The sequence below is a fragment of the Psychrobacter sp. 1U1 genome, from assembly GCF_051847535.1.
Lineage (GTDB): Bacteria > Pseudomonadota > Gammaproteobacteria > Pseudomonadales > Moraxellaceae > Psychrobacter > Psychrobacter saeujeotis.
On sequence record NZ_JBPYDD010000001.1, the window covers coordinates 288,357 to 346,027 of the forward strand.

Sequence of the window (57,671 nt, forward strand, 5' to 3'; positions counted from 1 at the left end):
CTGGTACTGGCAATCCATTCTTTACGACAGACACGGCTGCTTGTTTGCGCGGTATTGAAATTGAAGCAGGCTTGATTCTAAAAGCCACCAAAGTTGATGGTGTTTACGATAAAGACCCAAGCTTGCACGCTGATGCGACCAAATACGACGGGTTAACCTTTGATGAGGTGTTGGAGCAAAAGCTTGGCGTGATGGATTTGACCGCTATTGCGCTGTGCCGTGAGCATAACGTACCGCTACAAGTATTTGATATGACCAAGCCCAACGCTTTATTAAATGTCGTTATGGGTGAAAACGAAGGCACACGCGTTTATCATTAATCAAAGTTAATCATTTATAGACAGTTGATAGACAGCTGCTATAGATGGCAATAGTACAATGGGTCATGTACCTACAATAATGTAATAAAATAGCATATTATCGATATCGATAAGTAAGGACATATAATGATTAAAGAGATTAAACAAGACGGCGAGTCACGCATGCAAAAGACATTAGAGGCGCTAGAAAGTACCTTTAGTAAAGTCCGTACTGGGCGTGCACACCCAGGTATGTTGTCAGGCGTTATGGTCAGCTACTATGGTGCTGATACACCGCTTAACCAAGTCGCCAGTGTCAACGTCGAAGACTCACGTACGCTACTAGTGCAGCCGTTTGATCGCACTATGGTACAAGCAGTAGATAAAGCGATTCGTGAAGCGGATTTGGGTCTAAACCCTATGAGCGCTGATGTGATTCGTGTACCGATGCCAGCTTTGACTGAAGAGACACGCCGCGATATGCAAAAGCTTGCACGTGGTGAAGCTGAAAACAGCCGTGTGTCTATTCGCAATATCCGTCGTGACATGATGAATGACATCAAAGACTTGGCAAAAGAAAAAGAGATCTCAGAAGATGATGAGCGCCGCGCGAACGATGATATTCAAAAAATCACCGATAAGTTCATTGAAACGATTGATAAAAAGCTCGATGCTAAAGAGACTGAATTGATGGTTGTATAAGCCGTACTGTTTTTAGTACAGTTTTATTAAATAGGTAGTCAATAGCCTGTTGCTACTGGCTGCCTATTTCTATATGTTTTATGTCCAATAGAGCAAGATGTTTGCAATGTTTCAATACCGTTTTTTCAAAACCGTGTCACAGATAAATTTACCTTCATAATAAGCAGTATAGTCCATGTCTACTTTATCCCCTCTAGGTTCTACTATTGTTCCCCGTCATATTGCTATCATTATGGATGGCAATAACCGTTATGGGAAAGCCAAGGCTTTAGGTCGCGGGGAAGGGCATATAGCTGGTAAAGATGCACTAGACCCTATCGTCGAGTATTGTCTAGACACTGGCATTGAGGTGCTGACAGTATTTGCATTTTCGAGTGAAAACTGGCAACGACCATCAAGTGAGGTGGCATTACTCATGCGCCTATTGACCTCGACCATTCATGAGCAAATGCCGCGCATGAATAAGTACCGTATTCGGTTGCGTTTTATAGGTGATCGTAGTCAGCTTGATGATGATTTACAAACCTTAATGCTCGACGCAGAAGCCAAGACGGCTTATTTTGAGGCGATGACACTGGTGATTGCTATTAGTTATGGTGGTCAATGGGATATTGCACATGCTGCAAAGCAGCTGGCTTTACAAGTTGAGGCGGGTGACTTACGTGCTGAAGACATCAACAATGATTTGCTTGGTCGATACGTTCAATTAGCGGATGCACCCGCAGTAGATATGTTAATCAGAACGGGCGGTGAATATAGAATTTCCAATTTCTTATTGTGGCAATCAGCCTATGCAGAGCTGTTCTTTACCCAAACATTATGGCCAGATTTTGCAGCAAATGAGCTTGCAGACATGATTGCAGATTTTGCCAAACGTCAACGTCGTTTTGGCAAAACCAGCGAACAAATTGACACACAGGCATCACACTAGGTCATGCATTTATATTAACTGTTATAATGCAATATTGAGCAAATGTCTCTTTTTACTATAAGGTCTGATTGGTATGTGGCAACGGATTAAAACAGCAATTATTTTAATTATTATTGTTGGAATTGCATTGTTTGCAAGCCAAACGCCCATCTTCTTTGCACCGTTATTAGCAATTGGGGTCACTATTGCTGCGCACGAATGGACGAAGCTGATGCCCAAATGGCGTCAGCCTGTTGTCTTTGTTGTGATGGTGCTGGCCATCACCTTAGTTTCATTGATGTTTGAAGTCACATGGGTGCTTTGGTGGGTAGCGTCTTTAGTCATCTGGCTGCTGGCGTTATCTTGGGTTCGTAGTTTTCCAACATACACAAATTGGTATGGTAAAAAGCTGAGCCTGATGGGGGTGGTGATATTGACGGCCTCTATCACTGCAATGTTTTATTTATGGCAGTTATCGGCTTGGTGGCTAATGTATGTATTCTTATTGGTATGGTGTGCAGACAGTGGTGCTTACTTTGTGGGACGCAAGCTTGGTCGACGTAAGATGGCACCCAACGTATCTCCTAATAAGAGTATGGAAGGGTTAGCTGGCGGCTTGGTAACTGGCTTAGTGGTGGTTATCGCTATTAGTGTCTTTAAGCTGCAATTGACAGGTATGGCATTGATCGCTTTTATCGCGCTCTCAGCTGTGACGATTCTTGCCTCAGTATTGGGTGATCTATTTGAGTCAATGCTCAAACGCCGTGCCAAGGTAAAAGACTCAGGAACTATTTTACCGGGTCATGGTGGTATTCTAGATCGTATTGATTCCCTATTATCTGCAACTCCGATATTTGCCCTCGGGTTTTGGAGTTTGCAACATTTGGGATTGCTCCTTGTCTAAATTTGCATCTACTTCACTCTATGTATATTTGTCTACGCTAAATTTTGTAAAGTCAGTAGCAATTCTTTACTGACTTGAAATTTTGGCTAAATGGTTCTTGTTCTTAACGATACTTTTTTATTAATATTATGGGCATTGGTAGTTATGACGCAACGCATCGCTGTACTTGGCGCAACGGGCTCTATTGGTGACAGCACATTAGCAATTTTGGCGGCACATACGCAAGACTATGATGTCTATGCTTTATCCGGGTATCAGCGTTTAGATAAGTTGTTTGCACTGTGTCAGCAGTTTGAGCCGAGGCGTGTTTGTGTGCCAACGGCTAATGTTGATAGTTTTTCTCAGCGTTTAAATGAGGCAGGTTTTACTATTGATGTGGTAAGTGGTGATAGCGGTTTGATAGACATTGCCACCGATACACAAGTCGATACTGTGGTGGCAGCCATTGTTGGTGCCGCAGGACTGCCATCGACGTTAGCTGCTGCACGTGCTGGTAAGCGTATCTTGCTTGCCAATAAAGAAGCGCTGGTCATGGCAGGGCAAGTGATGATTGCAGCGGTCAAAAGGCATAATGCTACTTTGTTACCCATCGACTCTGAACACAATGCAATTTTTCAATGTTTGCCAACCGCTATACAGCAAGACAACACGTGCATTCATGAATCAAATCATGGCGTACGTAAGCTTTGGTTAACAGCTTCAGGTGGACCATTTTTACAGCGGTCGTTTGAGCATATGCAGCAGGCAAGCATCGCCGAAGCGGTCAAACATCCAAATTGGTCGATGGGGCAAAAGATATCAGTTGATTCTGCGACGATGATGAATAAAGGGCTTGAGCTGATTGAAGCTTGTCATTTATTCGATTTGCCTGAAAGTAAGATAAATGTGGTCATTCATCCACAAAGTATCATTCACTCGATGGTAGAATATAGCGATGGTAGCTTTTTAGCGCAGCTTGGCAGCCCAGATATGAAAACGCCGATTGCCCATGCTTTGAGCTACCCTGAACGGATTAATAGTGGCTCTCAACCCTTGGATTTATATGCACTAAGCGGTTTGGAGTTTATTAAACCAGACTTGCAGAAATTCGCCTGTCTGCGTCTTGCTCGTCAAGCCATGCAAGCAGGTACTCAAGCGACGATAATTTTGAACGCTGCTAATGAAATTGCCGTGTCGGCATTCTTAGCAGGACAACTACGTTTAACTGACATTGCCAATATTAACGAGCAAGCATTAACCGAAATACAAGTACCACTATTAGACCTAAATGCGAATATTGATGATATTTTAGCAATTGATAAGATAGCACGGCATCACACCGAAGCGCTTGTGGCTGAGATGGCATAACCAGATTCAGAGTCACCTAAACGAGAAAAGATCATGACGTTTTTACTAACGCTACTTGCAGCGATTTTTGTCTTAGGACCTCTGATCGCATTGCATGAATGGGGTCACTATATAGTGGCAAGATTATGCGGTGTTAAGGTACTGACATATTCTATTGGTTTTGGCCCAAAGCTGACAGGCTGGACCAGTAAAAAAAGCGGCATCGACTATCGTATTTCTATGCTGCCGCTAGGTGGTTACGTCAAGATGCTTGATGAGCGTGAAGGTGACGTGGCAAAGGATGAGCTACATTTGGCGTTTAACCGTCAGCACCCGTTAAAAAAAATCGCTATTGTCGCAGCTGGTCCAATCATGAACTTTATCATTGCAATCGCGCTGTTTTGGGTATTGTTTATGACCCCATCTGAGCAATTAGCGACTAAGATCGGTCAAGTACTGCCCGATACTCCCGCAGCAATGGCGCAATTGCCAGTTGGGGATAAAATACTCGCGATAGATGGTCATGAAGTACAAACGTGGGAAGGTATTAACTATCGTTTAGCTGGACGAATGGGTGAGACGGGTAATGTCAGTATAACGCTACAAACAGACGAATCAGCTACAGATGTCGCAAAGACCTATCAAGCACCTGTCATGCAATTTATGCAGGGTGAGGATAAAGGTAAGGATGCGCTAACCAGTTTGGGGATGTTACCTTGGCAGCCACAGATTGCACCAATCGTTGGTGATTTATCAGTGGATGGAGCGGCCGTACGTCAAGGTCTAGAAGTAGGCGATCGCATTATAGCGATTAACAATAAAGAGATTAAAGACTGGATCAGTGCTACACGAATGATTCGTGACAATCCTGAGGTGCTACTAAACTTTACCGTCATTCGTGACGGCGAACCAGTACAGCTACAGATTATGCCGCAAGGTAAGAAAGACAATCTAGGCAATGCCTACGGTCAGATTGGTGCTATGGTTGAACAAACTGAGATTGTTATTCCTGATGCATATAAAACCACGGTAGCTTATGGTCCTGGTGAGGCTATGGTAAAGTCGTTTGAAAAGACTGAACAGCTAGCAGTAATGACGGTCAGCTCAATGGGTAAGATGATATCAGGTATGATTGGCCTTGATAACTTATCTGGCCCTATTACCATCGCTAAAGTTGCCAAGCAAAGCTTTGATATTAGTTGGGAGATGGTGCTGTCTACTGCCGCTTTGATTAGTTTGAGCTTGGCAGTTTTAAATCTATTACCGATACCTGTACTAGATGGTGGTCATATCGTGTACCATCTTATTGAACTGATTCGCGGTAAGCCTTTATCGGAGGGAGTTCAGATTGTAGGATTAAATATCGGTTTACTCTTACTGGCAGGTTTCATGGTGTTAGCGATTGGTAATGATATCAGTAGACTGTTTTGAATAAATACTTTTTTATTTGTCAATTAAAGCATGACATACTAACGTCTACACAGACATTATGTTCTAGTTGTTTGGCTGGTTTGCTATTGCTCTTGAATCGATGCAACTGTACTAATCGTAATTTTTAGTTTATTTTATGATGCATTTTATATAAAGTGTCCTCTGTCAGTTCATGTTTGAATCGCAAATTGCGTACCAATTGGACTAGACAAGATATGCTTTTTACCTTAACTTAAGCAAGTTTTTTATTGACGGATAGTGTTTATGCGTACGCCTTTATTTATGAGTGCGGCTGGGTTGCCGTTAGTTGTAGCAATGATGAGTATGCCTGTGCAGGCGGCAAACTTTGTAGTCACTGATATTGGCTTTACTGGTCTACAACGTTTAACCCCTGATAGCTTGTATCCGGTCTTACCTGTGACAGTAGGTGATACAGTCAACGACAGTAGCCTTGCAGCCAGCATTAAAGCACTATATGCCACTGACAATTTTGCAAATATCCAAAGCCGTGTCGAAGGTGGTCAGCTGAGTTTTGATGTTATCGAACGTCCTATTATCGCTGAAGTAAATTTTGAAGGTAATAAACTGATTCCTGAAGAAGGTCTAGAGCAAGGACTTGAAAACGCTGGACTGTCTGCAGGTGATGTGCTCAAACAATCGACCTTACAAGGCGTTGCTAATGAGTTACAACAACAATATATTAGCCAAGGTTATTACAACAGTAATATCGAAGTGGACCAGACCTTGCTTGATGGCAACCGTGTAAAGTTAGATGTGCGCTTTATCGAAGGTAAGCCTGCTAAAGTGGTCGACATCAACGTCATTGGCAATAAGCATTTTAGTGATGAAGATATCAAAGACGTCTTTGCGGTAAAAGAATCTTCATGGACACGTCTATTATCTAAATCTGATCGCTACGCGAAAGAAAAGCTGGCTGCCAGTCTAGAGAACTTAAAAGCCCTATACCAAAACGATGGTTATGTACGCTTTAATGTTGATAACGCTGTACTAAATATCAGTGAAGATAAGCGTAGTGTGTTCATTGAAATCAGTTTAAGCGAAGGTGAGCAGTATCAGTTCGGTGAAATAAACTTCTTGGGCGATCCAAAATTTGCTACTGATGAGCTGGACGAGCTGGTGACTTTTACGTCTAATGAGCAATACTCGCAAGCCAAGCTTGATGCATCTACCGCTGCTTTAAAAAGCCGTTATGGTAATGAGGGTTATTATCTGGCACAAGTACGTCCAGTACCACGCATTAATGATGAAACCAAAGTTGTCGATATTGATTATTACATTGACCCTGCGCGTCCTATTTATGTACGCCGTATCAATTTTAATGGCAATATTAAAACGCAAGATGAAGTATTACGTCGTGAAATGCGTCAGTTAGAAGGTGCTCTGGCATCTAACGACAAGATACAGCTATCACGTACACGTTTGATGCGTACAGGCTTCTTCAAAGCAGTCAATGTCGATGTAAAACCAGTCCCTAATCAACCAGATCAAGTGGATATCAATTATGTGGTTGAAGAGCAGCCTTCTGGTAGCTCAACCATTGCCGCAGGTTATTCACAAAGTGGCGGTGTGACGTTCCAGCTAGATCTTACCCAAAACAACTTTATGGGTACAGGTAACCGCGTTAAAGCGGCGCTATCACGTTCAGAGACACGTGATTCTTATAGTTTAGGTTATACGGATCCGTACTTTACAGAAAATGGCGTATCCCAAGGTGTCAGCGCTTATTATCGCGAGACTAAATATGATGATCGTAACGTTAGTAACTATGTCACTGACTCTTATGGCGCAACACTAAATTATAGCTACCCTGTAGATGAGACCAAGCGCGTCAGTGCTGGAGTCAATTTTGATAACACTGCCGTACGCGGTGGTCGCTGGCTTGGCGTATCAAACGTTCAGCAAATTATTGATGACGGTGGTACTACTGAAGAATTCAGTGGGGAGTTTGATGGTCGAACCAGTTTTAAAAATGACTATAACACCTACAACCTACTTTTAGGGTGGGATTATAGTACGTTAGATCGCCCCGTATTTCCGACTAAAGGCATGAGCCACAATGTTAATGCCACTTTTGGGTTTGGCGATACGAATTATCAAAAACTGCTCTACACTGGTAATGTGTATTATCCTGTGTACAAAGATGTGATCGCACGTGGCTATACTAAGCTTGGCTATGGTAATGATCTGCCATTCTATGAAAACTTCTACGCCGGTGGTTATGGTTCGGTACGTGGTTATGAAGCGTCGACGCTCGGTCCCCGTTCTGAGTCTTATTACAACGCAGTAAACAACCGTGAGAGTATTCAAAAAGAAGAGGTTGGCGGTAATGCGTTAGCAACCTTTGGTACTGAACTGATTTTGCCAATGCCATTTAAAGGTGACTGGGCGGATCAAGTGCGTCCAGTACTGTTCGCTGAAGGCGGTCAGGTCTTTGATACCACAGATAAAGAAGATCGCACCTTTATTAACCCAGCTAATGGTAATGATACTGATGTGCCATTGCTGACCCAAGACAACGACCTGCGCTTTAGTGCGGGTGCAGGGGTCACTTGGTATACACCTATCGGTCCTATCTCATTAAGTTACGCTGTACCTATTGGCGATAAAGAAAACGATGAGACTGAGAAGGTGCAGTTCCAGATTGGTAGCACATTCTAGTTAAGCGTATAGACGTAAAGTCATTTTATCATGCAGATGGTTTTAAACGCTTGGTATTATTTATAACTATTATTGAATTGGTTGCTAAACTGAAGTATCAGTCTGGCATCCATTTTATTCTTATTAATCATATTAACGCCAATTATGATAACGATTAAGCAAATTATTTCTCAAATCGAGCAGCGTCAGCCAGTATTGAATAAAGCTGAGCTTACTACTGATCAGTTAACCCTATCAGTAAACGGTGTCGGTAGTCTGACTGATGCAAATAGTACGCAGCTGAGTTTTTTGGCAGATCCAAATTACATTACCAGCTTAGCGCAAAGTCAGGCAGGTGTAGTGCTTGTCACTGAGCAGTATCGTGAGCAAGTACCATCGCCAACTGTAGTCTTGGTCGTTGCATCACCTTATCTGGCTTACGCTAGCAGCAGCCAGCTGTTTGTACGTCATACTATAGAAAGTAATAATATTCATCCGACAGCAATTATCGCTAAGAGTGCAGTAATTGGTGCTGATGTCCGCATTGGTCCTTATTGCGTAATCAATGAGCATGTCCATATCGGTGATCGTAGCTGTCTGGATGCTAATGTAATCGTTGAAGCATATAGTCATATTGGTACTGACTGTGTTTTAAAGTCGCAAGTTGTCATTGGCCATGATTGTATTATTGGCGATTATGTTAGATTACATGCTGGTGTCAGCATTGGTGCTGAAGGCTTTGGCTTTGCACCGTCTCAAGATCCAAGTATTGACGGGTGGGAGCGTATCGCACAGCTGGGTCGTGTGGTCATTGGTAGCCATGTCCGCATTGGTAGTAATACCTGTATTGACCGCGGGGCTATTGATGATACTGTCATCAGTGACCACGTCATTATTGATAACCTGGTTCAAATCGCTCATAACGTGCGTATCGGTGCTGGTACTGCTATCGCTGCCAATACAGGTATTGCTGGTAGTACTACTATTGGCAAACGTTGTGTCATTGGTGGCGCAGTAGGTATCAACGGTCATATTGATATCACAGATGATGTTACTTTATCAGGTATGACAATGGTGACAAAATCTATTAAGAGTGCTGGATCATACTCTTCGGGAACAGCTGCAATGCCAACCGCTAAGTGGCGGCGAGCAGCAGTACGCTTCCGTCAGCTAGGTGACAGCTAAATCTATTTATTTGAAGTTATCTATAAGTGTATTAACAACAGAATAATTTTCTTATCAACAATATGTAATATAAGCAAGGAAGCCCCCTTATGAGTGCTACAGACATAGATACTTTAAACGACGAAGACATCAAAACATTATCTGAACAAGGTCTGACACTGCCATTAACCTATCATACCCTCAAGCATTATTTGCCACATCGCTATCCTTTTATGTTGGTGGACAAAATCACAGCTTGTAAACCTGGTGAATGTATTACTGGCATCAAAAACGTGACCATCAATGAAGAGTTCTTCAATGGTCATTTTCCTGATGAGCCTATTATGCCAGGTGTACTAATGGTTGAGTCTATGGCTCAAGTTTCAGGTGTGCTAGGCTTTATTAGTGCAGGTTTAACTGCCGAAGATGGTTACTTATATTTGTTTGCAGGGGTCGACAAGGTTCGTTTTAAGCGCCGAGTGATTCCTGGTGATCAGCTAATCATCCGTGCTAAGACTGTGATGCAAAAGCAAGGCATCTATAAGTTTGACTGCACCGTACACGTCGAAAATGAGTTGGCTGCCAGTGCTCAAGTAATGATCGCTCGCCAAGAGCAATAAAAAGCTGATAATAGAAGCGTTTGAATCAGTAATTGACTGAATTTGCTGGAGAGTCATGTTAATATTCGCGATGAGAATAATCATCAACAACAATAATTTTGGTTATAATTGGTATTGGCCTTAAGGCCAAACTATTGGTATTCTGTTTTACCATTTCTCGTATTAAATGATACAAAGGCCCGCATTATGAGTCAGATTCATCCCACAGCGCTCATCTCACCATCTGCCAAGATTGATGAGACAGCTATTATAGGACCATATTGTATCATCGGTGATGAGGTGACGGTTGGTGCACACACGATTTTGCATCGGCATGTGGTAGTGACCAAACTCACTCGAATTGGCAAACATAACCAAATTTATCAGTTTGCAAGTATCGGCGAAAATCCACAAGATTTAAAGTATGCTGGTGAGCGTACATGGCTTGAAATAGGTGATCATAATACCATTCGTGAAGCTTGTAGCTTTCATCGTGGTACGGTACAAGATGACAAGTTAACCAAGATCGGTAATCATAATCTATTTATGGTCAATACTCATATTGCGCATGATTGCATGATAGGTGATCACAATGTAGTGGCAAATAATGTCGGTATTGCAGGACACGTGACTATCGGCAACCATACCATCATTGGTGGTAACTCAGGCATACATCAGTTTTGCCGAGTAGAAGATTACAGCTTGGTTGGCGGTGCTAGTCTGATTCTAAAAGATGTCGCTGCTTTTACTATGGTGTCAGGCAATCCAGCACATGCCCATGGACTCAATATTGAAGGCATGCGTCGTAAAGATTGGTCGCAGCACACTATAGATATGTTGCGACAAGCATACGTGACGATTTTTAGATCTGGATTAACCACCGTTCAGGCACTCAAAATTCTGCAAGAGGATTTATTGCCAAAAGAACCCAAAATCCAGTTGCTTATTGATTCTTTACAGTATAGTAAACGAGGTGTGGTGCGCTAAGACTCTTTTAATACAAACTCTCCATTCTCTGTATTCTTCTCTATTAATATCGATAGACAAAAAGCCATAACTAAATGTTATGGCTTTTTATGTCTATGAGTACTTGACTTTTTGTAATGTTTAGCAGACACTTTCTAAAGATGTTCAGTAAGATTATAGTAACCTATTTTAATTAAAAAATAATGTATAACATCTTTTTTGCTAATTTAGCTATCTCTTGGTTTATGAAGTTTGAGTAGCTTATCATTGTAGTGTTAGGAGGAATATATGGCAGAACCAAGAGAGAATTGGTCGAGTAGGACTGGTTTCATCATAGCAGCTGTCGGTTCGGCAGTAGGGCTAGGTAACATATGGCGTTTCCCTTATGTGGCTTATGATAACGGTGGTGGGGCATTTATGGTGCCTTACCTTATTGCTTTATTAACAGCAGGTATTCCGCTGTTGTTTTTAGATTATATTATAGGACATAAGTATCGCGCTGCCGCGCCACGTGCATACAAGAAAATGGTGAAATCTGCCCAGTTTGTGGGCTGGTGGCAGACGCTTGTCTCTTTTATCATTGCTATTTATTATGCCGCCGTTATTGTATGGGCGGGCAGTTATATGGTTTTCTCGTTTGGACAAAAATGGGGCGAAGATACCACAACCTTCTTTGTCAGCGACTTTGTACAGCATACAGGAGATCTGACTTCTGTATTCGTACCACAGATGTTTATAGGTTTGCTCATCGTTTGGGCATTAGCCATGTTAATTATGTTTGGCGGTATCCGTAAGGGAGTCGAGCTTGCCAACAAAATCTGTATTCCACTACTCATAGTATTGTTTGGCATTATGGTATTTAAAGCTGTTAATTTACCAGGCGCTGAAATTGGCTTGAATGCTTTTTTTGAACCAAATTGGGAGAGAATGAAAGATCCTAACGTTTGGCTTGCAGCTTATGGCCATGTGTTTTTCTCATTATCGGTCGGTTTCGGTATTATGGTGACTTATGCCTCTTATCTAAAAAGAAATACCAATTTAACTGGCGCAGGTTTAGTGGTAGGTTTCGCTAACTCATCTTTTGAATTGATTGCTGGTATCGGTATCTTTGCCGCTATTGGTTTTATGGCCATGTCAACAGGTCAAGAAGTCTCTGAAGTTGCTAGTGGCGGCGTGGGACTAGCGTTCTTTGTATTCCCCAAAATTATCTCAACGATGGGCAGTAGTGGTGACTTTATTGGTTTCTTATTCTTCGGCTCTTTGGTAGTAGCTGGTATCAGTTCTTTAGTGAGTATCCTTGAAGTACCTATCTCAGCCTTTCAAGACAAGTTTGATTGGTCACGTAAAAAAGCAGTTGCTGCAATAGGTGGGGTATGTGCTGTAATATCAATTGCTGCGTTCTCTACTGGTAGCTCACTGGTGTTAGTAGATGTTATCGATCACTTTGCAAACAATATCGGTATTGTCGCTGGTGGCTTGATGTCAATTGTTTGGGTAACATGGTTTAATCGCCATAAAATTCCAGGCTTATTAGAGCATATCAACCGCATCTCAAGTGTCAAACTAGGCGGTGCTTGGGTATTTATGTTGACGGTTATCACACCAACCGTATTGACCATCGCCCTAGGTTTGAAGCTTATTAATTTGGTTCAAGAGCCTTACGAGGGTTACTCTACTACCATACTATTATTATTTGGTTGGGGCGTTGTGGTATTCTTTGGATTAGGCGCGTTTATACTTTCTCGTATAAGAGGTCATCACGACGATGAAGATGATGAATCTCGTTTGATTGACGATGCACACTAATCAAATTGAAATCTTAATAGGAATTTATTATGACAACATCAGCAATTATTTTTATGATTATTTCAATGTTACTTATATGGGGTGGTTTGCTCACTGCAATCTTACATTTAAGAAAGCATCCTGACATTCCGATGAGTGAATTGCCAAAAGATCATATCTAAAGACAGTCACGTTTTTGCAATGATAAAAAAATATACTGTTGAAAAAATAATGATTATCTGAAAAATAAAATGCCAGTCAGTAAACACTGTCTGGCATCTTTCTGTTTAGTGACTGAGCTAAAAGTTCACCAAGTAAGACGTACTTAAATTAACGTAAATTTAGCTCAGGAACCGTCTGTCCACGCTGATGATAAAAATCGCTGACGAATGCATCAAACTTATCTTGCTCGATGGCATCTCTGATACCTTGCATCAAACGCTGGTAATAGCGCAAATTATGAATAGTGGCCAGCTGCGCGCCCAGCATCTCTTTGCATTTATTAAGATGATATAAATAAGCACGGCTGAAGTTCTGGCAAGTATAGCAATCGCATTCAGGATCTAATGGACCTTCATCGTTACGATACTGGCTATTACGAATACGTACCACGCCTGCATTGTCTGTGTCGCCTGTGACAAAGTAATGACCATTACGGGCGTTACGAGTGGGCATAACGCAGTCAAACATATCGACACCGCGACGGACTGCCTCAACGATGTCCTCAGGCTTACCAACGCCCATTAGATAGCGTGGTTTGTCTGCTGGCATCGCATCTGGGATATAGTCTAGTACATCCATCATATCATCTTTTGGCTCACCAACAGATAGACCGCCGATGGCATAACCATCAAAACCAATCTCAAGCAGCCCTTTGAGTGACTGCTGACGCAAATCTGCGTACATACTGCCTTGAATGATACCAAACAGCGCATTGGTACTGCCCAGTCTATTATGCTCGTCAACGCAGCGCTGTCCCCAACGCAATGATAGCTCTAAAGATTTTTTCGCCTCATCATGAGTCGCAGGATAGGGGGTACATTCATCGAATTGCATAACGATGTCTGAGTTTAAACTATACTGAATCTGCATCGACTTTTCTGGCGACAAAAACACCTTGGCACCATCGATGGGCGACTTAAAGTTGACGCCTTCTTCGGTAATTTTACGCATCGCACCAAGGCTAAACACTTGAAAACCACCTGAATCGGTTAAGATGGGTTTATCCCAATGCATAAACTTGTGCAAGCCGCCAAATTTATCAATTACTTCAGTACCAGGACGTAGCCATAGGTGAAAAGTATTGCCCAATATAATATCAGCGCCGATGGCTTCGATATCGCGTGGCAGCATACCTTTAACCGTGCCATAAGTACCGACAGGCATAAAGGCGGGTGTTTGTACATCACCATGATTGAGATGGACTGTACCACGGCGTGCACGCGTCTCGCCAGTGGCTGTTTTATGTAAAACAAATTGCATATGATAACCGCTATGTAAGCTATGAAAATGGTGCTAATTATAACATTGTTAGGTTTTTTTGGGGACCTAGAAGTTTAGCAGCAGTGGATAATGCTATGAAAGTATTCTTTACTATAACCAAAAAATACAGACAGGATCATCGTACACTTGCTAGAGTGAACAATGAGATGGTGAAAGTATTTAATCTTACTTTTGAATAGCGAGGGTATAGTATGACTGAAGCAACTGACTTTTTTACGAGTAAAAAACTATTCAATAGTTTACTAATAAGTGGCCTATTACTAATATCAGGAGCAGCTATGGCAGTCGAGGAACCAGATTATACTATCTTGTTAAAAGCCGATAATTTTGAGTTACGTCGTTACGATAAACAGCTGGTAGCTCAAACGTGGGTGACAGGTGATCAAAATGATGCCAGTCGCGAAGGGTTTAAGGTTTTGGCAGATTATATCTTTGGGAGTAATACGGCGTCAGATGGGAAGAGCAGTAAGATTAGTATGACCGCGCCTGTCACTATGGAACCTAAAAGCAACCAAGACAATGGTGAGTCGCAAAAGATTGCCATGACCGCGCCCGTAAGCATGCAACGAGACGATGGTAAGTGGCGCGTGCAATTTACTATGCCAAGCCAATATACGATACAAACATTGCCTAAGCCCAACAACCCAAATATTGAGATTAAGGAAGTACCCGTACAGAATTATGGCGTTATCAAGTTTTCAGGATTGGCAGGAACTGATAAGGTCGCAAAAAAGACAGAAGAGCTACAGTCTTGGATGCAAAGCCAAAATCTGAATATAATGAGTACACCCCAGATTGCACGTTATAATCCGCCATGGACATTACCGTTTATGCGTCGCAATGAAGTGATGATTGCCTATCAGCCCAATTAATATCCACAAAAAAGACAGCCTCTGCTGTCTTTTTGGTTCTTAGTTTTTTACTTTTAACTTTAAAACATCCAGTTTAGCTATTTTGCTCACGAATGATATTTAGCATACGGCGCAAAGGTTCAGCGGCACCCCATAGCAGCTGGTCACCAACGGTAAATGCACCTAGATATTCAGGCCCCATGTTTAGCTTACGCAAGCGTCCTAACGCCACAGTCAATGTACCGGTCACGGCTACTGGGGTTAAACGGCTCACGGTAGCCTCTTTATCATCTTCGACCACATCTAACCACTCGTTACCACTATTTTTTAGCGCCGCTTCGATTTCTTCTAATGGGATATCTTTTTTGAGCTTGATGGTTAAGCCTTGAGCGTGGCAGCGCATGGCGCCAATGCGCACACACATACCGTCAATAGCGATATTGTCAGCTTCAGAGTTGCCAAGGATCTTGTTGGTTTCAACACCACCTTTCCACTCTTCACGGGATTGCTTGTTGTCTAACTGAGCATCGATATAAGGGATCAAACTGCCTGCGAGCGGTACGCCAAAATATTGCTTAGGAAAGTTATCTGCGCGCTGGGTCTGCGCAATTTTTTTATCGATGTCCAGAATGGCGCTGGCAGGATCAGCCAGCTCATCTTTAACTGCATCATGCAAGACGCCCATACCATTGATAAGCTCGCGCATATTGTTTGCGCCCGAGCCGCTAGCTGCTTGATACGTCATGGCGCTGACCCATTCGACCCAGCCTTTATTAAACAGTTCACCGATAGCCATTAGCATTAGTGATACTGTACAGTTGCCGCCAATAAAATCCTTTTTGCCATGAGCCAGTGCATTATCGATGACACTACGGTTCACTGGATCAAGGATGATGATGCTGTCATCTTCCATGCGCAAAGTGCTTGCTGCATCAATCCAATAACCACTCCAGCCACTGTCACGCAACGGCTGATGAACTTTTGATGTATAATCGCCACCTTGGCAAGTAATAATCACATCGCACGCTGCTAAGGCAGCAATATCATGAGCGTCTTTAAGTTGGCTGGTCTTAACGCCGTCAAAGCTTGGCGCATGACCACCTGCATTACTCGTCGAAAAAAACACAGGCGTGATACCGTTAAAGTCATTTTCTTCTTGCATACGTTGTATCAATACTGACCCAACCATACCACGCCAGCCTACCAACCCTACTGTTAAATTACTCATGAAGTCTAATCCTGTTTACAATCAGTTATTACGTCGTCAACCAGTAACAATGCCGTGAATAACGTTAAAAATCAAGATATTTCAGTGGTTTTTCGAAGTTTTTTGCACACTATTAACTGTGCCTATTATAACTTTTGGTTATTACTGTAAGGCGAGCATTTAATGGAGAATACATTTACCAGCTCTTGGGCCGATTACTATCTTGTTATTTGGCTCAAATAGGATTGAGTGCGCTTCTCTTTATATCTCTTATAGATAGCGTTTGTAATATTTTATGACAGTCTATGCTTAAGTAATGTTTAGCGATAGTCTCATGAGATGCTAAAGTGTGTACCTAATATAAATGTTCAATAGACTTACTCATATAAGCACCTAAAGCAAAAGCCTAAATGTTTTTAGAGAAAAACGGTATGGGCTTTTGTCGTTTAATTTAAGGTAAGTATAATCATAAATCTCACCCACAAACTAACAAACGGTTAATACATACTATGGATATCTCCTTATTATATTATGGCATGCAATGGTTAGCAGGATTCATCGCATTTGTGACAATCTGGGGCTGGTTACCTCTTGATAACTGGTGGGTGAGAGGTGTTGAGTTTCCACGTATTCAAATAATGGTACTGGGTATTATCGCGTGGATTGGCATGTTGGTGTTTTGGTCAGAGTGGCAATGGGAGCAGTGGTTGTTGTTTATTACCTTAACTGTTACGTTGGCTTTTCAGCTTAGAATGGTATTGCCTTATACTAAATTATGGAAAAAAGAAGTCCAAAATGCAAAAGACAAGCCAGAAGAGCAGGCATATCAGCTTAAAATCATGGTATCAAATGTCCTGACTCCCAATGATGAGACACAAAAACTGGTTGATTTGGTCAAACAAAAGCAGCCTGATATTTTGATTACTTTAGAAAGTGATGAGAAATGGGAAAAGGCGCTTAATCAAATTGAGCCTGATTATCCTTATACAGTAAAAATACCGCTAGATAATCTTTATGGTATGCACCTGTATTCTAAGCTTGAGTTGATAGACCCTCAAGTTAAATATTTAATGATAGACGACATACCGTCGATCCACTCGCAGCTGCGTCTGCAAAATGGTCAGGTGATTTGGCTGTACTGCTTGCATCCGATGCCGCCAAGTCCCACAGAAGCCGATAAGTCAACCACTCGTGATGCTGAGCTACTGATGGTTGGTAAGCACATTAAAGAAAATAATCAGACAGCAATATTAGCAGGGGATCTCAATGATGTCGCATGGTCAAAGACCACTCGACGCTTTCAACGTATCTCAGGATTGCTAGACCCACGTATTGGTCGTCATTTTATCAATACTTTTCATGTTAAGTACCCATTTTTACGCTGGGCATTAGATCATTTATTTCATAGTGCTTGCTTTACTGTAGTTAATATTCAGCGTATGCCGTCTGTAGGTTCTGATCATTTTCCTGTCATGACAACTTTGCAGTACGAACCGGAGGAAGCAGATAAGCAAGAACAAAATGCACCGACTGCCCAAACTGAAGATATTGAAGAGACAGAAAATAAAATCGAAGAAGGTAAAAAAGAAGGTGATAAAGTATCAAAAGAACATGCAGAGTATCATTGAAACCGTGCTCAAACAGCCTCTTTTTTTAATTCGTTTAAACGAATACATGTAAGCCAAAACGTACAGTAAATAGAGCTTTTAGCCTCTAGCTACCCATATCTGTTTACCATACAATAGCTTCATCAACACAAGGATAGGCAAGGATGCAGTGTTGAGACAATAAGTTTATGAGTACAGGTCAGCCCGCTGTTTTATAAGTTATTGTTTATGACTTAGGATGAGTCATCAAGGAAGAACAATAATAATAACATGAAGCGCTAAAGCCCCGAACCAATTGCCCAAGGTTCGGGGCTTTTCTTTGTGAGATAGATAGTTGAAGTTGAATAAAATGTTATTGAGTTTAATGCGCTAGCTGCAAGTACAAAAAAGCATATATATGTAGATACATATATATGCTTTTAGATAAAAACCGTTTATGCACGATAAGATATTAGAACAATAGCACTCATGCTAATGTCACAAAGCCAATTTTATTTATAAATTGGCTTCTTGTTGTGTCAATGGAGCAATTTTGATAGGTACAGCATATAGCCAAGTCATACCAGCGGTACAATAAAACTTTCCATCACGGAAAGATACGATACGAGCGGTAAAATCATTGTCAATTTGATCACTGATAGCACGTGCATCGCTATCATCGTCTACTGCACACCAAATCTTTTTATCGCCACGATTCAGCATTGCTCTTGTTAAGTCGCTGCCAGTCAATTTGTTATTCACGCTTATGTATCCCAAATATAAATTATGATTATGGAGTTATAAAGAATGCACGGCGATGCAATCCTTTCGCCTTTATAATATCCTCGATAGTCTGTAAGACCTTACATCGTGATTTTTTCACTCGAAATAAAGCAATCAAGGAATGAATCCTCGAACCTAACAAACTGTCGTAGCATTATATTTACCAAACATCAGCTGATTGTTACTGTTATTATTAATAAAGGTTAGAAAAAGTACAAATGACTACAGAAGAATTTAAATAAATATAGTTTCGATAAACTAGGTTTTAGTTTTATACATTGATACTAGCATATCAGAAGTTGATTACAGAACGTAAAAAAAGTAATGTTTAATAGTCAATATATAAGAATCTTAACTACTATAGAAAATTTTGAAAGAACGAAAAGGGCGTATATAGAGATATACGCCCTTAAGGATTATCAAATATTGTATAAGTGAGCAGTAAGGTAGGTATCTTTTAGTTAAGAACTTGAATATAAGCGCCAGCACGCAACTCTTGTAACCAATCCTCTTGCGCTTGCGGTGCTAAGCGTTGATAAAGCGCTTGACGAGCCATATTGCGACGATATTGATTACTAACATCCTGTTGACGTTTGTCTTCTACTTTTAGAATATGCCAACCAAACTGAGTTTTGAAGGGAGCGGAGTAATCGCCGACGGTAGTGTTTTTCATAACAGCTTCAAAAGGGCCAACCATATCTTCTTCGCTAACCCAATCAAGATCACCACCACGTCCTGCTGAGCCTGGATCATCAGAATAAGTCGATGCTAAATCAGCAAAACTTGCTCCTTGACGTAGCTGATTATATAAATCATTAATCTTCTGTTCAGCAAGGACATCTGTTTGAAGATCATCAACTTTAACTAATATATGACGAGTATGCCACTGCGGTATAATCATGGTATCACTTGATTTTTTGTCAGCCAACTTGATGATATCGATACCTTCAGGGGTCACTAATGGAGTACTAACGGCGCCAACTTCAAGCTTGGTAATTTCGCTAGATAGCTCTGTAGGTAATGCAGCAGCTTTGTGATAACCCATATCGCCACCTTGTAATGGAATAGGGTAACTGCCTTGGGCCTCAGCGACCGCAGCTTCGACATCGACATTTGGTGCTTGCAGGCGAGTGCGCAAATCCTGCGCAACTTTTAGTGCCTTACTACGCTGAGCTTCTGACAAGCGGCTATAGTCATCTATATAAGGTACGCGAACATGGATGGTTTGATACTCACTTTGATTTAGGCGTTTTGCTTCAGGAGAGCTCAAAAATGCATCAATATCTTGCTCACTGATGCGCACCCGATTAGTGATTTGACGCTGCTGTAATGCTTGAATAGCAGCATCTTCGATCAGTTTTGCGCGTAAAGCCGCGTAGCTTCCAGCTTGGTTGGCATCAAGACGCTGCTGTAGCGCACCAATACTAGTAAGTCCTTCAGACTGAGCGATTTGTGCAAGACGTTGATTAATAGCAGCCTCATCGGGCTTTAGACCGACACGATTAACCAATGATAATTGCAACTCGCGCAATATCAACGCATTTAGTACCTCAGACTGCAATTGTGCTGAATTGGCAATAGGTTCGCCAGCGGCCTTCGCACGTGCCTGTGTTTGTGCAATTGCATTTACCAAGTCACTTTTTAAGATAGCATTGTCATTGACCAAAGCGATGATACCGTCAGTACTACTAGCGGACGTTAAACGAGCATTGTCATCTTGACTAGTAGCCACAGCGTTCGTTTGCGTATCTGCTGGTGCAGCTTGGCTACTAATGCTTAATAAAACGCCTGCACTGATACTCATAGAAACTAGTACAGCACGGTTGGTCTGGTGTAAAGAAAAAAATCTCATGATGCTCCTCGTCAATGTCATCGCATCGGATGATAGTTGGGCAATTATCTTTGTGACACGTTGCGTATTCTCTTGCAAATAATTGTGTACTGGATGTTTTGCTTACAATATTATTCTGTGATTATTCACACTTGTTTTTCAACTTGTTATACGGCACAGCTTGCTATATTAACGCTCACATATCTAATTTTGATGAGCTTATTAAAGTAGCTGTTAGTCTTTCCACGCTGTTTGTACTGGCTCAAAACCTAGGACTTTATCTGCGAGTAAGCGAGTCAGACGACTGCTACTACTGCCAAGCCCATTAAGTCTGATTTCTGCCATGACCGCTTGTGTAGGTTTTTCTCTAAGGTTTAGATCATTATAGTAGCGACGACCATAAACCGCAAAACCAATACAACAGTCCTCATAGTCAATACCAACGAGTGCATCCAGCATCTTATCGCTGCGATAATCGTACTGTCCTTGTGCAAGCACCCGCCAGCTATTATTGATAGGGAAAATAGCAGATGCTGTAAATGCAGACAATGGCAACTGATCCGTGTTTTCATCACGTTGACGCTTCACAAAACCGACGTTGAATAGGCTATTGTTTGATGGCTGATAACGCAATTCTGTCGTAAGGTAGTTAATATCATAGCTATTATTTAAAGCGCCACTAACATCAACCCACACATTATTATAAGGTTGAGCGCTAGCATTCCATACCATCCCAGAGGACGACGTGTTAAATACGGGCGTTTGATCATCGAGATTGACGCGACCATCACCATAGTAGAACTGCTCTGCAATGCTACCATCAAAACGTGTCACGCCCGTTGCATCGATGTAACGATAATTGATACCAGGAGTAATGGCATGCAAGTCCTGCAAGCGGTCATGTCCTAAAAACCAACTGTCCGAAAACAGCTGTTCATAATTGATAGACGCAATACGAGTATTAAAGTTGGGTATATCATTTTGATCTTCAAAAGGCGAATAAGTGTATTTTAGACGCGGGCTAAGTAGCTGATATCCACCCATGGTGTCGTCAAAAGCACCAAAAGGTGAGCCTGCACGATAAAGGTGCAATCCAGCATCAATACTGGCCTGTGGTACAAAGACCGATTGACTACCATCTTCTTTATTCAGTTGGTTGTCTTCTAAGCTGTCTTGATCATAAGAGGTGTATAAGTGTTGCAAACTAAGCTTTGGTTTTACATAACCCCATGCCGCTTCAATTGGATAAGTAGTACTTAATTTGTTATAGACACGTATACCGCTTTTTTCGTCTTCAGAGCCATCATCAATAGATTTTTTGAAGTAAGCTGAATCGTGAACGCCTGTAATGTCAAAGGCGTCTAACCAAGGCAGACGATAATTGAGCGATAACTGCGGCAAGCGTGAGTAAGGTTTGTCTTTGTCTTCTAACGCGTCACCATCGTTATCAAAAGCGTCAAGTGTTTGAAAGGTTTCAAGCTTTAGTTCGCCATTAACGTAGTCGTTGTAATAGTTGAGCCGAGCGCGTCTCGGTAAGTTTACTGTACTATCAGACAAACCAAGGGTATCAAAGTCGTTTAAGTAATCTTCATCAGACACATAGCTGTACTTGGCATCACCACTTAAACGCGGGATGCTACTTGATGACCAGTAGTGATCATAAAAAAAGCTGCTGCGATCCTCGCCATCATATTTTCTATCATTGGGTAAGTATGAGCCGTTAAATATGCCCTTGCCATAATCTTCAGTTAAGTAACGAAACTCGCCAGATAGCATAGGGTTACGGTTGGTATAGAGATGAGTGTTGAGTGTGGCATCATAGTTAGGCGCTAGATTAAGATAGTAGGGAACATCGATTTCCAGTCCACTTTCGCTACCAATACTTGCGCTCGGTAATAAAAAGCCACTACTACGGCGACTGTCTACAGGGAAGTTGAAGTAAGGCAGGTAAAATACAGGGATATCTGCAATGCGAAAAGTAGTATTGTAAGCCTCGCCGCGCCCAGTCTCGGTATTTAAATCAATACTTTTGGCATCAAACTGCCACTTGCGGTTGGTTGGCGGGCAAGTACTAAACATTACCTCATCAAGCTCATACTGAGTATCATTAGGTCGATGCAAACGTTTGGCATAACCATGAGCTTGCAATTCTACGCTAGCAAAGGCGACTTCGTCAGCAGTAGATTGTCCAGTCTCTGTATTATATGCTAGGTTGTCTGCGACCCCAATAAGACCGCCCTTCAAAGACTTATCAGTCATACTGGCGTTGTTGTTGCTTCGATTATTGCTGTTGGTAGAGACTTGGTCAGTAAACATGACTTTGCCTTGTGCGGCAGCAGTGCCATTGGCCAGATCAAGCATCACCTTGTCGGCTTCAATATGCTGACTACCTTGGTCAATAATAACATTGCCAGATAGCTCAGCATAATCTACATTATTATAGTACCCATAGTCAGACTCCGAAAACAGAGGCGCTTGCTCATTAGGAATGCCACTAAGGTTGGTGTTTGTCTGTCCGCCGGCCTCATTGACTGCACGTTGATAATTGGGGTTGCGCTTAGGACTGACCCATTGACCTTCGCAGCGCTGGGCACTATCCACTGTGTTTGGAAGTAACTTTAATTCTTTGCCTACTTCAGGGATATTTTGAGTCGTGGGTGTCGATTTGTTTTGAACATCGTCTTGTTCTGTGCTTATAGTTTGTTCAGGATTTATAGTATCGACATTATTGTTTCTTAAGGTTGATGGATCAGTATCAGGAGTCAACTCATAAAACTCTGCTAAACGCATCAAGCTGTCTTGGACGCTCTCATCATTGATATCGAGACGGCTAGTCTCAATTGCCAGATTCTGCTTTATAGGTTGATTTGCCTGCACTGTGTTTTTTTTATCATTACTATCGTTATTGTCTTTTGACGCTTTAACATTAATGCTTGAGCTGTGTGTGGTTTCAGAGATTGTTAAGGTGGCATTATCAGTATTAGACACTGTATTATTGGCAACCAAATCATCACTGGCGTTAAAGTTATTGCTAGAAGCTAGTGGATAGCTGTTGTCATCAGCCTGATGGCTCATTGCAGTATCAGCACTGTGCTTCATGCTCAAAGGATCTACTGTAGTTTCAGCAACATCCGCAGTTGTTGTAGCGCTTAAGCTCTTACTATTGCCGCTGTAGTCTTTGATGGGGGTATTGGCGATACTAGGGCTGTCAGAAATTAACGGCGCTGCTGCCTGCTTATCATCGTTGTCTATTGTGGCAGCGCTCACAGTCAAGCCGGTTAAGCTGATAGCGCCAAACAAAATCAAACGAATGCTTTGGTAAAGCGGAGAATATAACAAGGGCACACCTATGATTGCAAAGCCTATGGGGTTGCGATATTTGATTCAGTTGTAAATATTAATGTCGTTTTATGTTTAAGCCGAACTTATAAAAATCAGCCTGCGACAATAAAAGTAAGCTGAGGGTAGTCATATTGTTGACCACTATACGGTAATATGAATTTAAATATACAATCATATTACAACTATTGACGACTTATCATAGTCAAAAAAAACCAAATCAGCTACACTATTCATCAAATTTTCTGACGGAGCAAGACGTTTCTACGGTTACTGCTCAGCACAGCGCCTAAAGCGAGCCCTAAAAATAACCTAAAACGTCCAGCAAATAAAAACAGCCCGTCATTTTAGCAAGTATTCACTTTATTTATTACTAATTTAGTCATTAATACTAGGTATTTTTAACAATTGTATTTTCAACATTATTGTTCTTACAATTATCAAGTACTTAAGCTTATTGACTGTTAACCTGCGATGCCCTTTATGACAGACAATATGACTTTACAGCCCGATACCGATATTAATAACAATACTGATGTCGATAATAGTACTCGTCAGCAGCAATTAGAGAACTGGTTGCAGCAAGTATTTGTAGATCAGACCTTTGTGCTTGACAGCTTACCGGGGGATGCTAGTGCGCGTCAGTACCACCGTATACAGCTGTTTGATAACACCAGTAGCGATGATACCCCGATGGCAAGGTATATCGTTATGGACTCCGCTGATGAGCAAGAAGCAATGCAGCAGTTTGTCAATGTCACTAAGCTGATGACGCCTGCAGTCAATGTACCAGATCTTATTGCTCAAGATATGGCACAAGGGTTTTTGGTCCTGCAAGACTTTGGAGCGATTGAGTTTGCGCACTTATTGGTTGATGCGCCAATTGATAAGGTTAATGATTGTTATCAATTGGCAATGAACACATTGGTCGAGCTACAAAAAACGCCCGTACAGATAGCTTGCGTAGAGCATGAACTGCCAGATTATGATAGTGCAATGCTCAATCGAGAAATGGATTTGTTCCGTGATTGGTTCATACCTTATATTGGTGTCAGCCTTGATGAGAAGTTATGGGAAAATCTAAAATCTGCCCTAATTAATGATATTTTGACCCAACCTCAGGTGGTTGTTCATCGTGATTATCACAGTCGCAACTTGATGCAAGATCAAGCAGATCATTCGCGCTTAGGCGTCATTGATTTTCAAGATGCTGTCATCGGTGCCTATACTTATGATTTGGTATCGTTAGTGCGTGACGCTTATGTAGAGTGGCCAGAAAATCAAGTGTCAAGCTGGGTCTATGATTTTTGGCAATTGCAACAGCAAGCAATGCTACCGACAGCGAACAGTGCTGAGCAGTTTGAACATGACCTAAATGTAATGGGTGTGCAAAGACATCTAAAAGTATTAGGCATATTTATTCGGTTGTCTGAGCGCGATGGTAAAAACCGCTATTTAGCTGATATTCCAAAAGTCATGCGCGATCTTGTTTTTGAGTTAGACTGGCTGGCTGAACAGGGCAGTGATGCTATGAAGCAAGCTATATTACCCTTTAATCAATGGCTAAAAAATAGCGTATTACCTGCTTATCAAGATAAGTTTGCATTGTAATAGGTATTGATGAATTAATTCGATTATTAAAATAATAATGTTAATAAGGAGCGTGCATGACTGTTATAACCCAAGCGATGATTTTGGCGGCTGGTAAGGGGACACGTCTGCGTCCATTGACTCTTGAGACCCCAAAACCGTTAGTTGAAGTAGGTGGACAGCCGCTGATTGTCTGGCATATAAAGGCATTACAAGCCGCGGGCATCACTGATATTACTATCAATGTCTCGTGGCTTGCTGACAAGCTGATGGATACCCTAGGCGATGGGTCGCAATACGGGGTGAATTTACATTGGTCGGTTGAAGATGATGAGCCTTTAGAGACCGCAGGCGGCATTTTCCAAGCGTTACAAACGGGTAAATTACGAGATGAGCCTTTTCTTCTAGTCAACTCTGATGTCTGGACGACCTATGACTTTGCGCAATTGCAAGATTATACGCTGAGTGCCGATCAGCGTGCACATCTATTATTAATCGATAATCCAGAGCATAATAATGGCGGTGACTTTGCTATTAATAATGGGCTTGCCAGTGAGACTCCAATTGGTGAGGCAGACAAGTACACTTTTGCTGGTATTAGCGTAATGTCACCCAAATTGGTTGATGGCTTGGTCGCAGGACAACCGGCAGCACTAGCACCACTACTCAAGCAAGCGATGCTTAAGTTTCAGATTACCGCTGAGGTTATCACTGATAATTGGATAGACGTCGGCACACCAGAGCGCTTAGAGCAGATAAATGACTTTATTAACAGTAAAGGCGCTGATAATCATTGCGGTGTTTGATTAATAAAAAAACTGGATACATAAAAAAGCAGCGCTGATCATAAGATTAGCGCTGCTTTTTTATTACTTAGATAATAGTTTAAACGCCCATTGCCAATTTGATTAATTGAGCAATAGTGAAGATAACTAAAAAACCTGCCAGATATAGACCAATGAACCATGCCCACTGCGATTGTTTTTTACTGAGCTTTTTCATGGGAACCTCCCCATTTGCTTTTTGTTTGTGGCTGGTGTCATTTAACACGGCCGCCACAGTCATTCTAATTTATCCAATTCATACCATGATTAGTCATTAGTACATAGGATTGTGATCAGATTTTCCCTTAAAAGTATAATACGCAAAAGCGGTATAGCTTAAGATAATCGGTAGCATAATAACTGCACCAATCAGCATAAAGGAGAGCGAAGTGTCAGCCGCTGCTGCCTCATAAATCGTCATCTGATACGGGACTATATAAGGGAATATAGCAAAACAAACACCAATATAACCCATCAAAAATAGAGCAACCGTCAATAAAAATGGACGGTACTCGCGCTCAGTATTTAAGTCTTTACGCATTAAAAAGAATAGCAATACAACAATAAGTGGCATTGGCGCAAGATAGAGCAAGCCTGGGAAGCTAAACCAGCCTTCAAGTGCATCTATATCGGAGAAGAACATAGATACCGTGACGGCAATCATTGCGGCTACTAATGCCATTAACATCCAGCCGGAGACTTTACGCGCCCAAACCTGTAGTTTGTGTTCAGTTTTGATGATAAGCCAAGTAGAACCAAGTAGTGCATAACCAATAATAAGCGCAAATCCGCACATGATTGGGAATGGTGAGAACCAGTCAAAAGGTCCGCCCGTATACAAACGATTGCTTGCTTCTAATCCTTGCACCAAGGCACCGAGCATGATCCCTTGAGAGAAAGTGGCAATCACAGAACCTACAAAAAAGAAGGTATCCCAGACATGACGGCGTGAAGAGGCTTTAAAGCGAAACTCAAACGCAACCCCGCGCATAATGAGACCAAATAACATAGCGGTAACGGGCAGATATAGCCCAGTCATAATGATACCGTAAGCGACTGGGAAAGCGGCAAACAAGCCGCCACCGCCCAATACTAACCAGGTCTCATTACCATCCCAAAATGGGGCAATAGAGTTCATCATTCGGCTACGGTTTTTGTCCGAGCCTGCAAACGGGAATAAAATCCCGCAACCTAAATCAAAGCCATCAAGCAGTACATAGATAAAGACAGAAAGAGCAATGAGCCCGCCCCAAATCAAAGGTAAGTCTAATACATCGCCGTAGTTAAACATTAGCGCAACCCTCCGTCTTTTTCATCATTCGCTGGCGTATCAAGATCTTCTGTATCATCTTTCTTAGTGTTTTCAGAAGGATTACTATCACCACTCAATGTGCGACCTTGCCCTTCGGTAATAGAGTGCTCATAGAAGTTATCATCTGAAGGATCTTCATAAGGTTTTGGCCCTTGAGCAATTAAGCGTAAGATATAAAAACTACCCGCACCAAAAACAAAGATATACAGCACAATAAAGCCAATCAATGTCGTTGCCACTTGTTGGGCGGCAACGGGTGACATACTTTCAGCCGTACGTATCACCTCATATACCGTCCACGGTTGACGGCCTGTTTCAGTCACAAACCAGCCGGCGAGTAGTGCGACAAAACCAAGTGGCGTCATCATCATCCACGCACGGTGGAACCATTTACTCTTAGGATCAAATTGCTGCTTTTTGAAGTATTTGTAGAGACTAAACAATCCTACTAGAACCATCAACGTGCCAATACCCACCATGACGCGGAATGACCAAAATACAATCGGGACATAAGGTTGATCCTCTGGTGCCCAATTTTTAAGCCCTTTAACTTCACCATCCAACGAGTGAGTCAAAATCAAACCAGATAAATAAGGGATTTTAACTTCATAATGGTTTTTTTGTGCCTCTTGGTCTGGGATGCCAAATAGGACCAATGGCGCCCCGCGCTCATCTTCCCAAAGTCCTTCCATCGCTGCAACTTTAGCAGGTTGATGCTCAAGCGTATTTAGACCATGCATATCGCCAATCAATACCTGCGCTGGCGCAACAAAAATAGCCATCACCATTGCCATACCTAACATCACGCGACCATGTTTGCGATGTTCAGTATGTTTTTTGGATTGGATATAGTAGGCACCGATACCACCAATCACAAAGGCAGTGGTCAAGAACGCTGCTGTCATCATATGTGCGTAGCGGAACGGGAATGAGGGGTTAAAAATAACCTCAAGCCAGTTGGTCGGATAGAGCAAACCATCAGCACCAACCATAAAGCCTTGCGGTGTTTGCATAAAGCTGTTGGCCGCCAAAATCCAAAACCCTGAAATGAGCGTACCAACGGCTACAATCGCAGTTGAAGCGAAGTGCATACGCTTGCTCACGCGTCCCCAACCAAACAGCATGATACCAAGAAAAGAAGCTTCTAAGAAGAAGGCGGTCAGTACTTCGTAAGCTAGTAGAGGCCCCAAAACGTTGCCAGCTTTGTCTGAAAATACTGCCCAGTTGGTGCCAAACTGGTAGGACATGACCACGCCCGATACGACACCCATACCAAAAACGACGGCAAATATTTTTACCCAGTGCTTATAAACTTCTGCATAAATAGGCTCACCTGTTTTTAACCAGCGAAATTCAAGCACAGTTAAAAAGCTGGCAAGTCCGATAGAAAAGGCGGGAAAAACAATATGAAAAGAGATAACAAAAGCAAACTGGATACGCGCTAGCATCAGCGCGTCCATCTGATCGATCATAAACGTAGCGAACATAAACGGTTACCTTTACCTGTTAGCTGACTAGCGATGGCTTCCATGATACGCTCAAGTAACTGTCCGTAATCAGTGGTATAAACGTTACGGGCAATAGCCAAGTGTTATTTAGCTACAAACGACATTTAGCTAAGGACGTTTTATATAAAGATAGTTTATACAAATACTATTTAGCTGTAGTAGATAATCTATATCCTTATAAATTAAAGTCATTTGTCTGTAAAATACGTAAATCAATATGTATTAATGTGCATATATTATGCGCCACCCTAGGTATACACGCAAGCTGTGCATAGTAAGCGTTGTTAACCTAATGCCTACTCATCCGTCATTAATAGTTGCTAATAATAAAGATATATTTAACAATTGCTTATAACGGATATTACTGCTTCAAATGCTCGTGTAAGATGCGTCTTAACGTCAAAATAGTTTGCGGATTGGTTTGTATACTGTGACCACCACTGATAACGGTTTCAGAAGCCGCGCCTTTAAGGTGGGCGCTGGTGTAAGGCACGATACCATCGGATAGACGCTCAGTGAGTGCTTGGCTAATATCCTCATCCACCATCACTGCTGCGACGAGTGGCGCGCTTGGTATAGAAGATATATCAGTATCATCATTTGCATCGGGTTTTATCGCTTGGGATAAGTCTATCCTAGCTCCACCAGGCTGCATCTGTGCCAAACCTTGAGTGATATCTGTATCATTATTGGCAATAATTGAGTGGTAGGTAATGCGCTCATTCATCGTGATATCTTTGGTTAATTGAATAAATGAGGACTTGTTACTCAATTGACTGGCACCGTTTTGTAGATATAGCGCCCCTAAAGGGTTTTGTGCTAAATCGCCTTTAATTGCAAGGGTGGCTAAATTGTCAGTGACTGTTTTTATCAAACCTACCGGCAAGTACACAATACGGCGCAAAGCACGGGTAAACCAGCGATCTGCATAGTCAGTGCCTCTAAAGGGCGCGGACAAAAATACAGCAGTATCTACTTGTGGTAGTGCTTGTAACTCGAAACGCGTTTTTAGTTGCTGCTCGCCAAAAGATTGTTTAAGAGCGTCACGAATCTTACTTTTTTCACTAATAGAAAGCATGTTTTGGTCATCAAGCCTGTCTAGATCGTCCACTAAGTTATCGTCAGACAGCATCATACGAGAAATAAGAGCGCCCATACTATGACTGATAATGACGCTATTTTTACTGGCACGATTTTGTCCGTTAGGATCTGTTTGCTGATAAGTAGTTTCGAGTAATTTTTGAATCTGATAGCGGTTTTCTAAAATAGGCAGATTGGTCGGATAAAATATTTGCCATACTTGATAGTTGTCACGTAGCTTATCGTCATTGAATATATCGTTAGTTAGGTTGACCCAGGTGGCAGGACTAGAGGCCAAGCCATGTATCATAACGATGACACGCTTATTAGGATCATAGGGCTCAAGCATGAATAGCTTAGGTAGCGTTGCCTCTTGACGCCGCGTCAGTAAGTTTAAATATCCGACACCGTCGAGCTGGTTTTCTGCTAACCATAGACCATAACCTGCTGAAAAATTGGCAGCAAGTGGATAGTCATTGCCAAGAATATGGACGTTACTACTACGATAGGGGTTGTATAAGTGAATATCGAGCTGATTGCTACTAAGTACATCAAGGATGCTGTCACCAGCTGGTTTTATGAGACCTGTCATCAGTAAATGCCCAGTAGGATAAATACGTGTACTTACTGCGCTATCATCCATGCTGCCATTATTTATCGTTTTAGATAGTTTGCCTGATAGTGATGATTCTAGTAGCTGACGAATGGTGGTAGTATAACGGTCATCCAATGATGCCACCAAACCAATGCCCAAACCTGGACGCTTGCTGACAGAGTTCAGACCCGATAGACGCAACTCATAAGTTGAGGTTAAATCGGCAAGGGCAGATGACTGCTTATGAGCATTTTGCAAGTAGGTATTTTCGTTCGGTAGATAGACGTTAAGATCATAATTATCAACTTCAATATTCATGATTTTGATTTGATCGGTGGGTTTACCACGTAACGGTGCTCGATTGGCGATTGCCGCTTTATTACCATTATCAATAGTAGTACTGGGTGGCAGATAGTTTATTTTTGTACCGCCAATTAGGTTATTTGAGCTGTCTGTTGATCTGTATAGCTGTGTAACGACGCTATTGGTAGCAGCATTATAGATATCTTGGGTTTGGATATCGATATCGGTTGGGATGCGGTTTGGCTGACGCGCGACAGCCTTATCCGAATTAGCCTCTTCAAAATCATGGGTTAGGCTGTCGTAAAACAGATAAGTATAGCTAAGTTTAATGGCGTCAAAAAGCCGCGCTTGATAGCTATTGACACAAGTTTCGGTATTTCGCTGTTGGGTATCAGCTTCCTCGGCTGATAAAGGAGCATTGGCATAATAAGGGTCAAGAGGTGGCCGTGCCAAAGCCTGCTGGCATTCATTTAAATTAGCAAGTTGACGAGCTTTGGCATAGTGAAGCTCAGCGTAGACAGCAAGCGCTGATCTATAGTGTTCGTCGAGCATGCTATCAGTGAGCTGTGCTAGACATCGATCAAAATACTGCATGCAAGCCTGCTCATTGAGGCCAGCGGACAGTAATGTTGAGGAAGTAGCGGTACTAAGTTTGTTATCAGTGACGATACTACCACGCTGAGTATTGATAGTTTTTGCCTGAGTTTGTTTATTGACTGAGACTGTACTACAAGCAGGCACTAGCACCAAAGTCGCTGCTAGTGCTACTGGCGCTGTGATAGCCATTGGCTTTTTCTTAATGTAGGCTGCTGTAATCGCAGTAAGAGAGGCAAATGACATGGCAGACCTTAGTAGATAAATTATATAAATATAGATTTTCCATCAGTGCTTTATTAAAAACACTCATATAGTGTTGAGTCTAGCGCAACTTGTGCGTTTACACTATATGGATTAATGCTTAAATTTTGATTGTTGAGCAGTGTGCTTTAAAAAACAATGCTGAAGACAGATAGTCTTCTATAATAGATAGGTCAATCCATAAAAAAGCACGTTCGCTTTATTATTGACATGATATCAATATAAAACAAACGTGCTTAACGGACAGCTAATTATTGAGGCAACGCTTCAATTAACAATACAAATGAGCGGTATCCCATTCACTTATAGCAATAAACCTAGGTAATAGGGGTATTTGGTTTAACGTCGATGTCAGGTGCAGGCAAATCCCAAATGTAGTATTTACCATCTTCAATCAGTTTAATCTGTTGACGAATGATTGAGTTATCCGGTACTTGTTGTTCAAGACGGCGCAAGCGATCTAAGGCTTCATTACGGCGATCACTCAACAAATCAGACTGCGCTAAGCTTTGTTCAGCTTCGGTATAGCCAAGCTCAACAGCTTTGTCCAGATACTTTTTACCTTCTTTAAACCCGCCACCTTCTGATAGCATCATGCCATACAAAAAGTTGGCTTCTCCACTATCTGGCTTGGCTTTGATAGCGCGATCTACGTATTGACCAGCACGAACTGCATACTCTGAGCCTAAGTCTAGGTTGCGACCCATACCGTTAAGTTTGGCAGCACGCAATAGAACATCAAAGGAAGCGTCAGGCTCGCTGGCATAAGGTTCGATCCACTCAGTCAATACTTTGATTTTTTCACGCGTGTAGTGACGTTGTGAGCGATTAGGGAAGTTTGGTGGATAGTGGCGTGCGTTGGGCGAGACGTCTTCAATAAAGTCATCAAGTAAGCTGACATCCAGCTTGTCTGTACCAAGGCCCGTTTTTTGTGAAATCAATAGTGTTGGGACAAAACTAATATCTGAGACACGAACTTGCGGCGTTGGTATGCTGTTTAGCTGGCCTGCACTGATATCGATACCGGTGCTGGTAATAGGGCCATGTTGATAGACCTGTGTGGTACCAGTAGGTTTCGGTGCTACAGGGACTACAGGCGTATATGGCGTTTGTTGAGTCGGTGCAGTTGCGCGGTTTTGCTGAGTAGCATCTTGCTCTGTTGTTTGTTCAGCGGCTTTTGCATCGGATGGACTCAATGGAGCGTTACTAGATTGGGCGTTACTAATCGTTGCATTTGGCTGTGCGCGGCGAATAATACGTTTGCTTGAGTCAATGGCGCTAGGTGCATTGGCGCTAACAGCAGGTGCAGCAGCTGTATCAGGCGTTGCCGCTAGCGCGGGCGCTGACAGCATCAAAGTACATGCCGCTGCTAAAGCAGTTAAAGCAGCTGATTTATTATGTTTGATGGGGCTTATGGGTTGGCTCATGGCAATCGTTACCTTGGTTATTGATAAATTATTTTTGATAAGTAATGTCTATATAATGAACATATATAGTGAATACTGGTTGGTTAAGAACTGTACAAATTTTTTATACCCTATCAAATTAGCATAAATCCTCTCAATAGTAGGATTGTTAAAAACCCTACAGATTAGCTTCAATCATCAAAATCATAAGGGACTCAATATATTAAAACCTTTTATCAAAGTACAGGTTTTAGTGGGCTGCTTTAACGAGAAAGTATATCGGGCAGTGTTGCCAAACTATAAATGATAGGCTGTGGCTTTCATACGATTGGCCATCCAACGCATGGTACGGCGAACAGGGGGCGATAATGCTGCACCGCCACTATTAATCGCCAGCTCTCGATGATGTAGCTCTTCGATATCCATTTGTGCCAGTATGGCGCGTGAACGCTGGTCTTGTGCTGGTAGCTGTTCGATATGATCTTGTAAATGCTCACTAACTTGAGCTTCAGTTTCAGCGACAAAGCCTAAGCTAAACTCGTTTGAGATAGCACCAGCAACGGCACCCAAACCAAAAGACATACCATACCATAATGGCGTAAAAATACTGGGATGGCTGCCCAGCTCTTGCAAACGAGTCTCACACCATACTAAGTGATCTACTTCTTCTTCAGCCGATTGCTGCATGGCTTGTTTTACGCCATCATCTTTTGCACTAAACGCTTGCCCGTGATATAGACCTTGCGCGCATACCTCACCAGTATGGTTGATGCGCATAAGACCTGCCACGTGCCGCGATTCTGTAATACTTAGCTCAGGAATCGTATCATCATTGACCGGTAATGGACGAGTACTGGGGTTGGAGTGTGGAACGACTGCCCGTAGCGCCTTATCAACGCCAAGAAGCAAATTGTCTATCTTAGATAACGAACGCAGTGCCATAATTAGCTCCTGATATAACTTTGTGTCGGTATTGGCTTATGTAAATCGTAAAAATAATCTTTCATCACTATAGCAAACAATCTCAATTATCGGCATCAAAATTCGTGCTATGACATGATTATAATTCAACGAATCCCTTGTATATTATTGATGAAAACTGCCATGCTACATTAGCTTTCACTGCTGGGTAGTTCATCATAAGTCTGCATAACGGCTTGCCCAACATGCTTGTTAAGCTTGATATATAAAAACACGCCGAAGATGATATTGAGTAGGCCTGTGACCAAAAATAACTGTGGCAGTGACAGATTGAGACTGTTTAATACCACGATAGCAAATATAGCCGAGGTAACCATAAATATAGCATTGAAGATATTATTGGCACCTACGATACGTGCACGATGACTTTTGGGCGCATAAGCCTGCATAGAGGCATAGAGGGGCACAATATACAAACCACCACTAAACCCTAAAAAGAATAAATCAGCAAATACCCGTAAGCTACCGCCTCTACCAAATACATCGCTAATCCCTAAGAGAGTGTTCGAACTCAAATCGTTATTTAGCCCTGATAACGAAAAATAAAGGTCAATAGCAAAGATACTGAGTCCTGCGATGCCAAAAGGCAACAGTCGCAAGCTCACTTGATTTTTCGTCAAACTTTTACACAGTAAAGAACCAATAGACACGCCAACAGAGAAGAGAGTCAATAGAAAAATAACGACAGACTCATCACCCTGTAAGATGACTTTGCTAAATTCAGGCGTCTGAGTCAAAAACGTTGCCCCATAAAACCAAAACCAGCTATTGCCTAGAATCACAAAGAACAAAAAAGGCAAAGAATACAAGTAACGTACCGTGGCTATGCTAGTGGTAAAAACATTCCAATTAATAGTCAGATTGGGCTGCATCGCTGGCGTCATAGGAATAAAGCGCGCTGCCATATAGCCTAATAATGCTACAACTACAACCGTTGCGCTAATCCAATATAGTGACTGTGGCAGCTGCGTTAATACTCCAGCGACTATCATGCCGAGTAAAATAGCAAGAGAAGTACCCATCTGAAACAAACCATTAGCCCCGACAAGCTCGTCTTTTTGCATTGCTTGTGGCAGATAAGCATATTTAATCGGACCAAAAAAGGTAGAATGCGTACCCATTAAAAACAGCGCTACAAATAGCAGAGCATACCATTCAAACACAAAGCCTATAGCCGCCACTGTCATAATGACCAGCTCAAGCAGCTTAACAAAGCGGGTGAGTTTCGACTTTTCAAACTTATCTGCAATCTGTCCCGCCAAGGCAGAAAATAAAAAATAAGGCAAAATAAACAGCATGGCGGCTAAATTATTCAAGATGCTCACTTCCACGCCGATTTGACTGGCGGCAGTATAGGTCAAAACTAAAATCAGTGCTTGTTTAAAAATATTGTCATTAAAAGCACCCAAAAACTGGGTAAAAAACATAGCGTTAAAGCGACGACGCTTAAATAATTGAAACTGATTTGCCATGTGGACTCCTACAAGTGGCTAGCGTCTGGTGCATAGAGTGAACTAAATACAGGCAGCATAAGGTATTTGTATGCTATATAATTGTGATTATTATCAAAAACTTATTGAAATATAGGATAGGTTGATGGTTTTTAGACCGTATAATAGCAAGGCTTTGCTATAAATACATGTGCTAGATGCTATGATTTGATAATTAACTAAGCTATGATTTGTAAGCTTGACATAGTGGTGTCAAAGTTGATTACCAGTATCACTAATATTAAATATGATAAGTACATTCACCGGTTAGTGCAGGCGGTAGTCATCGTCAGTATAGTATGCCGCGTGAAGTGATAGGAAATAAGTATGATAAGACATCAGCCTTTAACGCAGTCGCGCAGCTATTTTACCCGCTCAACGCTTTTTACCGCGTTAGCAAGTGCGTTAGTCGGCTTTGGTGTGGCAACTCCTGCCTTTGGTGCAGATGACGTTGATACCAGTAGCGAAGCATCAGCCAAGCTTTCAAGCTTGTCCAAATATAATGCGCTAATGACTGATCAAGAGACTGAGCTTGATGCAGCTTTAGATGCGCTACGCCTAAAAAAAGCAGTAGAGCAAGGTGTCATCGATGAGTCAGTATTAGAAGATTATAGTGAGCAAACATTAAAAGGCGAGTCAAAAAACTCTCTATCGACCAAACCTATCAATAGTAAGACGACCGACTCAGACAATATTGAAAAAAGTTCAACCAGCACACGTGATGATAATTTATTAGAGCAGGCAGCCACAGTACAGCAGCAAGGCTATCAGATGATGACGCCTGAACAAATTGATCGTGAGCTTGCGGCGGTAGAGGCGAAAAACAATCAAGACAATACGTTAGGCGACAATAGTCAGAACAGTGATGGCGATTTTGATAAACCGGTAGCGACTTTGGATAGCCGTGATACGCCCATCGGCTTGGATCCAAGTCTAGATGCAGCAAGCTTACCAGCACCGACCAATCTTGATACTCTTGGACGACTAGAAAGTAAGAATGAGAATGCTGAATCTGATGAGATTATGTCACGCCCGATTGAGGTTAGTGATGCAGTCAGTAGCAATGGTGTAGATAGTAGCCAACAGAGTCCTGTACAGACGCTTGCGCAGCAAGAACGTGATCCAGTAACAGGTACTGACGATACTATAGCTGATACTAAGGCTGATGCAAGTACGGGTAAGCTGCCTATAGTAGATGAAACGATAGAGCAGTCAGGCGAGCAAACAGAAGCTTTAAACCCTGATGATTATTTACCTGACTATCAAGTAGCAACAGAAACTCAAGCAGTGACCGATAGCATCGTACAAGCATCCAAACCTAGCTCACGGGCACGTAATAGTAGCAACATTGTTAAACGCTTATATAGTCGTTTGTTTAATGGAGGCGCCATGGCTCTACCACATGTAGAAACCAGCGTTTATTTACAGCAGACAGATGGTAGTAGCGCTGAAAATACAGACGATACGCAGCCAAAACTTATCAAAGCTGATGAAGATAGCCAACCGATTAACAATATTAAAGCTGCGCTTGATGATACAACTGTACAATCTGTTGCTGATTTTACCGCAGCTTTACCACGTTTGCGCCAGACTGCTTTAGATGCTGCGCAAGCAGTAGGCTATTACGACGTTACCTTACGTTTACGCCAACCAACCGTTGATACCATTGACGTCATTATTGAAAAACTTGGTGAGCCAGTACGTGTCGATAGCCGCGTCGTAGATATTCGCGGTCAAGGTATTGAGCAGCCTGAGTTTAAAACCCTTGAAACAAGTATGTTACCGCAAGAAGGAGATGTCTTTAATCACCGCGTTTATAAAAATAGTAAGGCGGCACTTGAAGCATTAAGTGATACATATGGTTATTTTGATCAATACTGGTTAAATAAATCAGTTGATATTATCTTGCCAGACAATACAGCTGATGTCTCACTGGTCTATAACACAGGCGATCGTTATCAATTTGATGATGTGGTATTTTTTACCTATGATGAGGAGACAGGAACGCTTACTACCGACCCTGAAAAGCTACCAGTAGAGACCTCATTATTAAAGCAGATGTATGACTTCGAAGCAGGCGATCCGTTCTATCGTCCTGATATCACCAAACTTGGTAATGATTTATCAGCGACTCGTTATTTTAACACCGTCAATGTTGAGACAATATTGCCACCAGATGATATGAGCGAAAACAGCACGTTAGCTTTCGATAATACGCCGATAACTGCTGATAATAATGGCGTTATTGATGGCGATGTCGACAATGCTATTAACGATATCGATGCGTCTAATAATGACAATATTGATGATTCGATAATAAATGCCAACAATACTAAAGCTGCCTCTGGCATTGCAGACGATAGTAATGATGTCGATGTCAGTAGTACCGATATTGATAGGGCTGACAATACTACTGATAGCATTGAGACCAACAACGGCGCTACTGTAGATGCAATAGATGTGGCTCCCATCGAATTTGAAGTTGACCAAGAAACACAAGACAAGTTATCGGCTATCAAAAGTAAGGCAGATCGGTTAAGCGGGTTACCAAATAATCGGGTGCTCGACGAAAAAACACAAGAAGCTGATAATCTTTTAGGCAAAATTAGCGACTCTATAAGCAAAGTCGCCAAAAAAATCTTCCCTGATGATGAAAGTATATTGGACGAAGATTTTGTACCGCCAACCCTTGCAGGACGTAAAACCCCAGTAGAGGTTCAAGAAAGCAAAAAAGTCCCTTTGTATGTTTTTGTCTCTGCTGATAAACCGCGTGATGCGCAAGTCGGTATCGGTTATGGTACAGATACGGATGTACGAGCGACTGCTAAAATCGACTATAACTTAATTAATCGTAAAGGCTATCAAGCAGGGGTAGAGACTGAGGTGTCTCGGATCAATAAAAATATCGGTGTCTATGCCAGTCGACCATGGAAGCATCCGCTCAACGACAAGCTAGAGGGACGTCTCACTTATGAAGAGGAGGTGATTGATCAAGGTGAAGGTAACTTTGATTTGTCAACCAAAACTCTGAAAGCTGGATTGGCCCGTAATATTCGCCGTGAAAATGGTTGGAATCGTAGTTACTCTGTACGTTATCGTTTAGATGAGCTGGAGACTGGCGTTGATGATACTGAGTTGGATGATCTACCCATACGTTTTACATCCTCTAAACCTAAGCAAAAGGCACTATTATTTGGTTACGGCGTCAATAAAACGGACGTTGACAGTGTGACCAATCCAACGCGTGGTATACGTCAGTACTATGGTATTGAGGCGGGCGCAGATAAAGCGCTTAGCGATACCGATTTGGCTATAGTTAGTGCAGGTGTCAGTGGTGTCTATAGCTTTGGTGATGACAATAAGCATCAAGTGCTTGGAAGCGTCAATACAGGCTACATATGGGCAGATGACTTTTATGAAGTACCCTATAAATTGCGCTTTTTCGCTGGTGGGGATCAAAGCATTCGTGGCTACGATTATGAAAGCTTGTCTCCGCTAGAAAATGGTTATCTAACTGGTGGACAAATACTAGCAGTCGGTAGTGCTGAGTATAATTATGAATTTATTCCAGGCTTTCGCGGTGCAGTATTTACCGATGTGGGTAATGCTTATGACAAAGATTTTGAGACTGAAACCAAGGTTGGCGTTGGGGTCGGTGTTCGCTGGGCCTCACCTGTGGGTGTCGTACGCGTAGATGTAGCCGCAGGCGTGACAGAAGATAGTGTTCCAGTTAGACTACACTTCTTTATTGGCTCGCCACTCTAGTAAAAATTATAGACTTGACTATATGTAGATGATTGAGTTTATTAAAGTAGAAAAGTCTATGAGCCATTTTTATCTATCCTACCGATTGCTGGTAAATAATCTTTTAACGTAGTTGAGTATCATGTTGAACAAAAAGACCCCGCCCAAACGTTCACCCGATGAAGATCCAGCTCAAAGAGATGCTCGTGCAGTAAAGCGCTGGTATCCACTGTCCTTTGTATTCAAATTATTAGTATTGATACTTGTCGTTCTACTGCCTATGTTTGCAGTATTCTTTTATATGATGGGCACAGAGTCAGGGACGAGGTTTGTCTTAGAAAAGGTCAGTGCAGAAACAGGCATTAAACTTACATACGGCAAAGGCAATTTGCGAGATGGTATCTGGGTCACAGATATAGATATCAAAGCGACTGAAGATCTTGAGGTTTCGGTAGACAAAGCATACGTTAAGGTAGGCTGGCGCGCTGTCTTTTCTAAAGAAGTACACCTTCGAGATGCTGATATCCAGCGCATAGAAATCATCAATAATAAACCACCAACTGGTGAGCCATTTGATTATAAAACACTCAAGTTACCAGTCAATCTACGCTTTGATCAAGCTAAAATAAAAAACATTGTTTATAAACAAATCACCAAAGATCCTATCGTGGTACATGATATTAGTGCTCGAGATTTAACGTGGGTAGGGAGTGAAGTCACCATTGGTCGCGGCGATTTGCGTTATGCAGATATTGTAAAAATCAATGCATTACAGGGCAACATAGATTTACAAGGCGACTATCCATTGGACCTCAGTGCCATCGCTGAAGTCAGTGCTTTAGAAAAAGCGTATATCGATCCCCTAAACATTACAGCGACAGGTAGCTTAAAGCGTACTGTAGGTAAGGTGCGTAGTCGTTATAATGAAGGGGATGTCCGAGGTGAGTTTGTCGTACAAGGTCTCGATAATGATGCGCCTTTTCAAGCCAAATTACAGTGGGATGATGTTCTCATTCCTTACGCAGATGCCCAAAACATTCATCTAAAAAGTGGTACTGCTACGGCAAATGGGGTCATCTCTGAGATACGTTTGCGTATTAATACTGAGTTAACTGCCAAAGATATCCCTTCAGGACATTATCAGGGTCGCGCTATCATCGCCAATAGCCAAATGCATGTCGATCGTCTAGACGCTAATGTTCCAGCTGGACATTTAATATTACAAGGTATTTTGGATTGGAAAAATAGCTTTGATGCAAAAGTGCGAGCGACAGGTAGTAATTTTGATGTTCGCCGCGCCATTCCTGATGAGTATACTGACTTTAAGGCGTATGCACCGCAAAAGCTTAATGGTCGACTATCGGTGCATTATCAACAACAAAATAGTGTTGGTAATACGCAGATTGATGCAGACTTGCGTCAGCGTGATGGTGAGCACATCAATGCCAATATAGTACGTGGTAAGACTTCATTAAAGTCTAAACAGGTGGCTCCTTGGTATATCAATGCCAATTGGCAAAACCTTATTCGCAATAATGTCCCTAATATCGGTAATATTAACAGTCCAAATGGACAAGCCGATGTCATTGTGCGCGGTGCACGTTTGTCTGTTGATGCCAATGCCCTTATCAATGAGTTAAACGCAGCCCCTAAAGGCAATTATGATGTCAAAATTCGTAAGAATGGCGATGTCATTGATATAAATAGTCTCAACTATAAAGGCATCGTTGGTGATTTATCGGGTAATGGGCAAATACAGCTAGCAACTAAGCGCCGACCTTTGACGTGGCAGATAGACGCGCGCACTAATGGCTTACTACCCAAACAATATCGTAACGATTTACCACTTGAGCGTCTAACAGGCCGCCTCAACGCCAGTGGTCGTTTGCTAGATATCACCAAAAACGGTGTCAAAGGTCAGCGGCATATTATTAATCTCAGTAATACGGATCTAGAAGCTCAGCTTGATGCCACACAAGAGGGTCGTGACATTGGTATAGCAGGGACGGGTGACGCAAGCATTGATCTCGTTGGAGGTGAGCTGTCGGTTTTCGATGCACGTTTTGATGGTCAGCTCAATACTGCTGATGTTCCTGATGGTCGACTATCTATTGATGCCGCTGGTACACCAAAGCTAATCAATGTGCGTAAGTTGGATTATACTGGTGAGGCAGGCGCTGTTAATGTAAAAGGTGTGCTTGATCTGCGCCAAGATATTGGCTGGACAGTAAACGGCCGCTTTAATAATTTTGATTTGGGTTATTTTTTACCGAATAATCCAGCTATTCTTTCCGGTGATTTGAACACCAGTGGGCAGTGGCAATCTGCGTCCAAAAACCATCCTGATGAAAAGGGTAAACTACAACGTTTTGCTGTAAATTTCGATGGGATGCTAGATGCCAAACAGCTACCTGCTGGTAAACTGACCATTGATGCCAATGGGGACTCGCAGCTCATCCGTATCAAGCGTTTTCGTCATATAGGCACAGCAGGTAGTATTGACGCCCAAGGCTCAGTCGATGTGAGCAAAGGGGTTGCTTGGGATATTAGTGCGGTGATGGATCGCTTTAATCTAGGTTACTTCCTAAAAGATACACCGAGTACGATTACGGGCAATATAAAAACGGATGGTAGCTGGCGTAAAGCACAGCAGATTATCAACCTAACACAAATCGATCTAAACGGTACTCTAAAAGGTCAGCCTTTGAGTGCTAAAGGGAGCTTAGCGGCTAAATTAAACTTACCTGAAGATCTGACCAACTATTTTGAGCGTTTAAAAGCCCAAGACGTTGAGTCTCAATATCAGCAGGTCAATGCTCTCATCGATAACCTGAATGCAAATAACTTAGTACTACGATGGGGCGACAACTACCTGACGGCTGATGGTAATGCCAAGCAGTTGCAAACAAAAATCAATATCACTAGTCTCGATCAACTCTCAGATAAGCTGACGGGCAAAGTCACTGGCGGTGCGACCTTGTCACAGCCAGCAGGCCAGGCGTTGCCAACGATCTACGTAGATTTGGTCGGTGAGCGTATTGTGTTGCCTGGATTTATCTTACGTGAAGGCCGTGTACGCGGTAAACTTGTGAATTTAGCCAATAGTCCTAGTCAACTGATTATTAGTGCAGAAGGTTTAGATGCAGCTGGGCAAAGTTTTAAGAACATCGATGCCTCGTTTAGTGGTACTGAGCAAAGTCATGTCGTTAACCTTAAGATGGCTAATGAGAAGCTAAATATCTCAACACGATTAAAAGGTGGTTTTAATCGTGACCAGTTGAGTTGGTCAGGGGTGATAGGTAAAGGACGTGTCCAGTCGCAATATGCAACCTTAAACCAGTTACAACCTGCACAGGCTATTGTAAATTTACCAAAACCACAGAATAGTGGCAAAACTGATCTAAAAGTACAGTTAGCAGCACACTGCTGGCAAGCAGAGGATCAGACTGGCAAATTATGTTTGCGCGAAAACCTTATAGCTTCAGCTGCTGGTGGTAATGTTAATTTGGCTTTACAAAAGCTTGATACATCACTGTTTTCAGTGTTCTTACCCAAAGATATTGATTGGCATGGTCAAATTAATGGCAAAGCTATTGTCGGCTGGCAACGTGGCAAACCGCCTACCATCAATACAACGCTATATTCTGACAATGGCAAAATAGGTCTGATTCAAGATGGTGATGCTGCACCTGTAACCATCCCTTATGAGCGTATATCACTCATCGCATTATCAGTTCCTGAAGGATTAAAACTGCGTGCAGATGTCAATACTGGTAACGGTGCTCGCGGTTACGCTGAAGCCATCGTAGATCCGTACAAAGCGCCTAAACCAATATCAGGGGCATTAGTACTTAACGAATTTAATCTGGCTATCTTAAAGCCGTTTTTCCCAGGAATGCGCGTATTAGAAGGTAATATTACGATGGCAGGCGGCATTGGCGGCACCTTAACCAAGCCCCAGTTTTATGGCGATGTAAAACTTGCTAATGGTCGTGTTGCGATGCTTGACCTACCAGTCAATTTATCCAAAATAAACGCTACAGCAAAAATCCGCGGGACAGAAGCAGCTATTGACGGTAAGTTTAATAGTGGTACAGGTACAGGTACCTTGATTGGAACCATCAATTGGCAACAAGAGCTGCAAGCCAAACTGAGTATTGTTGGTGAAAGATTGGTGTTAACGCAGCCACCATTATTATTGGCTGAGGTCAATCCTGATATCGATATTATCGTGCGACCAGGCGATCGCTACGTTAACATTGAAGGTGCAGTTAGCGTACCATCAGCGACGATTCGTCCTCCTGAAGCGAGTGAAGATATTATCACCCAAACTGAAGATGCAGTGGTGATCGATAGACGTTTAATTGGTAATATCGATGACGTTTTAGCAATATCAAAACCTTGGTCGATTAACGCTGATATTGGTATTGATTTGGGTGATGATATTAACTTCCGTGGCTTTGGTGCTGTCATTCCTTTGGCAGGTGCTCTCAATATCAGTCAAAATGGTACTGGTGTCATGCGCGCTAAAGGGGTCGTTCAAGTATCCCGCCGTACCAGTATCGATGCGTTTGGACAGAATTTAGAGCTAAATTATGGACAGATACGCTTTAATGGCGATGTGATGAAGCCCAATTTGAGTATCGAGGCTGTAAAAATAATTGATGATAAAACAGTCGGCGTACGTGTGACAGGCAACACTGAAAACCCAAATATCGTTGTCTTTAACAATGCAGGCTTGACGCAACAACAAGCGATGAATGCTCTAGTGACCGGTCGTATCGACGATGGTGAAGCAACTCAAGTTAGTGAACAAGGATTTAAGTCACAGGTCACTAATAGTCTGGCGGCAGCTGGTCTCAACTTTGGCTTGACTGGTACACGAAGCTTGACCAATCAAATTGGGCAAGCTTTTGGTTTGCAGAGTCTAACTGTGGATGCTTCAGGTAACAGTGAAGATACTAATGTTAATGTCACAGGTTACGTCACTCCTGATTTATACATTCGTTATGGGGTTGGCGTATTTAACGCGGAAAACAGCTTGTCTATTCGTTATCAATTGACACGCCGTATTTATGTCGAGGCGACCTCTGCGGCTGAAAATGCTGTAGATGTGGTCTATAGCTGGCAGTTTTAAATTGTACTCATTGCGCTATTTTAGGGATGACTGTGGTTGTCGACTATGATAAAGGCTGCTATCAATAGCCAGTGTTGATTATCTTCCAATAAAAAACGCCTTTCAATAGAGGCGTTTTTTGTTGGTACAATTAGGTTATTTGGTCAAAATTAAGCGATTGTTACGAGTCAAACGCAAGCGATACTCTTCGCCTTCATGCTCAATACGGACTTCCTTGGTTAAAGCAAACAAGTGCTGCGATTGTAAAGTAGGCAAACGATTTTCACGGCAGTTTAAGTAGCGAGAGATGACCATACTCATAGTGAATTCCTTTTGATTAAATAACTGTTAAAGTAATAGTGGTTGCTAACGATAATAATTATCATTTACATTGAAGTATTTTGCAAGCCAATTGATAAAATAAAATACAGTTATTGTGTAAATATATCTAAATCAATCATTACTAACACTAGTATTGAAAAAATCTTAGGCTTAATTCTAAAAAAATTGATCGAATTTTGAACGAAAAGCTTTATGAGAGAATTGATTAAGGAGAGAGCTATGTCAAATGCATCGACCAAACAACTAGGCAACGATATAACTGTCACAATTAATGTCGCCATTGCTGTTATTTACTATAAAGATAAGTATTTGCTTGGATTTCGAGATAAGTCTCAGCATCAAGGCAATCGCTATGAATTTATAGGCGGCAAGATAGAGGCTCATGAAACTGCAAATCAGGCACTAATACGAGAAGTTGCTGAAGAAACGGGCATCGTCATTCATCATAATACGATCGTTAAGCTTGGGCGACTGCACCATGATTACGGTGATAAAAAAGTAAGTTTACAAGTCTATCGTGTCGAGCTGACGTCTCATCAGTATGACGTATATAAACATCAAGACTATGGTTTAGAAGGACAGATGCTAGCATGGGTAAATAAGTCTGAGCTATTAGCAGGAAGCTACAACTTGCCAGCTGCTAATAAAACGATTCTTGAATGGCTACGCTTGCCTTCAAAAATAGCAATTACCTATCCTTTATCACAGTTCAGCACATACCCTGACGCAGCGACAGCATGGTTACAATATCATCAAGCTCACATAGCGTCAGATGCTTGGGTATATATTCGAGTCCAAGATATAGGCTCAAAGAACGTTGCAAAGCAGCTGATGGGTCAGCGACCAGATATTAAAGTCATTATGCCTAATGACATCAACGAACATTATTCAAACCATCACCCAGCATCTAGTCATCAAATTATAGCGTACCATCTAACACAGACATCGTTACTACAGTGGGCTGACGAAGTTAAAGATAATGCTGCTCAATTGCAATCTTTACATCATCCATTAATAGTAAGTTGTCATGATGCTAGTAGTATTTATGCAGCCAATAAACTTGCCAATAGTCGTTTAGAGCGACAAGAGTCACCAGTCATTGGTATTTTTTTATCCCCTGTACTGGCCACTCAAACGCATCCTGATGCTAAGCCTTTAAGCTGGGAGGCATGGTCAGATCTAGCAGCACTTTCAGATACGCCTGTCATTGGTTTGGGTGGATTATCGCCCAATTTATTTACTCAAGCGAAGCAGTATGGCGCCACGAGTATAGCTGGTATCCGGCAGTTTCTTTAAGCTTATGAATGAAAAATAGCATCGTTTTCTTTACCATGGTCTATTATCGTTTTTCATTAAACCTTTTACATACCAGTTACTATGTATTTAGTATTACTGACAAAGACAATATTATTTACAAACGGTTGCTTTTCCCTACAATGCTACACTGTTCCGATTTCCATTATATCTTTAATATTACAGTTAAAAATTATGTGAGATAAAAGTATGGGGTAAGCAACTGATTATAAGTCTTACTATAACCATATTTATATCGACTAATAAACAGCACTATTAATTCAAAAATAATGGTATTTTTATGAAAACCAACAAGTTACCTACGTCAGAATATTCTGACATACAGGCAGCCGGTTCTCAGTCTGGGCAAAATCATCAATTGGTTAACAAGCGTTTAACAGATGATGTAAATACAGCGAATAATTATAGTAATGCTAGCAATGATGCCAACTATAATAAGTCTATACATTTGCTTTCAGGCAGTGAGAAATCAATAAATAACGATCTTACTTCTACGGGCTTAAATGACGAAGTACCGGAGCGTATATTTATGAATAGTCTGATTAAACACACTGGAATAGCACTAGCGATTATTGTACCGTTAGCTGCGTTTTCAGCCTATGCTGCAACGCCGCCGGAAATGCCTGCCTCACATGATGCCACTAGCGTCAGTACTGGTAAAGTAGATGCAGAGGTAGCAGCCAATATGACTATAGATATTACACCTTCTTCTATTATTCATCAGTCAGCTACTGAACCAACTACAGTAGATAGTCTTGATTTAACAAAATATAGTGGAACATGGTATGAGATCGGTCGTTTACCAATGTATTTTCAGCGCAACTGTGCCAGCGATGTGACTGCTACCTATACTCCTAATGCAAAAGACACTGGTATTACGGTATTGAACCAGTGTATTGATGAAGATGGTGAATCGGTTACTGCAGAAGGTCTTGCAAAGCCTGCAGATGATACAGGTAGTAAGCTCGAGGTTACTTTTTTACCGTCATGGATTCGCTGGTTACCTGTTGGGCGCGCCGATTACTGGGTGTTGGCACATGATCCCAATTATCAAACGGCTTTGGTTGGTACCCCAGATAAAGAATATTTGTGGCTGCTGGCTCGTTCACCAGATATTTCACAAGAAGCTTATGCAAAATATCGTCAAATTGCTCAGCAACAGGGTTATGATCTAAAAGCTTTCACATTAACGGATCATCGTAATCAAACCGTAAATTTGGTCCCTTAATATTAAATAAAAATTGATCAAGTGATCGGTAGTCTTCTGTCTGTTTGTAGCGAACCTAATGGTGAGTATTGACTCAGTTTGGTAGATAAATAAAAAGGTGACCTAATAAGTTGCCTTTTTGCTGTGTTATGAACATAGTTTCTGTCAAAAACAATACATGATTGATATCAAACGTTAGTAATAACGGTTATCACTAGCAAAATCAGGCATTTTGAGCTAAAATGTACCCCAATTAAAACCTATGATAAGTACGACCAAAGAGCTTATAAACCTACTACATAATATAATGATTAATAAGTATGTATCAATTTTACTAACGTAGCGTCTCTCTCAGTTTATAAGTTTTTAGTACTTACATAGCCTTCTATATTTTACAAACACATTTTACTGACCATAAGGATGTTTCTCGTGAGCCAAGCTAATACCTTACGCCAATTACATCAAGATCGTCTAAATAGTTACAACGATCAAGAACAACAAGCTATTGAGTTAATTGGACTGTTAAACAAACTCTATAACGAAAAAGACGTACAAGTTACTTTGTTCGGTGAGACACTTGATACAACTTCAGTCGGTCAAGTACTGGCGTTGCATCAAAAAGCAGCTATTCGTGAGCAAAATGGTAAGCCTATTGCTATTGCTGACACTTTAGAGATGGTTAAAGCATTGGCTTCTAGTAGCGACATTCAATCATCACGTGTAGATGTTGGTCAATTGATCGCCAATGACACTGATTTGCAAGCGGCTTTACAAGAGGCTGGTGACGATAAATCTGCACAAAACGGTACTACTGACGTTGTGTTGTATGGCTTTGGACGTATTGGACGAATTTTAACGCGTCTATTATTATCACAAGCATCTAGTAAAAAGGGTTTGCAGTTAAAAGCTATCGTAGTACGTCCGGCTGCTGCAGGGGATCTTGCTAAGCGTGCGTCATTACTTGAGCGTGACTCCATTCATGGTAGCTTTACGGGCGGCGTAAGCGTTGATGATGATAACAATGGTATGGTTATCAATGGTCGTTTTGTACAAGTGATTTATGCCAATGATCCAAGTGAGATTGATTACACAGCTTATGGTATTGATAATGCGTTAGTCATTGATAATACAGGTATATGGAAAGATGAAGCTGGCCTAGGTAAACACCTACAATCTCAAGGCGTCAATAAAGTATTATTGACTGCGCCTGCTGGCGGGGATATCAAAAACGTCGTTTATGGTGTTAATAACGATACTGTTGGTGAGGACACCATTGTTAGTGCTGCAAGTTGCACGACCAATGCCATTACGCCAACATTGAAAGTATTAAACGATGAATATGGTATCGAAAACGGTCATGTTGAAACGATTCATTCGTTTACTAATGATCAAAACTTAATTGATAACTATCATAAGTCTGATCGTCGTGGTCGCAGTGCAGTACTAAACATGGTGATTACTAGCACTGGCGCGGCTAAAGCGGTTGGCAAAGCACTACCAGAGCTTAGCGGTAAACTGACAGGTAATGCTATTCGTGTACCTACTCCTAATGTCAGTTTGGCGATTTTGAACTTAAATTTAAAGCAAGCGCCACAAGGTGCAGACGCATTAAATGAGTTTTTGCGTAAGATGGCTAACAGTAATACTTGGCAATCACAAATTTCTTATACCGATTCGACAGAAGCTGTATCAACAGATTTTGTTGGTACTAAGCACGTTGGTATTGTTGATGCGCAAGCCACTATCGTTACTGACAATCATGCAACTGTCTACATCTGGTACGACAACGAAGTAGGCTATAGCACGCAAGTACTACGCTTGGCAACTCAAATGGGCGGTATTAGCTATACTCAGATTCCTGCATAACATCTGCATATGTGAGGTACGAGGGTAAGCTTTTGTTAAGCTACTTTGATTGTTATCGCTTATGAGTACAGCTCAAGCAGCCTAACATGCTTACAGTGTATAACAACACCCGATATTCCGTTTGGTTATCGGGTGTTGTTGTTTGATAACATCCACAACGGTTCTACTGGTATAATGATCGTAAGAGTGATAAAAAACTTTTCGTATTTCTATTATATGATAATAAGAGCGCTACTAATTATATGATAATAAGAGCGCTACTAATTGGTATCTAATTTGACTATAGAGCATGCTTGCTTTGTGGTAGGCATATTTTATGAGTAGTCAACTTACACCAGTCAATTTAGTGATTGAATGATAGATAGACTAACAAGTAGATGATTAGTAGACTAATTAAGTATATAGATATCTTTAAGTACCAATATAAAATCAGCCAATGACTGTAATCTAGAAAGTAAGGAACGTAAGATGCGATTTATTGATGAAGCCGTCGTAACGGTAAAAGCAGGTGACGGTGGTAATGGAATCGCCAGTTTTCGCCGAGAAAAATACGTACCACGCGGTGGCCCGGATGGCGGTGATGGCGGTAGCGGTGGTGATGTTTATGTTATTGCCGATGATAACACAAATACGCTAGTCGACTATCGCTATACGCGTCGCTATGACGCCAAGCGTGGTGAGAATGGTCATAGTAAAAACTGCGCTGGTAAAGGCTCTGATGACGTATTCTTGCCAGTACCTATTGGTACGACTATCATTGATACCGAGACAGACGAGGTACTAGGCGACTTGGTTGAGATTGATCAAAAAATATTGGTTGCTAAAGGTGGCGACGGAGGGCTTGGCAATACTCACTTTAAAAGCTCTACCAATCAAGCGCCGCGTAAAGCAACCTCAGGTTTTGAAGGCGAGTTAAAGGTACTGAAGTTTGAGCTAAAAGTAGTGGCTGATGTCGGTCTGGTGGGATTGCCTAATGCTGGTAAATCTACTTTTATTCGTCAAGTCTCTGCTGCTAAACCTAAAGTTGCTGACTATCCATTTACGACGCTGGTTCCTAATTTGGGTGTGGTAGATATTGGACGTCATCGCTCATTTGTGATGGCTGATATTCCAGGTCTAATCGAGGGTGCGTCTGAAGGTGCTGGTCTAGGTATTCGCTTTTTAAAGCATGTTGCTCGTACGCGTCGTCTACTACACTTGGTTGATGTAAAGCCAATTGATGGTAGCGATCCGGTAGAGAATGCTCGAGTTATCCTAAACGAGCTTGAGCGTTTTTCCCCTGAATTGGCCAATTTGCCTCAAATTTTAGTGTTGAATAAAATTGATCAAGTGGTTGAAGAAGACTTAAATGAGCTATGCACACATATCGTAGCAGAGCTTGGCTGGACAGGCATTGTGTTTCGCACCTCCACTTTGACAGGAGATGGCGTTGATGCCGTCAAATATCATTTAATGAATGAAATTGAGCGCGAGCGCGAGCGCGAAATAGAAGATCCTATTTTTGCCGACGCACAAAAAGAGCGTTTTGAGCGTTTAGAAGAAGAGGTGCGTTTGAATACAGAGGCGCAGCGTGAAGCGTATCGTGCGGCTCGTAAAGCTGAGCGTGAAGGTACCAACCTTGTAGATGATGATGACTTGGATGACGATGACGATGACGGTGTAGAAGTGGTCTATACCTCTTAGAATGTATTAGCAGAAGATAACGGTAGTGTTTGCTGATATTCTCTGCTAACGTTTATACAAATTTGATGTTGTCGTGTATGAGACTATATGAGGTTTTTATACAACAAAATAGATCATCTATTATTATTTTTAAATCAACCCCCACAATTTACAGGAGTTTTTATGGCAGGTGACACAGACCAAACGACCGAAGAGGCAAGGTTTATCAAACAAAATCGTAATTTTGATATTCAGCGCGTTGTTGTCAAGATTGGCTCATCGTTATTAACCAATAATGGGCGAGGGCTGGATCGAACTGCTATTTATGAGTGGGCCAAACAGATTGCTAAATTGCATAAGCAGGGCGTTGAAGTACTATTGGTATCGTCAGGCGCAGTTGCCGAAGGCGTGGTGCGAATGGACCTTGATGAGCGGCCAAAAAAGCTTGCAGCATTGCAGGCTTGTGCTTCTATTGGTCAGATGGGTTTGATTGAAACGTGGTGGTCAGCATTGATTCAACACGGAATACAAAGCTCTCAGCTATTATTAACTCACGACGATTTGTCTAATCGTAGTCGTTATTTGAATACCACTGGTGCACTGACGCAGCTATTAGAGTGGAATGTGCTCCCAGTTATTAATGAAAACGATACCATTACGATTGATGAGATTAAGTTTGGTGATAATGACACATTGGGTGCAATGTCAGCGGCTATGATCAATGCAGATTTATATATTATCTTGACGGATCAAGATGGGGTGTTTACCGACAACCCACGAGACAACCCTGATGCTAAAATGATACGCCAAGAGCGCGCGATGGCTGACTATCTTTTTGACATTGCAGGTGACGGTGGTAAGCTTGGTCGTGGCGGTATGCTAACCAAGATTCGTGCTGGTCGCCTTGCAGCAATGGGCGGTTGCCCAACTGTAATCGTCAGCGGTGCTATTGATAACGTCATTACTCGTGTGGTGTCTGGTGAAGCTGTCGGTACGCTATTAACCACTAACGATGCCGACAAAATTATTGCACGTAAACAATGGTTAGCCGCGCATTTACGTATGTCAGGTACTTTGATCGTTGATGCGGGCGCCGCTAAAGCATTAGTAGAGCACAACAGGAGCTTGTTACCAGTTGGGGTGGTAGAAGTGCGCGGTGATTTTGATGAAGGAGATGTAGTAGAAATTGTTCATCAAGATACAGGCGAGCGTTTAGCGGTAGGGCAGATGAACTTCTCTTCTAATGATGCGCGCCGAGTAGCTCGAGAGCGTACTGAACAATTCGATAGAATCCTTGGCAACAAAGAAGAACGCGTGGTTATGGTGCATCGTGATAACTTAGCATTGTCTATGTGATGATATCTGCTAAAAATGACAAGCTTACGGTAGTAAGATAATAGATACATAGCCAGTCTATAAATAATACTGACCATTGGTTAAGATTACTTAGATAAGTAGCAACAAGTATCACTATATTTTTCAAGATCAAAACGAATGCCATAATAGATTTTATCTTTATGGCATTCACTATATGTATGTTTTGATTCATATGTACGTTTTAATTAAAACGCGACTATTTATTATTTATCAACAAATAGACGCTTCCTAATTTTTTATTTTTACAATGATAATTACAATATGAGTATTGTACTCTTTTGGAGACTTATACATGAGTGCCTCAAATAACACGAATACAGCCCAGCCAAAATTTGCTCCTTTAAAAAACGATAGACTAATACGGGCACTGCGTTTTGAGCCGATTGATACCACACCTGTCTGGATGATGCGCCAAGCTGGACGTTATTTACCAGAGTATAAGTCAACGCGTGCAGAAGCTGGAGATTTCATGAGCTTGTGCAGAGACACTGATCGAGCGACGGAAGTCACTTTACAACCGCTGCGCCGCTATGATTTGGACGCAGCTATCTTGTTTAGTGATATTCTAACTATTCCAGATGCGATGGGTTTGGGCTTGTATTTTGAGACTGGAGAAGGACCTAAGTTTAAACATCCTATTCGTAATCAGGCAGATCTTGATAGATTGCCAAAGCTTGATGTCAACGATTCTCTTGACTATGTTATGCGTGCGGTGACAAGCATCCGTAAAGCGTTGAACGGACAAGTGCCATTATTTGGCTTTTCTGGTAGCCCATGGACACTTGCTACTTATATGATTGAAGGTGGTAGCTCAAAAGATTATCGCTATACGAAAGGGTTTTTATACAGTAATCCTGAATTTTTACATCAGTTATTAGACAAGTTAGCGATGTCTGTGATTGACTATTTAGATGCGCAAGTCGTAGCTGGAGCGCAGATTCTACAGATATTTGATAGTTGGGGCGGAGCGCTTGGTCATCGTCAGTTTATAGACTTTTCTCATCAATATAACAAGCGTATCGTAGCAGAGCTGAAAATACGCCATCCGGAGATTCCAGTGGTCTTATTTACCAAGGGGGGTGGTCTTTGGCTAGATATTCAAGCGGACAGTGAGGCTGATGCCTTAGGGTTGGATTGGACCATGCCGCTCGATCGTGCTCGTCAAGTTTTGACTGAAAGCCAGCGTCATCTTACTAAAAAGCATAAAAAGCTACAGGGTAGTAAGGCAATTCAAGGTAACTTGGATCCAGCTACTCTATATGGTTCACCCGAGACCATTCAGGCAGAAGTCAAAATGATGCTAGATGGTGCTTATGCTAGTGGAGACAAAACAGGCTATATAGCAAACCTCGGTCATGGTATTACTCAGTGGGTCAACCCAGATCGTGCCAAAGTATTTATAGATGCTGTACATGATTATCAAATTTAAGCGTATTTAGATAGTAGTTAACGCGTGTATTGATTAAATCTCAGTACCAATAAACAGTATATTTCGCAAAGATGTGTAGTGCATTTAATGATTATTAAATAAAAGGACACCTTATGATTTCAGCAGCTATTGTCGGTGGTACAGGTTATACAGGTATTGAGCTTATCCGTTTGTTATCAGCGCATCCTAAGGTGTCTATTGATTTATTAACTTCAAGAAGTGAAGCTGGAACGCGTGCTGATGAGATATTCCCAAGCTTACGTGGCATATCAGACTTAGTGTTTAGTGATTTGGGCGATGAGACGCTATCTGCTTTACAAAAATGCGATGTGGTGTTTTTTGCTACGCCGCACGGAGTCGCTATGAAGCAAGCCGCAGCATTGACTCAAGCAGGCGTGAAGGTAATCGATTTGGCGGCCGATTTTCGCTTACAGTCGTTGGCAGATTTTGAACATTGGTATCAGCAGACGCATAGCTGTCCTGAGCTATTAAAGACAGCAGTATATGGACTTCCTGAGCTAAATCGTGACAAGCTTGCAGAGGCTTTTATTGTAGGTAACCCTGGTTGTTATCCGACTACGGCTATTTTAGGTTTAAAGCCAATTATTGATAAGCAGAACAAACAAGCAATACGTTTGATTGAGTCGCGTATCGTTATTGATGCCAAGTCTGGCGTATCTGGTGCAGGCCGTCAAGCAAGCCTTGCGCTTAATTATGCTGAAACGACAGATAACTTTAAGGCTTACGGTATTGGAGGCCATCGTCATTTACCTGAGATTGAACAAGGTATTGAGCAGTTATTAGACAGTCAATTTTCACAACAGGTACGTTTTTTACCGCATTTAGTACCTATGATTCGCGGCATGTTCAGCTCTATTCATATAGCACTTACAGAAGCAGGCACTGGTATCGACTGGCAGCAGGAGTTTGAAGACAGCTATGCAGGTGAAGCATTCATTGATGTGTTGCCTCATGGTGTCTACCCTGATACACGTAGTGTGCGTGCTAGCAACCGTTTGCGTATCGCGATACATCAAGATAATGAACGCGGTGAGTTAACCGTGCTGGTAGTACAAGACAATCTTGTAAAAGGGGCAGCAGGACAAGCAGTGCAAAATATGAATGTGATGTTTGCATTTGATGAAACGTTAGGGTTAAATGCGGCGCCAATTGTACCGTAAAGTCTGTTAGGTAAAAAAATGTTATATAAGATATAGTGGTGGCTTATCACAGAAACTTTACTGTTAAGTCATTACGCTTACAGCGCTATGCTAGGTATTGACTTTAAATTCCGTTATAATATTTCGCCTTTACTGTTAAGAGATATCATTTAGATGCGTGTTAAGAATGCCTCCCGTTTGCGCTATCAGTCAGCACAATCAGCGTGTCATGCGTCTGCATCTGTACACCGTCAGCCTGCCACCCATGTGTGGCTGCAGCCATCATTAAATAAGGATTATCGTATAAAACATAATCAAAGTATTGGCAACAGTCAACAAGGGGCATCGACATTACTGCTGGCATTGTTTGTGATAGCAATACTGGTAACAGCAACGATAGCTATATTGCTTGGGCATCAGCTTGGCTATCAACGTGGTTATCATGCGCTAAAGACAGAAACTGAGCAGGCAACGATTAATAGCAAAGAAGCTACTAACGAGCTCAAAGATTTACGTATCAGTCATAAAGTGCTGACCAATCAGGTAGCCACAGCTAAGCAGGAGCTGACTATTAGTCTAGTAAATTTAGATGATCTGCGTCAAAAGCAGCAAGCTTTAAAAATCGACAATAGACAAACCTCGCAGTTGAATGATTTATATGCAGAGGTTATTGCTGAACAAGGAGGCATGCCGCTACAAGTATTGGGTGCTAAAATTGATCCTTTACCTGAAAATGCTTTTGAATACGGTTTTGATGTAGGGATGCTTAGCGAAGACGGTCTTGCTAAAAGCTTAAAAGTGACGTTGACGCTACAAGACAAAGATAACTTTGTAGACGTACCGTTAGATCCCGCTCGTTATGCCATTGAAGGTATTGTTCGTATTCGTGGTCGATTTGTGATGCCTAACGGGTTTAAACCTCTACAGGTCAAACTCAGTTTAGAAGCAGGTGATGAACAGATTGAACAACTATATGATTGGAAGCTTGGCAATATGGTAGACAGTATGCCTTTGTCGTTAATGGATTTACCAGAGGTTGACCAAAGCCCAATTGAACCATAAATACTGCAAATGGGCTGGTTTTTACTGCTTCATTAATCTGCATAAGTATAAGCAGAAGTTGTATCGACTAATGCTTTTTAAGAAGTTATTAATGTATTTTTTTATTGAATTTTTACTGAAATTATCCTTATTATGACCATAAAACAAATAGTAGCACATCCTAAACCTACAGTATCCGACTGGCATTTTCCCAACATGCCGGCCGGTCATCGTGCTCAAGATGATGATACTGAAAGTGAAACAACGCCACAGGCAGATGTATTGGTTGCAGAGCCTGAAGTAACAAAGCCGCCCATGTATGCTGTGGTTATGTATAACGACAATTATACGCCGATGGAGTTCGTTGTATATATTTTGCAGTCAGAGTTTCGCCACAATATCGACTCAGCGGTTGAAATTATGCTAACTATTCACAATAGTAGTAAGGGGATTGCTGGGATTTATCCTAAAGATATCGCTGAAACTAAGGCTAAGAAGGTGAATAGTTTGGCCCATCGTGAAGGCTACCCATTACTGACTCAAATCGAACCCCATCAAGGCGAATAGGGCAATCTGTTCTATTCACTCATAGGCTACTTATTAGCCGACATTGCGCCTATCTTCCTACTCAGTTTACTGTTCCCTCTCTTGATTTTATTCAACGATAACCTCATATATATATTATCGCTAAAAATTACCTATTCATTTAAGTACATCACTTTTCTTCGTCAATCGTCATCATTTCTTATTCATCCATATATTAGCTTGGTTCTTTAAAACATTAAGGTTTTTCCCTCTTTTTGTTATTACACAAGGACTTATGTTTAAACATATCTTTTGTCAGAATCTACTTTTAACGTGCTTTTATTCAAAATGACCTGTAGGTTATATATGGCAACAGAGATTTTTTGAATTTAATCATACATAGTCACCATACTCTTTGATACATTTTAGTACCTGTTAATAGATTGACTATATATAACGATCGTGTTGTGATAAAGCTAAATAGTAGCAAGGATGAATACGTCTATAGCTGTTCCGCTTTAATAATTGTTGTGTTTTGACCTTGAACAATCTTTTTGCCGCCCTGATTTACCAATTAAGCTATTAAATTATTATAAAGAGTTGTATAACCGTAGGAATTTCTTATGTTAAGTCGTCACCTTGAAGTCTCTTTGCGTTTAGCAATGACGCTTGCGCGCCAAAAGTCGCATGAGTATCTCACTGTTGAACATCTATTATTAGCGCTTCTTGAGAATACTCATGCTGCTAACACTTTAACCGCTTGTAATGCCAATGTCTCAAATCTGCGTACTGAGCTTGAAGCTTATATTGATAAGCATACGCCAACGATAGATGTGGACATGGAGCAATCACCGCAGCCTACTCAAAGCTTTGATCGCATCTTGCAGCGGGCTATTTTTCACGTACAATCTATCGGTGGTGGTCGATTGGTTGAAGGTTCAGACATTTTGGTTTCAATGTTTTCTGAGCATGATACATACGCAGTCTACTTGCTCAAAAAGCAAGGAATTAGTCGCTTAGAGCTTACTCAATATCTCTCGCACGGACAAGATAAGGATGAGCCATCTGAGCCGCGTGCTTCTATTAGCGGCGAACGT

General features: G+C 41.7%; 41 protein-coding genes (2 of these 41 cut by a window edge). 28 read left to right on the forward strand and 13 right to left on the reverse strand.

The genetic code is table 11. From position 1 onward, the window contains the following. The 12 genes from pyrH to ACS8FB_RS01260 form a co-directional block, all read left to right on the forward strand. Positions 1 to 320: the end of a UMP kinase gene (gene pyrH / locus ACS8FB_RS01205; protein ID WP_058369103.1), read on the forward strand. Its footprint begins 406 nt before the window's first position; the window shows 320 of its 726 coding nt (coding positions 407-726); its start codon lies beyond the left edge, outside the window; it ends in the stop codon at positions 318 to 320. A 126-nt stretch (positions 321 to 446) separates the two neighbouring features. Next, the gene (gene frr, locus ACS8FB_RS01210) at positions 447 to 1,001 is read left to right on the forward strand and encodes a ribosome recycling factor (protein ID WP_299216421.1); all 555 of its coding nucleotides are present in this window, start codon (positions 447 to 449) and stop codon (positions 999 to 1,001) included. Between the two features lie 175 nt (positions 1,002 to 1,176). Continuing rightward, on the forward strand, positions 1,177 to 1,932 hold the full coding sequence (gene uppS / locus ACS8FB_RS01215) for a polyprenyl diphosphate synthase (protein WP_439260639.1): 756 nt from the start codon (positions 1,177 to 1,179) through the stop codon (positions 1,930 to 1,932). A 73-nt stretch (positions 1,933 to 2,005) separates the two neighbouring features. Continuing rightward, positions 2,006 to 2,815 carry a phosphatidate cytidylyltransferase gene (locus ACS8FB_RS01220; protein ID WP_439260640.1) on the forward strand — a complete coding sequence of 270 codons (810 nt, stop codon included), beginning with the start codon at positions 2,006 to 2,008 and terminating at the stop codon, positions 2,813 to 2,815. Between the two features lie 144 nt (positions 2,816 to 2,959). Next, positions 2,960 to 4,162, forward strand: coding sequence for a 1-deoxy-D-xylulose-5-phosphate reductoisomerase (gene ispC, locus ACS8FB_RS01225; protein WP_439260641.1), 1,203 nt, complete (start codon positions 2,960 to 2,962; stop codon positions 4,160 to 4,162). 33 nt (positions 4,163 to 4,195) lie between these two features. After that, positions 4,196 to 5,572, forward strand: coding sequence for an RIP metalloprotease RseP (rseP, locus tag ACS8FB_RS01230; protein WP_439260642.1), 1,377 nt, complete (start codon positions 4,196 to 4,198; stop codon positions 5,570 to 5,572). Positions 5,573 to 5,836: 264 nt separating this feature from the next. Further along, on the forward strand, positions 5,837 to 8,251 hold the full coding sequence (gene bamA, locus ACS8FB_RS01235; protein ID WP_439260643.1) for an outer membrane protein assembly factor BamA: 2,415 nt from the start codon (positions 5,837 to 5,839) through the stop codon (positions 8,249 to 8,251). 144 nt (positions 8,252 to 8,395) lie between these two features. Then, positions 8,396 to 9,415 (forward strand): UDP-3-O-(3-hydroxymyristoyl)glucosamine N-acyltransferase, encoded by a 1,020-nt coding sequence (gene lpxD / locus ACS8FB_RS01240; RefSeq protein ID WP_439260644.1) that lies wholly within the window; start codon positions 8,396 to 8,398, stop codon positions 9,413 to 9,415. A gap of 89 nt (positions 9,416 to 9,504) precedes the next feature. Continuing rightward, a complete protein-coding gene (gene fabZ / locus ACS8FB_RS01245) occupies positions 9,505 to 10,014 on the forward strand; it encodes a 3-hydroxyacyl-ACP dehydratase FabZ (protein ID WP_299216401.1) in 510 nt (169 codons plus the stop codon). A 186-nt stretch (positions 10,015 to 10,200) separates the two neighbouring features. Further along, positions 10,201 to 10,980 (forward strand): acyl-ACP--UDP-N-acetylglucosamine O-acyltransferase, encoded by a 780-nt coding sequence (gene lpxA, locus ACS8FB_RS01250; RefSeq protein ID WP_439260645.1) that lies wholly within the window; start codon positions 10,201 to 10,203, stop codon positions 10,978 to 10,980. A gap of 267 nt (positions 10,981 to 11,247) precedes the next feature. Further along, the gene (locus tag ACS8FB_RS01255) at positions 11,248 to 12,765 is read left to right on the forward strand and encodes a sodium-dependent transporter (protein WP_439260646.1); all 1,518 of its coding nucleotides are present in this window, start codon (positions 11,248 to 11,250) and stop codon (positions 12,763 to 12,765) included. A gap of 29 nt (positions 12,766 to 12,794) precedes the next feature. Further along, positions 12,795 to 12,926: a methionine/alanine import family NSS transporter small subunit gene (locus ACS8FB_RS01260; RefSeq protein WP_299216392.1), complete on the forward strand. Its 132-nt coding sequence runs from the start codon at positions 12,795 to 12,797 to the stop codon at positions 12,924 to 12,926. A 148-nt stretch (positions 12,927 to 13,074) separates the two neighbouring features. On the opposite strand, the gene tgt is transcribed toward ACS8FB_RS01260, so the two are convergent. Beyond that, positions 13,075 to 14,226, reverse strand: coding sequence for a tRNA guanosine(34) transglycosylase Tgt (tgt, locus tag ACS8FB_RS01265; protein ID WP_439260647.1), 1,152 nt, complete (start codon positions 14,224 to 14,226; stop codon positions 13,075 to 13,077). Positions 14,227 to 14,525: 299 nt separating this feature from the next. Between tgt and ACS8FB_RS01270 the strand changes: the two genes are divergently transcribed. Beyond that, positions 14,526 to 15,119, forward strand: coding sequence for an SOUL family heme-binding protein (locus ACS8FB_RS01270; RefSeq protein WP_439260648.1), 594 nt, complete (start codon positions 14,526 to 14,528; stop codon positions 15,117 to 15,119). 73 nt (positions 15,120 to 15,192) lie between these two features. Here ACS8FB_RS01270 and asd read toward each other — a convergent pair whose 3' ends face one another. Next, positions 15,193 to 16,326 carry an aspartate-semialdehyde dehydrogenase gene (gene asd / locus ACS8FB_RS01275; protein ID WP_439260649.1) on the reverse strand — a complete coding sequence of 378 codons (1,134 nt, stop codon included), beginning with the start codon at positions 16,324 to 16,326 and terminating at the stop codon, positions 15,193 to 15,195. A 488-nt stretch (positions 16,327 to 16,814) separates the two neighbouring features. On the opposite strand from asd, the gene ACS8FB_RS01280 reads away from it, so the two are divergent. After that, positions 16,815 to 17,933, forward strand: a complete 1,119-nt coding sequence (locus ACS8FB_RS01280) for an endonuclease/exonuclease/phosphatase family protein (RefSeq protein WP_439260650.1) — start codon at positions 16,815 to 16,817, stop codon at positions 17,931 to 17,933. A gap of 474 nt (positions 17,934 to 18,407) precedes the next feature. On the opposite strand, the gene ACS8FB_RS01285 is transcribed toward ACS8FB_RS01280, so the two are convergent. From ACS8FB_RS01285 to ACS8FB_RS01295, 3 genes are all read right to left on the reverse strand, one after another. Continuing rightward, the gene (locus tag ACS8FB_RS01285; RefSeq protein WP_075102875.1) at positions 18,408 to 18,653 is read right to left on the reverse strand and encodes a hypothetical protein; all 246 of its coding nucleotides are present in this window, start codon (positions 18,651 to 18,653) and stop codon (positions 18,408 to 18,410) included. Between the two features lie 478 nt (positions 18,654 to 19,131). After that, positions 19,132 to 20,526 (reverse strand): peptidylprolyl isomerase, encoded by a 1,395-nt coding sequence (locus ACS8FB_RS01290; RefSeq protein ID WP_439260651.1) that lies wholly within the window; start codon positions 20,524 to 20,526, stop codon positions 19,132 to 19,134. 213 nt (positions 20,527 to 20,739) lie between these two features. Next, positions 20,740 to 23,844, reverse strand: coding sequence for an LPS-assembly protein LptD (locus ACS8FB_RS01295; RefSeq protein ID WP_439260652.1), 3,105 nt, complete (start codon positions 23,842 to 23,844; stop codon positions 20,740 to 20,742). A 495-nt stretch (positions 23,845 to 24,339) separates the two neighbouring features. Here ACS8FB_RS01295 and ACS8FB_RS01300 point away from each other — a divergent pair, with 495 nt between their 5' ends. Together ACS8FB_RS01300 and murU are read left to right on the forward strand one after the other, a co-directional pair. Then, positions 24,340 to 25,455, forward strand: a complete 1,116-nt coding sequence (locus tag ACS8FB_RS01300; protein WP_439260653.1) for an aminoglycoside phosphotransferase family protein — start codon at positions 24,340 to 24,342, stop codon at positions 25,453 to 25,455. A 56-nt stretch (positions 25,456 to 25,511) separates the two neighbouring features. Beyond that, positions 25,512 to 26,240 carry an N-acetylmuramate alpha-1-phosphate uridylyltransferase MurU gene (gene murU, locus ACS8FB_RS01305; RefSeq protein ID WP_439260654.1) on the forward strand — a complete coding sequence of 243 codons (729 nt, stop codon included), beginning with the start codon at positions 25,512 to 25,514 and terminating at the stop codon, positions 26,238 to 26,240. 79 nt (positions 26,241 to 26,319) lie between these two features. On the opposite strand, the gene ACS8FB_RS01310 is transcribed toward murU, so the two are convergent. The 7 genes from ACS8FB_RS01310 to ACS8FB_RS01340 form a co-directional block, all read right to left on the reverse strand. Further along, positions 26,320 to 26,436 (reverse strand): DUF2474 domain-containing protein, encoded by a 117-nt coding sequence (locus ACS8FB_RS01310; protein WP_149031854.1) that lies wholly within the window; start codon positions 26,434 to 26,436, stop codon positions 26,320 to 26,322. A gap of 96 nt (positions 26,437 to 26,532) precedes the next feature. After that, complete coding sequence (gene cydB, locus ACS8FB_RS01315) at positions 26,533 to 27,549, reverse strand: cytochrome d ubiquinol oxidase subunit II (protein WP_439260655.1); 1,017 nt, start codon at positions 27,547 to 27,549, stop codon at positions 26,533 to 26,535. After that, positions 27,549 to 29,057: a cytochrome ubiquinol oxidase subunit I gene (locus tag ACS8FB_RS01320; RefSeq protein WP_420884167.1), complete on the reverse strand. Its 1,509-nt coding sequence runs from the start codon at positions 29,055 to 29,057 to the stop codon at positions 27,549 to 27,551. Before ACS8FB_RS01320 ends, cydB begins: the two co-directional genes overlap by 1 nt. A gap of 382 nt (positions 29,058 to 29,439) precedes the next feature. Beyond that, positions 29,440 to 31,896, reverse strand: a complete 2,457-nt coding sequence (locus ACS8FB_RS01325; RefSeq protein WP_439260656.1) for an esterase/lipase family protein — start codon at positions 31,894 to 31,896, stop codon at positions 29,440 to 29,442. A gap of 335 nt (positions 31,897 to 32,231) precedes the next feature. Beyond that, entirely contained in the window at positions 32,232 to 33,341 is a 1,110-nt protein-coding gene (locus ACS8FB_RS01330; RefSeq protein WP_439260657.1) for a tetratricopeptide repeat protein, read from the reverse strand. A gap of 276 nt (positions 33,342 to 33,617) precedes the next feature. Then, a complete protein-coding gene (coq7, locus tag ACS8FB_RS01335; RefSeq protein WP_439260830.1) occupies positions 33,618 to 34,256 on the reverse strand; it encodes a 2-polyprenyl-3-methyl-6-methoxy-1,4-benzoquinone monooxygenase in 639 nt (212 codons plus the stop codon). A 176-nt stretch (positions 34,257 to 34,432) separates the two neighbouring features. Then, complete coding sequence (locus ACS8FB_RS01340) at positions 34,433 to 35,773, reverse strand: MFS transporter (protein ID WP_439260658.1); 1,341 nt, start codon at positions 35,771 to 35,773, stop codon at positions 34,433 to 34,435. A gap of 345 nt (positions 35,774 to 36,118) precedes the next feature. Here ACS8FB_RS01340 and ACS8FB_RS01345 point away from each other — a divergent pair, with 345 nt between their 5' ends. Further along, positions 36,119 to 39,556: an autotransporter assembly complex protein TamA gene (locus tag ACS8FB_RS01345; RefSeq protein WP_439260659.1), complete on the forward strand. Its 3,438-nt coding sequence runs from the start codon at positions 36,119 to 36,121 to the stop codon at positions 39,554 to 39,556. Positions 39,557 to 39,677: 121 nt separating this feature from the next. Further along, a complete protein-coding gene (locus tag ACS8FB_RS01350; protein WP_439260660.1) occupies positions 39,678 to 44,672 on the forward strand; it encodes a translocation/assembly module TamB domain-containing protein in 4,995 nt (1,664 codons plus the stop codon). Between the two features lie 135 nt (positions 44,673 to 44,807). On the opposite strand, the gene hemP is transcribed toward ACS8FB_RS01350, so the two are convergent. Next, positions 44,808 to 44,966, reverse strand: coding sequence for a hemin uptake protein HemP (hemP, locus tag ACS8FB_RS01355; protein WP_227672156.1), 159 nt, complete (start codon positions 44,964 to 44,966; stop codon positions 44,808 to 44,810). A 246-nt stretch (positions 44,967 to 45,212) separates the two neighbouring features. Here hemP and ACS8FB_RS01360 point away from each other — a divergent pair, with 246 nt between their 5' ends. The 10 genes from ACS8FB_RS01360 to clpA all read left to right on the forward strand — a co-directional run. Further along, positions 45,213 to 46,289, forward strand: a complete 1,077-nt coding sequence (locus ACS8FB_RS01360) for an NUDIX domain-containing protein (protein WP_439260661.1) — start codon at positions 45,213 to 45,215, stop codon at positions 46,287 to 46,289. 298 nt (positions 46,290 to 46,587) lie between these two features. After that, positions 46,588 to 47,535 carry a lipocalin family protein gene (locus ACS8FB_RS01365; RefSeq protein WP_439260662.1) on the forward strand — a complete coding sequence of 316 codons (948 nt, stop codon included), beginning with the start codon at positions 46,588 to 46,590 and terminating at the stop codon, positions 47,533 to 47,535. A gap of 399 nt (positions 47,536 to 47,934) precedes the next feature. Next, the gene (locus ACS8FB_RS01370; RefSeq protein ID WP_439260663.1) at positions 47,935 to 49,380 is read left to right on the forward strand and encodes a glyceraldehyde-3-phosphate dehydrogenase; all 1,446 of its coding nucleotides are present in this window, start codon (positions 47,935 to 47,937) and stop codon (positions 49,378 to 49,380) included. 468 nt (positions 49,381 to 49,848) lie between these two features. Further along, a complete protein-coding gene (gene cgtA / locus ACS8FB_RS01375) occupies positions 49,849 to 51,063 on the forward strand; it encodes an Obg family GTPase CgtA (RefSeq protein ID WP_439260664.1) in 1,215 nt (404 codons plus the stop codon). A 162-nt stretch (positions 51,064 to 51,225) separates the two neighbouring features. Beyond that, positions 51,226 to 52,398 carry a glutamate 5-kinase gene (proB, locus tag ACS8FB_RS01380; protein WP_439260665.1) on the forward strand — a complete coding sequence of 391 codons (1,173 nt, stop codon included), beginning with the start codon at positions 51,226 to 51,228 and terminating at the stop codon, positions 52,396 to 52,398. A gap of 313 nt (positions 52,399 to 52,711) precedes the next feature. Further along, positions 52,712 to 53,848, forward strand: coding sequence for a uroporphyrinogen decarboxylase (gene hemE, locus ACS8FB_RS01385; protein WP_439260666.1), 1,137 nt, complete (start codon positions 52,712 to 52,714; stop codon positions 53,846 to 53,848). 113 nt (positions 53,849 to 53,961) lie between these two features. After that, positions 53,962 to 55,029, forward strand: coding sequence for an N-acetyl-gamma-glutamyl-phosphate reductase (argC, locus tag ACS8FB_RS01390; RefSeq protein ID WP_439260667.1), 1,068 nt, complete (start codon positions 53,962 to 53,964; stop codon positions 55,027 to 55,029). Between the two features lie 153 nt (positions 55,030 to 55,182). Beyond that, positions 55,183 to 56,070 (forward strand): hypothetical protein, encoded by an 888-nt coding sequence (locus ACS8FB_RS01395; protein ID WP_439260668.1) that lies wholly within the window; start codon positions 55,183 to 55,185, stop codon positions 56,068 to 56,070. Between the two features lie 132 nt (positions 56,071 to 56,202). Further along, positions 56,203 to 56,616, forward strand: coding sequence for an ATP-dependent Clp protease adaptor ClpS (locus ACS8FB_RS01400; protein WP_299216318.1), 414 nt, complete (start codon positions 56,203 to 56,205; stop codon positions 56,614 to 56,616). 581 nt (positions 56,617 to 57,197) lie between these two features. Then, positions 57,198 to 57,671: the beginning of an ATP-dependent Clp protease ATP-binding subunit ClpA gene (gene clpA, locus ACS8FB_RS01405; RefSeq protein WP_439260669.1), read on the forward strand. It continues 2,100 nt past the right edge of the window; only the first 474 of its 2,574 coding nucleotides appear in the window; the start codon lies at positions 57,198 to 57,200; its stop codon lies off the right edge, out of view.

What these genes read in the sequence shown, in the direction of transcription:
- ACS8FB_RS01370 (WP_439260663.1), top strand. Translation starts at nt 47,935, where the DNA reads ATGTTTCTCGTGAGCCAAGCTAATACCTTACGCCAATTACATCAAGAT.
- tgt (WP_439260647.1), bottom strand. Translation starts at nt 14,226, where the DNA reads ATGCAATTTGTTTTACATAAAACAGCCACTGGCGAGACGCGTGCACGC.
- ACS8FB_RS01340 (WP_439260658.1), bottom strand. Translation starts at nt 35,773, where the DNA reads ATGGCAAATCAGTTTCAATTATTTAAGCGTCGTCGCTTTAACGCTATG.
- ACS8FB_RS01360 (WP_439260661.1), top strand. Translation starts at nt 45,213, where the DNA reads ATGTCAAATGCATCGACCAAACAACTAGGCAACGATATAACTGTCACA.
- ACS8FB_RS01320 (WP_420884167.1), bottom strand. Translation starts at nt 29,057, where the DNA reads ATGTTCGCTACGTTTATGATCGATCAGATGGACGCGCTGATGCTAGCG.
- rseP (WP_439260642.1), top strand. Translation starts at nt 4,196, where the DNA reads ATGACGTTTTTACTAACGCTACTTGCAGCGATTTTTGTCTTAGGACCT.
- ACS8FB_RS01220 (WP_439260640.1), top strand. Translation starts at nt 2,006, where the DNA reads ATGTGGCAACGGATTAAAACAGCAATTATTTTAATTATTATTGTTGGA.
- fabZ (WP_299216401.1), top strand. Translation starts at nt 9,505, where the DNA reads ATGAGTGCTACAGACATAGATACTTTAAACGACGAAGACATCAAAACA.
- ACS8FB_RS01290 (WP_439260651.1), bottom strand. Translation starts at nt 20,526, where the DNA reads ATGAGATTTTTTTCTTTACACCAGACCAACCGTGCTGTACTAGTTTCT.
- ACS8FB_RS01365 (WP_439260662.1), top strand. Translation starts at nt 46,588, where the DNA reads ATGAAAACCAACAAGTTACCTACGTCAGAATATTCTGACATACAGGCA.
- ACS8FB_RS01270 (WP_439260648.1), top strand. Translation starts at nt 14,526, where the DNA reads ATGGCAGTCGAGGAACCAGATTATACTATCTTGTTAAAAGCCGATAAT.
- ACS8FB_RS01330 (WP_439260657.1), bottom strand. Translation starts at nt 33,341, where the DNA reads ATGAGCCAACCCATAAGCCCCATCAAACATAATAAATCAGCTGCTTTA.
- murU (WP_439260654.1), top strand. Translation starts at nt 25,512, where the DNA reads ATGACTGTTATAACCCAAGCGATGATTTTGGCGGCTGGTAAGGGGACA.
- hemP (WP_227672156.1), bottom strand. Translation starts at nt 44,966, where the DNA reads ATGGTCATCTCTCGCTACTTAAACTGCCGTGAAAATCGTTTGCCTACT.
- ACS8FB_RS01350 (WP_439260660.1), top strand. Translation starts at nt 39,678, where the DNA reads ATGTTGAACAAAAAGACCCCGCCCAAACGTTCACCCGATGAAGATCCA.
- frr (WP_299216421.1), top strand. Translation starts at nt 447, where the DNA reads ATGATTAAAGAGATTAAACAAGACGGCGAGTCACGCATGCAAAAGACA.
- proB (WP_439260665.1), top strand. Translation starts at nt 51,226, where the DNA reads ATGGCAGGTGACACAGACCAAACGACCGAAGAGGCAAGGTTTATCAAA.
- ACS8FB_RS01395 (WP_439260668.1), top strand. Translation starts at nt 55,183, where the DNA reads ATGCGTGTTAAGAATGCCTCCCGTTTGCGCTATCAGTCAGCACAATCA.
- ACS8FB_RS01325 (WP_439260656.1), bottom strand. Translation starts at nt 31,896, where the DNA reads ATGTCATTTGCCTCTCTTACTGCGATTACAGCAGCCTACATTAAGAAA.
- lpxD (WP_439260644.1), top strand. Translation starts at nt 8,396, where the DNA reads ATGATAACGATTAAGCAAATTATTTCTCAAATCGAGCAGCGTCAGCCA.
- ACS8FB_RS01300 (WP_439260653.1), top strand. Translation starts at nt 24,340, where the DNA reads ATGACTTTACAGCCCGATACCGATATTAATAACAATACTGATGTCGAT.
- ispC (WP_439260641.1), top strand. Translation starts at nt 2,960, where the DNA reads ATGACGCAACGCATCGCTGTACTTGGCGCAACGGGCTCTATTGGTGAC.
- asd (WP_439260649.1), bottom strand. Translation starts at nt 16,326, where the DNA reads ATGAGTAATTTAACAGTAGGGTTGGTAGGCTGGCGTGGTATGGTTGGG.
- ACS8FB_RS01280 (WP_439260650.1), top strand. Translation starts at nt 16,815, where the DNA reads ATGGATATCTCCTTATTATATTATGGCATGCAATGGTTAGCAGGATTC.
- uppS (WP_439260639.1), top strand. Translation starts at nt 1,177, where the DNA reads ATGTCTACTTTATCCCCTCTAGGTTCTACTATTGTTCCCCGTCATATT.
- cgtA (WP_439260664.1), top strand. Translation starts at nt 49,849, where the DNA reads ATGCGATTTATTGATGAAGCCGTCGTAACGGTAAAAGCAGGTGACGGT.
- ACS8FB_RS01400 (WP_299216318.1), top strand. Translation starts at nt 56,203, where the DNA reads ATGACCATAAAACAAATAGTAGCACATCCTAAACCTACAGTATCCGAC.
- cydB (WP_439260655.1), bottom strand. Translation starts at nt 27,549, where the DNA reads ATGTTTAACTACGGCGATGTATTAGACTTACCTTTGATTTGGGGCGGG.
- ACS8FB_RS01345 (WP_439260659.1), top strand. Translation starts at nt 36,119, where the DNA reads ATGATAAGACATCAGCCTTTAACGCAGTCGCGCAGCTATTTTACCCGC.
- argC (WP_439260667.1), top strand. Translation starts at nt 53,962, where the DNA reads ATGATTTCAGCAGCTATTGTCGGTGGTACAGGTTATACAGGTATTGAG.
- ACS8FB_RS01260 (WP_299216392.1), top strand. Translation starts at nt 12,795, where the DNA reads ATGACAACATCAGCAATTATTTTTATGATTATTTCAATGTTACTTATA.
- ACS8FB_RS01255 (WP_439260646.1), top strand. Translation starts at nt 11,248, where the DNA reads ATGGCAGAACCAAGAGAGAATTGGTCGAGTAGGACTGGTTTCATCATA.
- hemE (WP_439260666.1), top strand. Translation starts at nt 52,712, where the DNA reads ATGAGTGCCTCAAATAACACGAATACAGCCCAGCCAAAATTTGCTCCT.
- lpxA (WP_439260645.1), top strand. Translation starts at nt 10,201, where the DNA reads ATGAGTCAGATTCATCCCACAGCGCTCATCTCACCATCTGCCAAGATT.
- ACS8FB_RS01310 (WP_149031854.1), bottom strand. Translation starts at nt 26,436, where the DNA reads ATGAAAAAGCTCAGTAAAAAACAATCGCAGTGGGCATGGTTCATTGGT.
- bamA (WP_439260643.1), top strand. Translation starts at nt 5,837, where the DNA reads ATGCGTACGCCTTTATTTATGAGTGCGGCTGGGTTGCCGTTAGTTGTA.